The 57,671-nt window shown below is 64.9% G+C and carries 47 protein-coding genes, 1 other RNA gene, 5 pseudogenes and 1 riboswitch (1 of these 54 running past the window's edge); of the genes and pseudogenes, 12 read left to right on the forward strand and 41 right to left on the reverse strand.

Features of this window, described 5'->3' with window-relative positions:
- Positions 1–49 precede the first annotated feature (49 nt).
- Complete coding sequence (locus tag WJW29_RS12065) at positions 50–1,084, forward strand: IS630 family transposase (protein ID WP_011407587.1); 1,035 nt, start codon at positions 50–52, stop codon at positions 1,082–1,084.
- Positions 1,085–1,174: 90 nt separating this feature from the next.
- Here WJW29_RS12065 and WJW29_RS12070 read toward each other — a convergent pair whose 3' ends face one another.
- The 4 genes from WJW29_RS12070 to WJW29_RS12085 all read right to left on the reverse strand — a co-directional run bounded on the left by WJW29_RS12070 (position 1,175) and on the right by WJW29_RS12085 (position 6,932).
- Positions 1,175–2,122 carry a Nudix family hydrolase gene (locus WJW29_RS12070; RefSeq protein ID WP_011260220.1) on the reverse strand — a complete coding sequence of 316 codons (948 nt, stop codon included), beginning with the start codon at positions 2,120–2,122 and terminating at the stop codon, positions 1,175–1,177.
- 140 nt (positions 2,123–2,262) lie between these two features.
- The gene (locus WJW29_RS12075) at positions 2,263–2,631 is read right to left on the reverse strand and encodes a VOC family protein (RefSeq protein WP_011409371.1); all 369 of its coding nucleotides are present in this window, start codon (positions 2,629–2,631) and stop codon (positions 2,263–2,265) included.
- Positions 2,632–3,095: 464 nt separating this feature from the next.
- Positions 3,096–5,834, reverse strand: coding sequence for a preprotein translocase subunit SecA (gene secA, locus WJW29_RS12080; protein ID WP_011260222.1), 2,739 nt, complete (start codon positions 5,832–5,834; stop codon positions 3,096–3,098).
- Between the two features lie 156 nt (positions 5,835–5,990).
- Entirely contained in the window at positions 5,991–6,932 is a 942-nt protein-coding gene (locus WJW29_RS12085) for a M23 family metallopeptidase (RefSeq protein ID WP_011409372.1), read from the reverse strand.
- On the opposite strand from WJW29_RS12085, the gene WJW29_RS12090 reads away from it, so the two are divergent.
- Positions 6,933–7,379 (forward strand): DUF721 domain-containing protein, encoded by a 447-nt coding sequence (locus tag WJW29_RS12090; protein WP_011260224.1) that lies wholly within the window; start codon positions 6,933–6,935, stop codon positions 7,377–7,379.
- Positions 7,380–7,565: 186 nt separating this feature from the next.
- Here WJW29_RS12090 and lpxC read toward each other — a convergent pair whose 3' ends face one another.
- The 15 genes and pseudogenes from lpxC to mraZ all read right to left on the reverse strand — a co-directional run bounded on the left by lpxC (position 7,566) and on the right by mraZ (position 25,365).
- Entirely contained in the window at positions 7,566–8,477 is a 912-nt protein-coding gene (gene lpxC / locus WJW29_RS12095; protein WP_011260225.1) for a UDP-3-O-acyl-N-acetylglucosamine deacetylase, read from the reverse strand.
- Positions 8,478–8,713: 236 nt separating this feature from the next.
- Entirely contained in the window at positions 8,714–9,958 is a 1,245-nt protein-coding gene (gene ftsZ, locus WJW29_RS12100) for a cell division protein FtsZ (protein ID WP_011260226.1), read from the reverse strand.
- Positions 9,959–10,260: 302 nt separating this feature from the next.
- Positions 10,261–11,496, reverse strand: a complete 1,236-nt coding sequence (ftsA, locus tag WJW29_RS12105; protein ID WP_011260227.1) for a cell division protein FtsA — start codon at positions 11,494–11,496, stop codon at positions 10,261–10,263.
- Between the two features lie 98 nt (positions 11,497–11,594).
- Positions 11,595–12,314, reverse strand: a pseudogene (locus WJW29_RS12110) (cell division protein FtsQ/DivIB); the annotation flags it as partial.
- Between the two features lie 124 nt (positions 12,315–12,438).
- Complete coding sequence (locus WJW29_RS12115) at positions 12,439–13,395, reverse strand: D-alanine--D-alanine ligase (protein ID WP_011260228.1); 957 nt, start codon at positions 13,393–13,395, stop codon at positions 12,439–12,441.
- On the reverse strand, positions 13,392–14,825 hold the full coding sequence (gene murC / locus WJW29_RS12120) for a UDP-N-acetylmuramate--L-alanine ligase (RefSeq protein WP_011409375.1): 1,434 nt from the start codon (positions 14,823–14,825) through the stop codon (positions 13,392–13,394). Before murC ends, WJW29_RS12115 begins: the two co-directional genes overlap by 4 nt.
- A 203-nt stretch (positions 14,826–15,028) precedes the next feature.
- Positions 15,029–16,147 (reverse strand): annotated as a pseudogene (gene murG, locus WJW29_RS12125) (undecaprenyldiphospho-muramoylpentapeptide beta-N-acetylglucosaminyltransferase); the annotation flags it as partial.
- Positions 16,144–17,517, reverse strand: coding sequence for a putative lipid II flippase FtsW (gene ftsW, locus WJW29_RS12130; RefSeq protein WP_011409377.1), 1,374 nt, complete (start codon positions 17,515–17,517; stop codon positions 16,144–16,146). The gene ftsW and the pseudogene murG, both read right to left, overlap by 4 nt.
- The gene (gene mraY, locus WJW29_RS12135) at positions 17,517–18,602 is read right to left on the reverse strand and encodes a phospho-N-acetylmuramoyl-pentapeptide-transferase (protein ID WP_011260232.1); all 1,086 of its coding nucleotides are present in this window, start codon (positions 18,600–18,602) and stop codon (positions 17,517–17,519) included. Before mraY ends, ftsW begins: the two co-directional genes overlap by 1 nt.
- Positions 18,592–20,103, reverse strand: coding sequence for a UDP-N-acetylmuramoyl-tripeptide--D-alanyl-D-alanine ligase (gene murF, locus WJW29_RS12140; RefSeq protein ID WP_011260233.1), 1,512 nt, complete (start codon positions 20,101–20,103; stop codon positions 18,592–18,594). Before murF ends, mraY begins: the two co-directional genes overlap by 11 nt.
- Positions 20,100–21,575: a UDP-N-acetylmuramoyl-L-alanyl-D-glutamate--2,6-diaminopimelate ligase gene (locus WJW29_RS12145; RefSeq protein WP_080494019.1), complete on the reverse strand. Its 1,476-nt coding sequence runs from the start codon at positions 21,573–21,575 to the stop codon at positions 20,100–20,102. The genes murF and WJW29_RS12145 overlap by 4 nt, the downstream gene beginning before the upstream one ends.
- Positions 21,576–21,583: 8 nt before the next feature.
- Positions 21,584–23,452 (reverse strand): penicillin-binding protein 2, encoded by a 1,869-nt coding sequence (locus tag WJW29_RS12150; RefSeq protein ID WP_011409379.1) that lies wholly within the window; start codon positions 23,450–23,452, stop codon positions 21,584–21,586.
- Positions 23,453–23,591: 139 nt separating this feature from the next.
- On the reverse strand, positions 23,592–23,855 hold the full coding sequence (gene ftsL, locus WJW29_RS12155) for a cell division protein FtsL (protein ID WP_011260236.1): 264 nt from the start codon (positions 23,853–23,855) through the stop codon (positions 23,592–23,594).
- Positions 23,852–24,895, reverse strand: a complete 1,044-nt coding sequence (rsmH, locus tag WJW29_RS12160; RefSeq protein WP_113084370.1) for a 16S rRNA (cytosine(1402)-N(4))-methyltransferase RsmH — start codon at positions 24,893–24,895, stop codon at positions 23,852–23,854. Before rsmH ends, ftsL begins: the two co-directional genes overlap by 4 nt.
- Before the next feature lie 14 nt (positions 24,896–24,909).
- A complete protein-coding gene (mraZ, locus tag WJW29_RS12165) occupies positions 24,910–25,365 on the reverse strand; it encodes a division/cell wall cluster transcriptional repressor MraZ (RefSeq protein WP_011260238.1) in 456 nt (151 codons plus the stop codon).
- A 314-nt stretch (positions 25,366–25,679) separates the two neighbouring features.
- Here mraZ and WJW29_RS12170 point away from each other — a divergent pair, with 314 nt between their 5' ends.
- From WJW29_RS12170 to WJW29_RS12180, 3 genes and pseudogenes are all read left to right on the forward strand, one after another.
- Entirely contained in the window at positions 25,680–26,447 is a 768-nt protein-coding gene (locus WJW29_RS12170; RefSeq protein WP_011260239.1) for an NRDE family protein, read from the forward strand.
- 48 nt (positions 26,448–26,495) lie between these two features.
- Positions 26,496–26,744 (forward strand): annotated as a pseudogene (locus WJW29_RS12175) (type II toxin-antitoxin system CcdA family antitoxin); the annotation flags it as partial.
- A 1-nt stretch (position 26,745) separates the two neighbouring features.
- Positions 26,746–27,063 carry a CcdB family protein gene (locus WJW29_RS12180; RefSeq protein WP_024710422.1) on the forward strand — a complete coding sequence of 106 codons (318 nt, stop codon included), beginning with the start codon at positions 26,746–26,748 and terminating at the stop codon, positions 27,061–27,063.
- A 428-nt stretch (positions 27,064–27,491) separates the two neighbouring features.
- On the opposite strand, the gene rnpB is transcribed toward WJW29_RS12180, so the two are convergent.
- An RNA gene (gene rnpB, locus WJW29_RS12185) (RNase P RNA component class A) lies at positions 27,492–27,841 on the reverse strand.
- Positions 27,842–27,987: 146 nt separating this feature from the next.
- Positions 27,988–28,809, reverse strand: coding sequence for a 16S rRNA (cytidine(1402)-2'-O)-methyltransferase (gene rsmI / locus WJW29_RS12190; protein WP_011260241.1), 822 nt, complete (start codon positions 28,807–28,809; stop codon positions 27,988–27,990).
- Between the two features lie 120 nt (positions 28,810–28,929).
- Between rsmI and WJW29_RS12195 the strand changes: the two genes are divergently transcribed.
- From WJW29_RS12195 to WJW29_RS12210, 4 genes are read left to right on the forward strand one after another with little or no spacing between them, the layout of a single operon-like run.
- Positions 28,930–30,621 carry a penicillin-binding protein activator gene (locus WJW29_RS12195; RefSeq protein WP_027703224.1) on the forward strand — a complete coding sequence of 564 codons (1,692 nt, stop codon included), beginning with the start codon at positions 28,930–28,932 and terminating at the stop codon, positions 30,619–30,621.
- A gap of 4 nt (positions 30,622–30,625) precedes the next feature.
- Entirely contained in the window at positions 30,626–30,994 is a 369-nt protein-coding gene (locus tag WJW29_RS12200) for a YraN family protein (RefSeq protein ID WP_011409386.1), read from the forward strand.
- Between the two features lie 29 nt (positions 30,995–31,023).
- Positions 31,024–31,563, forward strand: a complete 540-nt coding sequence (locus WJW29_RS12205) for a metal-dependent hydrolase (RefSeq protein ID WP_011409387.1) — start codon at positions 31,024–31,026, stop codon at positions 31,561–31,563.
- A complete protein-coding gene (locus tag WJW29_RS12210; protein WP_012444181.1) occupies positions 31,560–32,945 on the forward strand; it encodes an FAD-linked oxidase C-terminal domain-containing protein in 1,386 nt (461 codons plus the stop codon). Before WJW29_RS12205 ends, WJW29_RS12210 begins: the two co-directional genes overlap by 4 nt.
- Before the next feature lie 13 nt (positions 32,946–32,958).
- On the opposite strand, the gene WJW29_RS12215 is transcribed toward WJW29_RS12210, so the two are convergent.
- The 13 genes and pseudogenes from WJW29_RS12215 to WJW29_RS12275 all read right to left on the reverse strand — a co-directional run bounded on the left by WJW29_RS12215 (position 32,959) and on the right by WJW29_RS12275 (position 48,283).
- Positions 32,959–33,675 (reverse strand): response regulator, encoded by a 717-nt coding sequence (locus WJW29_RS12215; RefSeq protein ID WP_011409389.1) that lies wholly within the window; start codon positions 33,673–33,675, stop codon positions 32,959–32,961.
- Positions 33,665–36,325, reverse strand: a complete 2,661-nt coding sequence (locus WJW29_RS12220) for a sensor histidine kinase KdpD (RefSeq protein WP_011260247.1) — start codon at positions 36,323–36,325, stop codon at positions 33,665–33,667. The genes WJW29_RS12215 and WJW29_RS12220 overlap by 11 nt, the downstream gene beginning before the upstream one ends.
- Positions 36,326–36,376: 51 nt before the next feature.
- Complete coding sequence (kdpC, locus tag WJW29_RS12225) at positions 36,377–37,006, reverse strand: potassium-transporting ATPase subunit KdpC (RefSeq protein ID WP_011409390.1); 630 nt, start codon at positions 37,004–37,006, stop codon at positions 36,377–36,379.
- A 40-nt stretch (positions 37,007–37,046) separates the two neighbouring features.
- The gene (kdpB, locus tag WJW29_RS12230; RefSeq protein WP_011260249.1) at positions 37,047–39,095 is read right to left on the reverse strand and encodes a potassium-transporting ATPase subunit KdpB; all 2,049 of its coding nucleotides are present in this window, start codon (positions 39,093–39,095) and stop codon (positions 37,047–37,049) included.
- A 12-nt stretch (positions 39,096–39,107) separates the two neighbouring features.
- The gene (gene kdpA, locus WJW29_RS12235; RefSeq protein WP_011260250.1) at positions 39,108–40,901 is read right to left on the reverse strand and encodes a potassium-transporting ATPase subunit KdpA; all 1,794 of its coding nucleotides are present in this window, start codon (positions 40,899–40,901) and stop codon (positions 39,108–39,110) included.
- A gap of 15 nt (positions 40,902–40,916) precedes the next feature.
- On the reverse strand, positions 40,917–41,009 hold the full coding sequence (locus WJW29_RS12240; protein WP_006452907.1) for a potassium-transporting ATPase subunit F: 93 nt from the start codon (positions 41,007–41,009) through the stop codon (positions 40,917–40,919).
- A 449-nt stretch (positions 41,010–41,458) separates the two neighbouring features.
- A pseudogene (locus WJW29_RS12245) lies at positions 41,459–42,498 on the reverse strand (F-box domain-containing protein); the annotation flags it as partial.
- Positions 42,499–42,781: 283 nt separating this feature from the next.
- Positions 42,782–43,806 (reverse strand): annotated as a pseudogene (locus tag WJW29_RS12250) (CocE/NonD family hydrolase).
- A gap of 298 nt (positions 43,807–44,104) precedes the next feature.
- Positions 44,105–45,079 (reverse strand): thiamine-phosphate kinase, encoded by a 975-nt coding sequence (gene thiL, locus WJW29_RS12255; protein WP_011409393.1) that lies wholly within the window; start codon positions 45,077–45,079, stop codon positions 44,105–44,107.
- 220 nt (positions 45,080–45,299) lie between these two features.
- Positions 45,300–45,770, reverse strand: coding sequence for a transcription antitermination factor NusB (gene nusB, locus WJW29_RS12260; RefSeq protein ID WP_011260254.1), 471 nt, complete (start codon positions 45,768–45,770; stop codon positions 45,300–45,302).
- Entirely contained in the window at positions 45,767–46,231 is a 465-nt protein-coding gene (ribH, locus tag WJW29_RS12265; RefSeq protein ID WP_011409394.1) for a 6,7-dimethyl-8-ribityllumazine synthase, read from the reverse strand. The genes nusB and ribH overlap by 4 nt, the downstream gene beginning before the upstream one ends.
- 313 nt (positions 46,232–46,544) lie before the next feature.
- Positions 46,545–47,684: a 3,4-dihydroxy-2-butanone-4-phosphate synthase gene (gene ribB / locus WJW29_RS12270; protein WP_011260256.1), complete on the reverse strand. Its 1,140-nt coding sequence runs from the start codon at positions 47,682–47,684 to the stop codon at positions 46,545–46,547.
- Positions 47,681–48,283: a riboflavin synthase gene (locus WJW29_RS12275; RefSeq protein WP_011260257.1), complete on the reverse strand. Its 603-nt coding sequence runs from the start codon at positions 48,281–48,283 to the stop codon at positions 47,681–47,683. Before WJW29_RS12275 ends, ribB begins: the two co-directional genes overlap by 4 nt.
- 167 nt (positions 48,284–48,450) lie before the next feature.
- Positions 48,451–48,626: riboswitch (FMN riboswitch) on the reverse strand.
- Between the two features lie 217 nt (positions 48,627–48,843).
- On the opposite strand from WJW29_RS12275, the gene WJW29_RS12280 reads away from it, so the two are divergent.
- The gene (locus WJW29_RS12280; protein WP_011260258.1) at positions 48,844–49,467 is read left to right on the forward strand and encodes a hypothetical protein; all 624 of its coding nucleotides are present in this window, start codon (positions 48,844–48,846) and stop codon (positions 49,465–49,467) included.
- A 55-nt stretch (positions 49,468–49,522) separates the two neighbouring features.
- Here the strand turns inward: WJW29_RS12280 and ribD are convergent, their stop codons facing one another.
- The 6 genes from ribD to WJW29_RS12310 all read right to left on the reverse strand — a co-directional run bounded on the left by ribD (position 49,523) and on the right by WJW29_RS12310 (position 55,957).
- Positions 49,523–50,632, reverse strand: coding sequence for a bifunctional diaminohydroxyphosphoribosylaminopyrimidine deaminase/5-amino-6-(5-phosphoribosylamino)uracil reductase RibD (gene ribD / locus WJW29_RS12285; RefSeq protein ID WP_011260259.1), 1,110 nt, complete (start codon positions 50,630–50,632; stop codon positions 49,523–49,525).
- Positions 50,629–51,114, reverse strand: a complete 486-nt coding sequence (locus WJW29_RS12290; RefSeq protein ID WP_011260260.1) for a GNAT family N-acetyltransferase — start codon at positions 51,112–51,114, stop codon at positions 50,629–50,631. Before WJW29_RS12290 ends, ribD begins: the two co-directional genes overlap by 4 nt.
- Complete coding sequence (gene nrdR, locus WJW29_RS12295; RefSeq protein ID WP_011260261.1) at positions 51,111–51,635, reverse strand: transcriptional regulator NrdR; 525 nt, start codon at positions 51,633–51,635, stop codon at positions 51,111–51,113. The genes WJW29_RS12290 and nrdR overlap by 4 nt, the downstream gene beginning before the upstream one ends.
- The gene (locus WJW29_RS12300; protein WP_011409395.1) at positions 51,635–52,150 is read right to left on the reverse strand and encodes a hypothetical protein; all 516 of its coding nucleotides are present in this window, start codon (positions 52,148–52,150) and stop codon (positions 51,635–51,637) included. The genes nrdR and WJW29_RS12300 overlap by 1 nt, the downstream gene beginning before the upstream one ends.
- A 13-nt stretch (positions 52,151–52,163) precedes the next feature.
- Positions 52,164–53,417, reverse strand: coding sequence for a serine hydroxymethyltransferase (gene glyA / locus WJW29_RS12305; RefSeq protein ID WP_011260263.1), 1,254 nt, complete (start codon positions 53,415–53,417; stop codon positions 52,164–52,166).
- A 185-nt stretch (positions 53,418–53,602) separates the two neighbouring features.
- Positions 53,603–55,957, reverse strand: a complete 2,355-nt coding sequence (locus WJW29_RS12310) for a TonB-dependent receptor (RefSeq protein ID WP_041182269.1) — start codon at positions 55,955–55,957, stop codon at positions 53,603–53,605.
- Between the two features lie 85 nt (positions 55,958–56,042).
- Here WJW29_RS12310 and WJW29_RS12315 point away from each other — a divergent pair, with 85 nt between their 5' ends.
- Entirely contained in the window at positions 56,043–56,504 is a 462-nt protein-coding gene (locus tag WJW29_RS12315; RefSeq protein WP_233282854.1) for a hypothetical protein, read from the forward strand.
- 124 nt (positions 56,505–56,628) lie between these two features.
- Here the strand turns inward: WJW29_RS12315 and WJW29_RS12320 are convergent, their stop codons facing one another.
- Positions 56,629–57,150, reverse strand: a complete 522-nt coding sequence (locus WJW29_RS12320; protein ID WP_011260265.1) for an RcnB family protein — start codon at positions 57,148–57,150, stop codon at positions 56,629–56,631.
- Between the two features lie 226 nt (positions 57,151–57,376).
- Between WJW29_RS12320 and ettA the strand changes: the two genes are divergently transcribed.
- On the forward strand, positions 57,377–57,671 hold the start of the coding sequence (gene ettA / locus WJW29_RS12325) for an energy-dependent translational throttle protein EttA (RefSeq protein ID WP_010367724.1). The gene runs 1,367 nt beyond the window's last position; the window shows 295 of its 1,662 coding nt (coding positions 1–295); the start codon lies at positions 57,377–57,379; its stop codon lies beyond the right edge, outside the window.

A 57,671-nucleotide genomic window follows, 5' to 3' on the forward strand; every position in this document is an offset into this window, starting at 1 on the left:
TAGGAAGTAGTTAACTTGAACTTCTCGTGGACGCCATCATCTCAGGATGATGGAAGCAACCGACATGAGATCGTTGTCGCGCGACGCGCGGCACGAAAGGCGCGTGCAGGTCATTCGACTGCGCAAGGCGGGCCAGACCTACGACGAGATCGCGGCGCAGACTGGGTTGAGCCGCACGGGTGTGTTCGACATCTGCAAGCGTCACGATGTGGCAGGGGCCAAGGCTTTGCGCGACGCGCCCAGCGGGCGTCGCAGCGGCGACGGCCGGCTGCTCGACGCGGCGCAGGAAGCTTTGGTGCGCAAGCTCATTACCGACAAGACGCCTGACCAGTTGAAGATGCCCTACGCGCTGTGGACGCGCGCGGCGGTGTCGCAGCTCATCGAGCAGCGCTTTGGCATTCGCCTGCCGGTGCGCACGATGGGGCTGTACCTGGCGCGCTGGGGCTTCACGCCGCAAAAGCCGATGAAGAAGGCCTACGAGCAATCACCCGCCGCAGTCCGGAAGTGGCTCGACGAGGACTACCCGGTCATTGCCGCTCGTGCCAAGGCCGAGGGCGCCGAGATTCACTGGGGCGACGAGAGCGGCCTGCGCAGCGACGACGTGCGCGGGCGCGGCTTCGCCCCGAAAGGCCAGACGCCTGTGATCCGGGTCAACAGCAAGCGCCACGGCCTGTCGGTGATCTCCACCGTGACCAACAAGGGCCAGATGCGCTGGCGCATCTTCGACGGCGCGCTCAATACGAACATCCTGATCGACTTCCTGCGCCGGCTGATCAAGGGGGCGAGCAAGAAGCTGTTCCTGATCCTGGACAACCTGCGGGTACACCACGCCAAGCCCGTCAAGGCGTGGCTGGCCGAGCACGCCGATGCGATCGAGGTGTTCTACCTGCCCAGCTACAGCCCCGAACTCAACCCCGACGAAATGGCCAACGCCGACATCAAGCAAGCCGTCACGACGCTGGCGCCAGCGCGCACAAAGCTGCAACTGGTCAAGGCCACCGCACGCCACCTTCGCAGCGTGCAGCGCCAGCCTGAGCGGATTCGCAAATACTTCGAGCATGGGCCGGTTCGCTATGCGGCTTGATTCAAGTTGGTTGATGCCGGATCAATAACGAAGCGATTGAACGCTTACCAACGCCCGGCAAACCGCCGAACACCACCAGCGTCGGTGCGGTTATTGCGGCCAAAGCGAGCGGATCGCCGCAATGCCCTGCGCACCATGCGAGCGCGCCTCGCGCACATCTTCAATCTGCATGCCGCCAAGCGCGTAGATCGGCAGCGAGACCTGTTCACGCAAGGTTTCGAAACCGCCCCATCCGAGAGGTGTGGCGCCCGGGTGCGATGCGGTGGCCTGCACCGGCCCCAACACCGCGAAGTCGCAGCCGATCCGTTGCGCGTGGCGCAAGTCGTCCAAGCCATGACAGGAAGCAGCCACCAGCTGTTCTGCGGGCAGCGGGCGTTCCTGCAGACCGGCCAACTGCTCCGACCCCAGATGCACGCCGACCCCCAGTTCCGCAGCCAGCGCGATATCGCGATTGAGCAGCAGCTGCGCGCGGGTGCGTCCACGTAAGCGCATGACCTGCTGCAGCAGCGCCTGCCACTGCGCAGGTGCTGTCTGTCGCGCGCGCAGCTGGATCCGCGTGATCCCATTCTGCAATGCGCGCTCCAGGCCTTCCAGCCAGCGTGCGTCGTCCTCCGGTTCGGGGGTGATCAGGTAATGGTCGGGCTGGCGCAGCGCACCCACCACCGGCACATCGGCCGGCGGCATCGAATAGCGCGCCAGCTTGTCTGCCGCCACCCAGGTCATGGCCTGGCCTTCGCGCCCACGTGGGCTGCCTTTCCAGGCGGTGATGTGACGCACTTCCAGACGCAGCCGCTTGTCCGGATACAGCTGCGGCACATCCATGAGCCAGTCCCCGACCTGCGCCTCGATGCCAAGCTCTTCGTTGAGCTCGCGCACCAGCGCTTGTTCGGACGTTTCGCCGGGCTCACGCTTGCCACCCGGGAATTCCCACAGGCCAGGCATGTCGCGGGTTTCTGTACGACGGGTCAGCAAGATGCGCCCGCGGGGGTCGGTGATCACGCCGGCAACGACGTGAATGGATCGAAGAGAATCAGGCATGGACGCAAGAGTGCCGCGAGTGAGCGGTTCAGCGCAATCGCTTGAGGGCTGGGATTCGTGATTCGTGAGTAGGGATTGGTAACAGCTGGTGCACTACAGGCGTTAGCCAATCCCGCATCACGAATCCCCCAATCCCGGCTTCACAACGGCTGCCCGATTCGCCACAGCACGCCGCTGGGATCGTGCAAGGTGAAATCGCGCGCGCCCCACGGCCGGTCTTCCGGAGCGCTGACGCTCGCACCGAACTGCGCATCCAAACCAATGTCGTGCACGTGCTGCCACCAAGCGTCGGCATCGTCCACCCACAGATGCAGCATCAGGTTCTCGGCCAACTCGCGCACGTAAAAATCCTGCAGCAAGAACGCGCACTGCGCGCCATGCCGGAAACAGGTCACATTGCCCACCTCGTCTTCCTGCACGAATCCCAGCGCGCGATAGAACCGCTGCGACACTGCGTAATCGCGCGCAGGCACGAAGACCTTCAGTTGTTGGCTGGACAGCTGCGACATGACCGCACTCCAAGCAGGACGTGCAATGAGCATACGCCCCGCAATCGCACAGACGCAGCAGCGCGATGCACGGCGGCACAGGTAACGCATCAAGAATCTACGACTGCGTAGCTGCAGCTCACGCTCACTGGAATAGGCGCCTTGAACGCGCGCTCCCAGCGTTGATGTCGTGGTGTCCCAACGAATGCCGACCGACTCGACCAGCGACACTCTTAGCAGGAACTTGGCCCAACGCAAGCGAGATCAGCAGGCAGGGCCTTGCACCCAACCTCCAACATTCAACTCCCGCTTTTCAGACAATTTCCACTTCTCAAAAGCCCCACCAACTCTCCGTCAGCACAGCCCCCTTGGTAAGGAGGCGCGCCAACGGCGCGGGGATCGGAAGAGTACCGTGCACCCAACGTCCGCAACGCGGACGCTGGGTGAGCAGCCCGCAAAGCGGGCTGCTCCACGGTCAACTCAGCTCAGCTGAGTTGACCGTGGCAGTGCTTGTACTTCTTGCCGCTGCCGCAGGGGCAAGGATCGTTGCGGCCGACCTTTGGCTCGTCGCGGGTGACCTGCGAGACCGGGACCGGCGCGTTGCCGCTCTGCACCTGCGCGGCTTCCTCGTCAGTGCCGTAGCCACCCACATCCTGGTGCTGGAATTGCGAGGCCATCAAGCGCGCCTGCGCATGGAGACGTTCCTGCTCTTCCAGTTCGGCCACTTCTTCTTCGCTGCGGATGCGCACACGCGCCAGCAGATGGATCACTTCACGCTTGACGTTCTCCAGCATCTCGGAGAACAGCTCGAACGCTTCTTTTTTATATTCCTGCTTGGGCTGCTTCTGTGCGTAACCGCGCAGATAGATGCCCTGGCGCAGGTAATCCATCTTGGCCAGGTGCTCCTTCCAGCCCTGGTCGAGCACGGTCAGCATCACGTGCTTTTCCAACGCGCGCATGGTGTCGTTGCCCACGGCCGCTTCCTTCTCGGCGAAGTGCGCATCCACTGCTGCCTGCACCTTGGCGGCAATCTGCTCGGCATCAATCTCTTCTTGCGTGCGCACCATGTCGGTCAGCGACAAGGTCACGCCCAGCTCGGACTCCAGCGTAGCTTCCAGGCCCTTCACGTCCCACTGTTCGTCCACCGAATTGGGCGGCACGAAGCGTGCAACCAGATCATAGATCACATCGCCGCGAATCCCGTCGACGTTGTCCTTGACCGACTCGGCGTCCAGCAATTCATCGCGCTGGGCGTAGATCACCTTGCGCTGATCGTTGTTGACGTCGTCGAAATCCAGCAGGTTCTTGCGGATGTCGAAGTTATGCGCTTCCACCTTGCGCTGCGCCTTTTCGATCTGCCGGCTGACCAGGCGATCTTCGATGACGTCGTCTTCCTTCATGCCCATCATGCGCATCGCCTTCTGGACCCAGTCCGAGGCGAAGATGCGCATCAGATTGTCTTCCAGCGACAGATAGAAGCGCGACGAACCCGGGTCGCCCTGACGACCGGCACGGCCGCGCAGCTGGTTGTCGATACGCCGCGATTCGTGGCGTTCGGTACCGATGATGTGCAGGCCGCCGGCCGCCTTGACCGCGTCATGACGACGCTGCCAGTCGGTCTTGATCTTGAAGCGCGCGTCTTCGGTGGCGTCTTCGCCGAGGGCGTGATACTCCGATTCCAACGAACCGCCCAGCACGATGTCGGTACCGCGACCGGCCATATTGGTGGCGATGGTTACCGCGCCCGGTTGGCCGGCGTTGGCCACGATGGTGGCTTCGCGCTCGTGCTGCTTGGCGTTGAGCACTTCGTGCTTCACCCCGGCTTTGCGCAGATGCTCGGACAGCATTTCCGAGGTCTCGATCGAGGTCGTCCCCACCAACACCGGCTGACCGCGCTTGGCACAGTCTTCGATGTCGGCCAGCACCGCGTTGAACTTGCCCTTGCGGTTGAGGAACACCTGGTCCGGATGGTCCTTGCGCACGGTCGGGCGGTTGGTCGGGATCACCACCACTTCCAGGCCGTAGATGCTCTGGAATTCGTAGGCTTCGGTGTCGGCCGTACCGGTCATGCCGGACAGCTTCTTGTACATGCGGAACAGGTTCTGGAAGGTGATGCTGGCCAGCGTCTGGTTTTCGCGCTGCACCGGCACGCCTTCCTTCGCTTCGACCGCCTGATGCAGACCGTCGGACCAGCGCCGCCCGGACAGCGTACGGCCGGTGAATTCGTCCACGATCACCACTTCGCCATCGCGCACGATGTAATCCACATCGCGCTGATAGATCGCATGCGCACGCAGCGCCGCGTTGAGGTGATGCACCACGCTCAGGTTCTGCGCGGCATACAGGCCGTCTTCGGCGTTTTCCAGGATGCCGGCCTGCAGCAGCAGTTCTTCGGCGTGGCCCATGCCCGCCTCCGACAGATGCACCTGCTTGCCCTTCTCGTCGACCCAGAAATCGCCTTCGCCTTCTTCGCTTTCCTGCTTGGTCAGCTGCGGCACGATGCGGTTGACGCGGATGTACAGCTCCGGCGACTCGTCGGCCGGGCCGGAGATGATCAGCGGGGTGCGCGCTTCGTCGATCAGGATCGAGTCCACTTCGTCGACGATCGCGTAATGCAGAGTACGCTGGTAGCGGTCGGCGCGCGACAGCGCCATGTTGTCGCGCAGGTAGTCGAAGCCGAATTCGTTATTGGTGCCGTAGGTGATGTCGCTGCCGTAGGCCTCGCGCTTGTCGCTGTGCGGCATGCCCGGATACACCACGCCTACGCTCAGGCCCAGCCAGTTGTACAACTTGCCCATCTGCGCGGCGTCGCGGCGCGCCAGGTAGTCGTTGACCGTGACCACGTGCACGCCCTCGCCCTGCAGCGCGTTGAGGTACACCGGCAGCGTGGCCACCAGGGTCTTGCCTTCGCCGGTGCGCATCTCAGCGATCTTGCCCAGGTGCAACACCATGCCGCCGATCAGCTGCACATCGTAATGGCGCATGCCGAGCACGCGGCGGCTGGCCTCGCGGCACACCGCAAAGGCTTCGGGAAGAATCTTGTCCAGGGACTCACCGGCGGCAAGCCGCTGCTTGAACTCCGGGGTCTTGGCTTGCAGCTCGGCGTCAGAGAGCTTCTCGATCGTCGGCTCCAGCGCATTGATCTGGGTGACGAGGCGGGTGAGCTGGCGCAGCTGGCGTTCGTTACGACTGCCAAAGACACGGGTAAGCAGACTGTTGATCATTGAAGAAACCGGTTGAAAAGGAACGGTTTGACCGACGCCGGTCCCCACAGACCCGACCGCCGTAAACGAAACAGGGCGCACTGCGCCCTGTCGATGGCAACACCCTATTGTAGCTTGGGGCGGGCCTTCACGAATCAAGCGCGGCCCGCGCCTTCGTCAACCGCGCCCTTGACGTCCCACCGGCGTGGTTTCACCCAGGAATTTGCGCGGATTGACCACGCGCCCGTCCGCCCAGACCTCGAAATGCACGTGTGCGGCGGTAGAACGGCCGCTGGAGCCGGCACGCGCCACCTGCTGGCCGGCACGCACCAGATCGCCCACCTTCACCACCAGACGCGAGTTGTGCGCATAGCGGGTCACATAGCCATTGCCGTGATCCACTTCCACCACATTGCCGTAGCCGCCACGCACACCGGCGTAGCTGACCACGCCATCGGCAACCGACATCACCGGGTCGCCCACGTTGGCGTGGAAGTCCACACCCTTGTGGAAGGCCGAACCACCGTCGAACGGGTCGGCGCGACCGCCGAAGCCGGAGGTGATGTAGGTGTTGCGGATCGGCATCCGCGAAGGCACCGCGTTCTGCTCGAGCTGATGATCGAACATCAGCGAGGCCAGGACGTCCAGTTGCTGGCCGGAGGCGGAGAACTGCTGCTCCACTTGCCCGAGCGTCTCCTTCAGCTCTTTCACCGGCATGTCGCTGACCGGCTCATCGCCGCCACCGACGCCGACAGGCTCATCGAAGTCGAACTCGCCGTCCTTCAACTTGCCCATCTCGGTGAGGCGCTCGCCCAATGCATTGAGGCGGGTCGCCTGCGCCTGCAGCTCGCCCAGACGGGCGGCCAGCGCATTGACCTGCGCCTGTGAGGCGCGCTGCGCCTGGGCCAGCTCGGCCTGCTGTTGCGCAACCTTGGCCTGCAGCGCGGAATTGGTCACCATGCCGGTGGCGGTGCTTGCACCAACGCCGATCAGCATGCCCAGGCCCAGTACCGCACCAAGCACCACCATCGGCCGATCTGCTGCAACGTCCTGGAACTGCCGGGCCGCACGCTGCGCCCGGGTCTGCCGGGATTTGATGACAAATTTTTTCAACGCCATATGAGTGTCATGTCCAAGCCCAAGTCCAACGCACACACCCCTTCCACTCCACAACCGGCCATCGAGGCCGCGTTGGGGGAAAAGGCTGGCGACCCCTTGCGCCGAGCCTTGTGGCTCGATGCACTGGACCGGCAGTTGCGCTCCCTGTTACCACCTCATCTGGCCACCCGTTGCCGGTTAGCCAATGTCCGAGGCAAACAGCTCGTTTTTCTGGTGGATTCGCCGGTCTGGCATGCCAAGGTGCGACTTGCCGAAACCCAAATCCTGGATGCCGCCCGATCCATCGGACTGGAGGCCACCGCAGTGACCGTCAAGACCGCAACCGCGCCGCTGCATTCCCCAACGCAGCAGAACCGCGACCGTCCTAAACCCGTGTCAGAGGCGACGCACAAAGGTTTGCGCGACGCGTTGGCTTCCTTGCAGGACGTCTTACCGACGAAGCGGTAAGGTCTTCACCGCTCATCCAGAGCGGCCGCCAGTGCGTGAGAGCGTTGCGAAGAGCTCACACGGCCCGACGCATCCTAGCGGGCATGTCGGCCGCAGGAGTTAGGGAATTATTAGATAAATGTTAAGAATGAACAAAAAATACAACTTGATTCACACTTTCTGTGCCAACTAGGGCATTCCCTGACACTACGCGTAGACAGGGCTGGCGTAGGTGACCGGCGGCTGCTCGGTGCCTTCCGGGAAGCTCACCCATTCCCAGGCGGCCTGGTCGGCCAACAACGCACGCACCAGTTTGTTGTTGAGGGCGTGGCCGGATTTGAAGCCTTCGTAAGCACCCAGGATGGCGCCGCCAGCCAGATACAGATCGCCAATGGCGTCCAGAATCTTGTGCCGCACGAATTCGTTGGTGTAGCGCAGGCCGTCTTCGTTGAGCACACGGAACTCGTCCAGCACGATGGCGTTGTCCATTGAACCGCCCAGGCCCAGATTGCGCTCGCGCATGTACTCGAGGTCGCGCATGAAACCGAAGGTGCGCGCGCGCGAAATTTCCGTGACGTACGCCGACGTGGAGAAATCGATTTCCTGGCGCGACTGCTTGGCCGGGATCATCGGGTGATTGAATTCGATGGTGAAACCAAGCTTGTAGCCCTCGTAGGGCTCAAAGCGCGCCACCTTGTCGCCGTCGCGCACTTCCACGGTCTGCTTGATCCGGATGAAGCGCTTGGGCTTGCTCTGTTCGACGATACCTGCCGACTGCAGCAGGAACACGAACGGGCCGGACGAACCATCCATGATGGGCAACTCGGCCGAGGACAGTTCGACGATGACATTGTCCACACCCAAGCCCGCCAATGCGGACATCAGATGTTCGACGGTCTGGATCTTGGCACCGTTGCAGCTCAGGCCGGTGCACAACGTGGTTTCGGTGACCAGCTCGGCATCGGCGGGGACTTCGACGATCGGTTCCAGGTCCACACGTCGGAACACCACGCCATGATCGACCGGAGCCGGTCGTAGCGTCATATACACCTTGTCGCCGCTATGCAGGCCGACGCCGGTGGCGCGAATGGTGTTCTTGAGCGTGCGTTGCTGGGTCATATGCGAAGTCTGGCTGAACAATGCAGACAGACGCTGAATCGACTGCCTGGCCCGCTGAGATTATCAGTATTTTAACAAGTCGCGCGTGACGGAAACTGTCATCACCCGGTCACGCTGTTACAAAAGCTGCCGGATCGGCACCGATCCGGCAGAAATGACATGGCATGGCAATGCACCCCGAAGCGGACTCCGGGGCAAGACGGGCTGCGTCACCGTAGCGACGCGGCCGACGCTCCTTAGTCGGCCTGGCGGCGCAGGAACGCCGGAATATCCAGATAATCGTTGGGCAGGTCAGCCGCCGGCGCCGAGGAGCCGCCGCTGGTGTGGTTGCCGCTGCTGCTGCCAGCCGAGTCGCTGCTCGGACGACGCAGGCCCAGGCCCATGCTGCCGCCGACGGCCTTGGACACCGCGTCGCCGCTGTTGGTGTCGAAGTCGCCGAATTCCGGCTGCCCGGTGGTGGCATTGCGCACCAACTTGATCGGCGCACGCTGATCCGGACGCTGGGGCTGCCGCGCAACCGCACGGTTCAGGCCGGTGGCCACCACGGTCACGCGCACTTCGTCCTGCATGTCCGGGTCGAGCACGGTACCGACGACCACGGTGGCATCTTCCGAGGCGAAGGCTTCGATGGTGCGGCCGATCTCGTCGAACTCGGACATGGTGAAGTCCGGGCCGGCGGTGATGTTGACCAGGATGCCGTTGGCGCCGGCCAGGTTCACATCGTCCAGCAGCGGGTTCTGGATGGCGGCTTCGGCAGCGGCCTGCGCGCGATCGTCGCCGCGTGCCGAACCGGTGCCCATCATGGCCAGACCCATTTCCGACATCACGGTGCGCACGTCGGCGAAGTCGACGTTGATCAGGCCCGGACGCACGATCAGATCGGCGATGCCCTGCACCGCGCCCTGCAGCACGTCGTTGGCAGCGCGGAACGCCTGGATCATGGTGGCGTTGCGGCCCAGCACGGTGATCAGCTTTTCATTGGGGATGGTGATCAGCGAATCGCAATGCTGGCTCAACTCTTCGATGCCCTTCAGCGCCACCTGCATGCGGCGACGGCCTTCGAACGGAAACGGCTTGGTGACCACGGCCACGGTCAGGATGCCCATCTCCTTGGCCAGCTGTGCGACCACCGGTGCGGCGCCGGTGCCGGTCCCGCCACCCATGCCGGCGGTGATGAAGACCATGTCCGCACCCTGCAGCGCGTCCATGATGCGCTCGCGATCTTCCAGCGCGGCCTGGCGGCCGACTTCCGGATTGGCGCCTGCGCCCAGGCCCTTGGTGACGTTGGTGCCAAGCTGCAGCTGCAACTTGGCGCCGCAATTCTTGATCGCTTGCGAGTCGGTGTTGGCGGTGATGAATTCCACGCCATCGACGTTGGTGTTGACCATGTGCGCGACGGCATTGCCGCCGCCACCGCCCACGCCCACAACCTTGATGACTGCGTTGGGAGCCATTTTTTCAATCAGTTCGAAATGTGCCATGTCAGTGTCCTCTTGAGCCGGGAGTGAGAAGTGGGGAGAGGGGAGTCGCAAACGCGCTGGTCCCTGCCCTACTCCGCATCACGGCGAGTGTTGTTGTTTGAAAGTCGGGTCTCGGTTGCGTGGCCATTGATGCGCTGTTGCGCTCAACGACTCACCACACCTGCTCCTCGACGCAATGCCTGCAAAAAAATTTTACCGCCTACCTGCTCGCCGCTCTCTACTTCATCTTCGCAACCGCCGCCGCTTTGCCTTTCGCTCTTGCTCTTGCCAATCCCGAATTCAAACTCCCGAATCTCGGCCCGTCAGAATTCGCCGCGATACCAATTCTTCAATTTCTTGAACAAGCTTCCCGCGCGTCCGGTCGGGATCGACGGGCGACGCGGATGTTCGATCTGGCTGCCCATCAGCAACAGGCCGACGCCCGAGGCATGCACCGGGTTGCCGACGACTTCGCCCAAGCCCGTGACGTGCTGCGGAATGCCTACGCGCACCGGCATTTGCAGCATTTCCTCGGCCAGTTCCACCACGCCTTCCATCTTCGAGGCGCCGCCGGTGAGCACCATGCCGGCGCGCACCATTTCTTCGAAGCCGGAGCGGCGCAGTTCGGCCTGCACCATCTCGAAGATTTCTTCGTAACGGCCCTGCACCGCCTGCGCGAGTGCATGGCGGGGCATGCGGCGCGGCGGGCGATCGCCCACCGATGGCACCTGGATGCTCTCTTCGGCGGTGGCCAGCTGCGCCAGCGCACAGGCGTAGCGGACCTTGATCTGCTCGGCTTCCGGCGTGGGCGTGCGCAGCATGTGCGCGATGTCGTTGGTGACGTGGTCGCCGGCAATCGGCAAGGAAGCGGTATGGCAGATCGCGCCCTGCACGTACACCGCCAGATCGGTGGTGCCGGCGCCGATGTCCACCAGCACCACGCCGAGCTCGCGTTCGTCGGCGGTCAGCACTGCGACCGACGATGCCAGCGACGACAGCACCAGATCGTCGACATGCAGGCCGCACTTCTGCACGCACTTGGTGATGTTGGCGGCGGCCGACTGCGCGCACACCACCAGATGCGCTTGCACCTCCAGGCGCACGCCGGTCATGCCGACCGGGTTACGGATGCCTTCCTGCGAATCGTCCAGCACGTACTCGCGCGGGATCGCATGCAGGATGCGCTGATCGGCAGGAATGGCCACCGCCTTGGCGGCATCGAGCACACGCTCCAGATCGCTCCAGGTCACTTCGCCGTCGCGGATCGGCACGATGCCGGGCGAATTCTTGCACTGCACGTGGTTGCCGGAAATCGAGGCATACACCGAGCGGATCTCGCAGCCAGCCATCAGTTCGGCTTCCTCCACCGCACGCTGGATCGACTGCACGGTGGATTCGATGTCCACCACCACACCGCGCTTGAGACCGCGCGATTCATGCGAACCGATGCCGATCACTTCGATCGGATTGCCGGGCGAGTATTCGCCGACCAGCGCAACGACCTTGGAAGTGCCGATGTCCAGTCCAACGATGAGGGATTTGTCGCCTTTGCGATTCATGTCTTAAAGCCGGGAGTCGGGAGTCGGGAGTCGGGAGTCGTGAAACGCGGATGGACCAGGGCAACCCGAGAGGATGCCGCGCGATGCCGAGGCGTCGATTTTTCCAATCCCGAATCCCCACTCTCCACCGCCCGCCTTTCAACGGTAAATCCATTGGTGTAGCGAAGGTCGGCGCGGGAGATCGGGCGCTGCGGATCGGCCAGCTGCGGCAGCATGCGTGCGAAGCGCTGCAGACGGGCGCGCGCATCGTCGCGGCCGACCACGATCTGCACGCCATTGCTCAGACCCAGCGACCAGCTGCCGCGCGCGTCCATTTCAAGACGCTCCACATCCAGCCCGGTCGGTGCGAACAAGGCGCGCGATTCGTTGTATAGCGCCACCACATCCTGGGTTTTGCTGTCCGGCCCACCCAGCTGCGGCAACTTGAAATCCTTCAACAGCGGCGGGGTGCGAAACAGCCGGCCCTGCTCGGACAGCATGCGGTCGGTGCCCCAGCGCGCAAACGGCTTGTGCTCGGTCACGTGCACTTCCAGCACGTCCGGCCAGCGCTTGCGCACCTGCGCACTTTCCACCCACGGCAAGCGCGCGATGGCGTCCTGCGCCTGCTGCAGTTTCACCGCAAAAAAACCGGCACGCGCATACGGCAACACCACCGCACGCAACTCTTCGGCCGGCACGCGCTTGAAGTCGCCGGACACGCGCAACTTGGCCAACGGCCAACGCTCGGCACCGACCCAGCCATTGAGCACAGCCACCACCGGCAGCGCGACCAACGCCAGCGCGAGCAACCAGGCCAGGATGCGCAGGGTGGCGTTCATGGGCGCGCTCCGCACACGGGATTCGGCATTGGAGATTGGGGGTTGGTCACGGCAGCAGCCACAGCAAAGGCGCGCATGGCACCGCCGTTCACCAATCCCGAATGCCGAATCCCCAATCCCGTCATCACAGCGTCTTCTCCAGCACGCGCCAGACCAGTTCTTCGAAATCGATGCCGAGCTGGCGGGCGGCCTTGGGCACCAGCGAGTGGCTGGTCATGCCGGGAGCGGTGTTCACTTCGAGCAGATACAGCTGGCCGCTGCTGCCATCGCGCATCACGTCCACGCGGCCCCAGCCACGGCAGCCGGCAGCGCGGAACGCATCGAGCGCAAGTTGGCGGATCTGCGCTTCGGGCTCGCCTTCCAGGCCCGGGCACAGATACTGCGTGTCTTCGGCGATGTACTTGGCGTTGTAGTCGTACCACTGGCCCTTGGGCACGATGCGGATGGACGGCAACGCGGTGTCGCCGAGCACCGCAACGGTCAGTTCGTCGCCTTCGATCAACTGCTCCATCAACAGCGCACCGTCGTAGCGGGCAGCCAGGGTCACTGCGTCTTCGAGCTGTGCCTGGTCGAACACGCGGCTGACGCCAACGCTTGAGCCTTCATTGGCCGGCTTGACGATGACCGGTAAACCGAGCTGTTGTGCCGCGACATGAATGTCCGCGGCGCTGGCGCCAGCAGCCAACCGCGCGTAACGCGGTGTCGACAGGCCCAGCGACAGCCACACCTGTTTGGTACGGATCTTGTCCATGCTCAACGCCGAGCCAAGCACATCCGAGCCGGTATACGGCACGCCGAAAGCTTCCATCAGGCCCTGCACGATGCCGTCTTCGCCGCCGCCGTTATGGCCGTGCAGCACATTGAACACGCGATCAAACTGCTGCGCGACCAACGCCTTGGCCAGTGCCGCAATGCCATCGACCGGCTGCGCATCGACGCCGCGCGCACGCAGCGCTTCCAGCACATTGCTGCCGGAGTTCAAGGACACCTCGCGCTCGGACGAAGTGCCGCCGAGCAACACGGCGACGCGGCCAAAGATGGCCGGATCGCTGGTGCGGGCATTGGCGATGACCGCGCTCATGCCGGCTCTCCGACAAACCCGTTGTTGATGATGTGCTGTGCCACATAACCGATATCGCCGGCGCCCATCATCAACAGCAGGTCACCGTCTTGCAGCACGTCCGGCAACACTTCGGCAAGGCTGGCGATCTGGCCGACGACCACCGGTTCGCTGCGGCCGCGCGCACGGATGGCGCGCGCTAGTGCACGCGAATCGGCGCCCGGAATCGGCGCTTCGCCTGCCGGGTAGACCTCGCTCAACACCAATGCGTCGACCGTGCTGAGCACCGCGGCGAAGGCGTCGAACTGATCGCGGGTGCGGCTATAGCGGTGTGGCTGGAATGCGACGACCAGGCGCTTGTCCGGCCAGCCACCACGCGCCGCAGCGAACACGGCTTCGAGCTCGCGTGGATGGTGGCCGTAATCGTCGACCACGCGCACGCGCGCGCCGGTGCTGGTGGTGACTTCGCCCAGATCGTTGAAACGACGGCCGATGCCGGCGAAGTTTTCCAGCGCGCGTGCAATGGTGCCCGGAGCCACGCCGAGCTGCCAGCCGATTGCGGCAGCCGCCAGTGCATTGAGCACGTTGTGACGCCCCGGCAGCGCCAATGTCACTGGCGTGGTGGTGCCTTCCGGCAGACGCAGCGTGAAGCGCATGCGCGGACCGTCCTGCACCACATCTTCGGCGCGCACGTCGGCGTTTTCGCTCATGCCGTAGCTCATCACGTGGCGCGGCGTCCTGCCGGCCAGCGCAGCGACTTCCGGGTCGTCGATGCACAGCAGTGACAGGCCATAGAACGGCAGGCGCTGCAGGAATTCGGCGAATGCGGCCTGGATACGCGCGAAATCGTTGCCGTAATTTTCCAGGTGATCCGCATCGATGTTGGTGATGACGGCCATCAACGGATTCAGGCGCAGGAAGCTGCCATCGCTCTCGTCGGCCTCGGCGACCAGCCATTGGCCGCCACCGAGTTTTGCGTTGGCGCCTGCGGCCAGCAGCTGGCCGCCGATGACGAACGTCGGGTCCAACCCGCCTTCGCTCAGCACCGCTGCAGCCAGGCTGGTGGTGGTGGTCTTGCCATGCGTGCCGGCCACCGCGATGCCGCGGCGGAAGCGCATCAACTCGGCCAGCATCGCGGCACGCGGCATTATCGGAATGCGCTGGCTGCGCGCTTCCATCAGCTCGGGGTTGTCATCGCGAATGGCGCTGGAGACCACCACGCAATCGGTGCCCAACACATTGGCGGCCGAGTGGCCGCGCATCACGCGCGCACCCAGCTTGGCCAAGCGACGCGTGGCCACGTTATCCGAGTTATCCGAGCCGGAGACTTCATAGCCCAGCGTCAACATCACCTCGGCAATGCCGCTCATGCCGGTGCCGCCGATGCCGACGAAATGCACGCGCGGAAACGCGCGCACCAGATCGCCACTGTCCTGCAGACGGCGGATCAAGCTGCACCCCCTGCGAAGGTGCCGGGAGTGAGGATGGCCAGCCTGTGGCTGTCGAAGAGCGAGCGGCATTGGAGATTGGCAACGGCGGCGGTCGATCGCCCCGAAAATTGACCATCAACGGAGTTCTGCATGCTGTCCTGCTTGTGCTGTTGCTCTTTACCAATCCCGAATCCCGCTCGCTCTTCGACAGCCGGAGGCTGGCGATCCCCAGTCCCGGCCTCCTGAAGAATGATGTCGGCGATGCGCTCGGCGGCGTCCGGCTTGGCCAGGGTGCGTGCGGCGTTGGCCATCGACAGGCGACGGGCCGGGTCGGTGAGCAACGTCTGCAACACCTGCTGCAAGCGCACTGCCAGGCTGTCGTCCTGCTTGAGCAGCACGGCGGCGTCGGCCCCAACCAGATATTCGGCATTGCGGGTTTGATGGTCGTCCACGGCGGCGGCAAACGGCACCAGCACGCTGCCGACACCGGCGGCGCACAGCTCTGCAAGCGTGGAAGCCCCGGCACGGCACACCACCAGATCGGCCCACGCATAGGCCGCAGCCATGTCGGCGATAAAGGGTTCGACGCTGGCGTTGACGCTGGCCTGTGCATACGCCACCTCGGCTTCGGCGCGCAGCTTTTCGCCGCACTGATGGCGAACCTCGACATCCGGATGACCGAGTGCGGCCAGCGCTGTCGGCACCGCCTGATTCAACACGCGCGCGCCCTGGCTTCCGCCCAGCACCAAGACGCATACCGGGCCGGTGCGACCGACCAAACGGTCAGCCGGCGCAGGCAGTGCAGCGATTTCTGCACGCACTGGGTTGCCTACCGCTTCTTCGCCAGCAAAGCTGCCCGGAAAGCCGGTCAGCACGCGGCGCGCGAAACGCGACAACACCTTGTTTGTCATGCCAGGTGCGCGATTCTGTTCGTGCACCAGCAACGGCGCACCGAGCAAGCGCGCAGCCAGCCCGCCCGGACCGGCAGCAAAGCCGCCAAAACTGATCACCGCACGCGGCTGGCGCTTGCGCAGCACAAAGCCTGCGGCGCGCACTGCGCGCATTACCCGCAGCGGCGCGCCGAGCAACTTCACCATGCCTTTGCCGCGCAGGCCGGTGATGGCCAGCGTATCGATGGGAATGTCGTGCTGCGGCACCAGGCGGGTTTCCATCGCGCCATCGGCACCCAGCCAGGTCACCGGCACGCCGCGCGCGCGCAGCACCTTGGCCACGGCCAGTCCCGGGAAAATATGCCCACCGGTGCCGCCGGCCAGAATCATCACCGGCTGAATACGCGCAGATGGATGTGCGGGCGTTTGCGAGAGATGCGCATAAACGCTCACGCAATCCTCCCAAACGTCGGTTCCACACGCGGTTGCATGCGGCTGGTGCCGCGCAGGATGGCCGATGCCGGTGCTACATGGGCGGCAACCGGGGCGGCGGCAGGTGCGGGCGCAGCGGCAGTGTCGCGTTGCGGCTTGCGCGCAGGCGCGTAGGCCGGCGGTACCGCATCGACCACCGGCTCGGCTGGCTCACCTGGCGAGATGGCCGCGCCCTGCGGAGACAACTTGCTGCGCAGGCGCTCGGCGCGATCGGCCTCGTAGGACACCCGCAGCAGCACACCCATCGCAAGACAGGTCATCAGCACCGATGAACCGCCTGACGAAATCAGCGGCAGGGTCAGCCCCTTGGTCGGCAGGATGCCCAGGTTGACGCCGATCGACACGAAGCTCTGCATTGCGATCCACAGGCCGATGCCGAAGGCGATGTAGCCGGAGAAATGCCGCTTCATTTCCACGCAGCGCATGCCCAGCCAGAAGGCGCGACCGACCAGCAGCGCGTACAACCCGATCACGCCGCACACACCCACAAAGCCCAGTTCCTCGGCGATCACCGAAAAGATGAAGTCGGTGTGCGATTCGGGCAGATAGTTGAGCTTCTGTACCGAGGCGCCCAGGCCTACGCCGGTCCACTGACCGCGACCGATGGCCATCAGGGCGTTGGACAGTTGGTAGCCCGAGCCCAACTGATCCACCCACGGGTCCATGAAGGAGGTCACGCGCCGCATGCGGTACGGCTCGAAGATCACCAATGCCACCAATGCCGGCAGCAACAGCAGGATCGGCAGGATGATGCGCCCGATCGGCGCACCGCCCAGCACAAGCATGCAGGCGGTCACGCTCAGCAGCAGCATCGAGGAGCCGAAGTCCGGCTGCAGCAGCAACAGGCCGACCAAGAGGCCGACCACGAACACCGGTTTGAGCATCGCCTGCCAGGTCGCGTTGACCTCGTCGCGGAAACGCACCAGATAGCTCGCAAGCCAGATGATGTAGAACACTTTCACCGATTCGACCACCTGAAACCGCGACACGCCCAGGTTGATCCAGCGCTTGGCGCCATTGACGGTGCTGCCCAGGCCAGGCACGAACACCACGACGAGCAGCACAAAGCAGGCCAGCAACAGCATCTGGTTATGCTGTTCGATGGTCTTGAGCTCGGTGCGCATTGCCCAGAACGCCAGCGCGATGCCGCCCCCCAGGAACAGCAAGTGGCGGGTCAGGTAGTAGAACGGGCTGGCTTCCAGCTCGATCGAGCTGGACGCCACCATCACCACGCCCAGCGAGGCGAGCGTGACCGCGGCCCCGAGCAGCCACGGATCGTAGCGGCCGCCGATGGCGTCCAGTCGTGTGGCCTGGCGGGACATGTCGTTCATCAGCGCACCTTCAACGTGGCAAGGCCGATCAGCACCAGCACCACCGAAATGATCCAGAAACGCACGATCACGCGCGGCTCCGGCCAACCCTTGAGTTCGAAATGGTGGTGGATCGGCGCCATGCGGAACACGCGCTTGCCGGTCAGCTTGAAGCTGGCCACCTGGATGATCACCGACAGCGTTTCGATCACGAACACGCCGCCCATGATCACCAGCACCATTTCCTGACGCACGATCACCGCGATGGTGCCGAGCACCGCGCCCAGCGACAGCGCGCCGATGTCGCCCATGAACACCATTGCAGGGTAGGTGTTGAACCAGAGAAAGCCCAACCCTGCCCCGGCGATCGCCGAGCAGATGATGATCAGCTCGCCAGCGCCGGGAATCAGCGGGATTTTCAGGTATTCGGCAAACACCACGTTGCCCGACGCATACGCGAACACCCCCAGCGCGCAGGCCACCAGCACGGTCGGCATGATGGCCAAACCATCCAGGCCGTCGGTGAGGTTCACTGCATTGGAGAAACCCACGATCCAGAAGTAGGCGATCACCACGAAGCTCACGCCGACCAGCGGCAGCGCGATGGACTTGAACATCGGGATGTAAAACGTGATCGCCGCCGGGACGTCGGCGGTGTAGTACAGGAACAAGCCGGCCGCCAGGCCGAAGATCGACTGCAGCAGATACTTCCAGCGCGATTTCAACCCATTCGGGTCGCGACGCACGATCTTGATCCAGTCGTCGTACCAGCCGATCGCACCGAAGCAGATCATCACCGCCAGCACCAACCACACATAGCGATTACGCAGGTCGCCCCACAGCAGCACCGACAAGGTGACGGTGAGCAGGATCAGCGAGCCGCCCATGGTCGGCGTGCCGGCCTTGGAAAAATGCGTCTGCGGGCCGTCCTGGCGGATCGGCTGGCCGCCCTTGAACTGGGCGAGCTTGCGGATCACCGCAGGGCCCATCCACAACGACAGGAACAGCGCGGTCAACGCAGCCAAAATGCCGCGGAAGGTCAAATAGTTGAACAGCCCGAACAGGCTCTCCAGTTGCTGCAGCCAACGGGCCAGCTCAAGCAGCATGGGATGCGCCCTCCGCCGATGCGAGCAGCGCGGTGACGACGCGGTCCATCGCGCTGCCGCGCGAACCCTTCACCAGGATCGTGATGGAGGCGGCACCTGAAAGAGCGGCCGTGGACGGCGATTTCTGTTGGTGAATCACTGCATGTTCCTGCGTATTTCCCGATGCGTGTTGCTGTGTGCTTGTTTCCCGGCTGGCGGTATCGACCAGATCTGCCTGCAAGGCGTCGATCAACTCGCCGTGTGTGGCGAACACGCGGCCGCCGTCGCCAAATGCCTGCGCCGCGGCGGCGCTGAGCTCGCCCAGCGCGTACAGCCGCTGCAGCTTGGCCGCGCGTGCGCGACGTCCGGCAGCGGCATGCAATGCGAGGCCTTCGGCGCCGAGTTCGCGCATGTCGCCGAGCACCAGCCAGCCTTCGCCGGGTGCGGCGGCCAACGCATCGATGGCCGCATCCAGCGAGCCAGGGTTGGCGTTGTAGCTGTCGTCGATCAGCACCGCGCCACTCGGTAAGGTCTGCGCGATTTGCCGACCGGCCACCGGATGCGCCTGCGCCAGACCGGCCGCGATCACCGGCAAGGCGATGCCGGCACCAAGTGCCAGACCGGTTGCCGCCAAGGCGTTGAGCACGTTGTGGCGGCCCGGCAACGGCAGTGCAACCTGCGCTTCGCCCTGCGGGGTCACCAAGGTGAACTGCGCAGCGCCAGCCTGCAGTTGCAGCTCACGCGCCGTGATATCGGCACCGATCTGCAAGCCGTAGCGCACGATGCAACGTCCCTGCGCCGGCTGCGCCTGCAACTGCTGCTCGAACCACATGCCAAAAGCGTCATCGGCATTGATCACGGCCACGCCATCGGCGGGCAGCGCGGCGTAGATGGCGCCCTTGGTCTGTGCAACGCCGAGCAAGCTGCCCAGGCGTTCCAGATGGGCGGGCGCGATGTTGTTGACCAGCGCGACATGCGGCTGCGCGATATCGGTCAGATAGGCAATATCGCCCGGCTTGCCTGCACCCATTTCGTAGATCGCAAAGTCCGCATCGTCAGGCGCGGCAATCACGGCCAGCGGCAAACCGATCTCGTTGTTGCGGTTGCCCGGCGTGGCGTACACGGTCGTGCCCTCCACGCGCCCGGCTTCCTGCAGGATCGACAGCAGCAGCGCCTTGACGCTGGTCTTGCCGTTGGAACCGGTCAACGCGAGCACGCGCGTGACGCGGTCGCGCTGCATACTGGCAGCAATCCGCGCCAGTGCCAGCTCGGTATCTTTCACCACCACCTGCGGTACGCTCAGCGCCGGCAGCAGGCGCTCCACCAGCAATCCGCTGGCCCCACGCGCGACGGCGTCGGCGGCAAAGTCATGTCCATCGAAACGCTCGCCGCGCAGCGCGCTATACAGGCTGCCATTGGCGAGCGTGCGGGTGTCGTTGCCGACCGCATCGATCATGGCGTCGTCGCCATGCAGTTCGCCGCCGGCCCAATGCGCAATCAATGACAGTGGGGTGAGCTTCATGGGCGCACTCCCAACACGGTGCGCGGCAGCAGCGCCTGCGCCGCCACGATGGCGTCGTCGAAGGCATGCCGCACGCCGGCAACTTCTTGGTATGGCTCGTGTCCCTTGCCGGCGATCAACACGATGTCGGACGCGCTGGCCATGGCGATGGCCTGATGGATCGCTGCGGCGCGGTCGCGCTGTACGATGGCGGCATCCGGGCGCGCGAAGCCGCGCAGGATATCGGCCACAATCGCATCGCCATCTTCGCCACGCGGGTTGTCGTCGGTGACGATTGCCACATCGGCGTTGAGTTCTGCAATCGCCGCCATCTGCGGGCGTTTGCCGGTGTCACGTTCACCACCGCAGCCGAACACGCAGATCAGCCGGTCCTGCGCATGCGAACGCAGGCTGCTCAATGCCTGTTCCAGCGCATCCGGGGTGTGTGCGTAATCGACCACCACCAATGGTGCGCCATGTGCGCCACCGAGACGGTTCATGCGGCCATGGATCGGCTGCAACTGACCGAGCACGGTGGCGATCTGCGCGGGTGCGATGTCCAGCGCCCACAACGCGCCGGCCACGGCCAGCAGGTTGTCCACGTTGAAGCGGCCCAGCAACGGCGAATGCACCGGATGCACTTCGCCCTGGATATTCAGGGCGAAGTTGATGCCGTTGTGGTCCAGCTGCAATGCCTGCGCGCTCACGCTGGCATCGGCATGTGCGCGCGAGCTCACGCCGATCGCGCGCAGCACGGGATCGCGCGAAGCGAACAGCGTGCGGCCGAAGCCATCGTCCAGATTCACCACGGCGGCTTTCAAGCCAGGGCGGGTGAACAGCTTGGCCTTCGCGGCGCCGTATTGCGCCATCTCGCCGTGGTAATCGAGATGATCGCGGGTGAGATTGGTGAACACCGCGACGTCGAAATGCACCGCATCCACGCGGCCCTGATCGAGCGCGTGCGAGCTGACCTCCATCGCCACCGCCTGCGCGCCCTCATCGCGCAACTGCGCCAGCAACGCATGCGTGGGCAGCACCAGCGGCGTGGTGAAACCGGTCGACACGGCCGCACCATACAGACCGACGCCAAGGGTGCCGAGCGTGCCGGTGGGCGTACCGAGCAGCGTCAGCGCCTGCGCCAGCAACTGTACGGTGGAGGTCTTGCCATTGGTGCCAGTGACGCCGACCATGCGCATTGCATGCGACGGCCGGCCATGAAATTGATCGGCCATCACGCCAAGGCGCGCGCGCAAACCGGGCACGGCAATCGCATCGACGGGGACCGGCAGACCGTCCGGAGCCGGCGGCTCGAACAACACCGCTGTTGCGCCATTGGCGCGCGCTTGTTCGACAAAGCCCAGGCCATGCGCACCGAAGCCGGCGATCGCCACGAACGCATCGCCCGGAGCAACGGTACGGCTATCCATCACCAGACCGGAGACCTGCACGTCGTGCGGCAGCGCCACGTCCGGCAGCAACTGCGAAAGCGCCATGGAACGGCTCACTGGCGGCTCTCCTGCAACGGCGCGGGCTGCGCTGGCGCGGCGGCCGGCGCAGGCGCCAGTGCGGTCGGGATGCCGGCAGACACTTCGTCCACCGGGTCCGGCACCAGCGCCGGATCCAGATCGGCCGACTGCGGCTTGACCATGGGCTGGCCGGTCTTGCCGGCAGCCTGTGCGGCCAGCCATGACTGGATGTCGTCCGGCGGCACGTCCATCAAGCGCAGCGCGCCTTCCATCACCTTGTGGAACACCGGCGCCGACACCAGGCCGCCGTAGTACACCTTGCCCTGCGGATCGTTGATCACGATGACGGTGGCAAAGCGCGGGCGCGTGGCAGGTACCAGACCCGCGAACAGCGCGTTGTAATGCCCGCGCTCGTAGCCGCTGGCGCCGTTCTTGCGCGCGGTACCGGTCTTGCCGGCGACGTGATAGCCCAGGATCGCCGCGCCCTTGGCGCCGCCTTGGGTGACCACGGTTTCCATCATGTCGATGACCTGCCGCGCCACTTCCGGCGTGATCACCTGACGGGTTTCGTTGTGCTGGCCGCGCACGAAGGTGGGCGGGGTGAGCTTGCCGCCGTTGCCCAGCGTGGCGTACGCCTGCGCAATCTGCAGCGGCGTCACCGACAGGCCGTAGCCATACGACATCGTGGTCTTGGACGGGCCGCTCCAGCGTGCCGGCTGCAACACCACACCGGCCGATTCACCAGGAAATCCGCTATGCGGCGCACTGCCGTAACCGAAGTTGCGGATCGACTGATAGAAGGTCTGGTCCGGCACCTTGGCGGCGATCTTGGCCGCACCGATGTTCGAGCTGCGGGTGATCACGCCAGTGACATTGAGCACGCCGTTATTGTGTGGCACATCGCGAATGGTGAAGCGCCCCACCGACATGTAGCCGGGGTTGGTATCGATGACGGTGTCCTTGGTCACCACGCCGGCAGTCAGCGCGGTGGCCACGGTCAGCGGCTTCATCGTCGAACCCGGCTCGACCAGATCGGTGACCGCGCGGTTGCGGCGCGCCGACGGGTTGATGCCGGTGACCGAATTCGGGTTGTAGGTGGGCAGGTTGACCATCGCCAGCACTTCGCCAGTGGCCACGTCCATCACCACCATCGAACCGCCTGCTGCGTTGTTTTCGACCAGGGCGTTACGCAGTTCCTTGTAGGCCAGGAACTGGATGCGGCGGTCGATGCTCAGCGTCAGGTCCTTGCCCGGTTGCGCCGGACGCACCAGGTCCACGCTTTCCACGATGGCGCCTCGCGCATCGCGCACCACCTTCTTGGAACCGGGCTTGCCGCGCAGCCATTCGTCGAAGGCCAATTCAAGGCCCTCCTGCCCGCGGTCGTCGATGTTGGTGAAGCCCAGCACGTGGGCCATCGCTTCGCCTTGCGGATAGAAGCGACGGAACTCGCGCTGCGAGAACACGCCGGGAATTTTCAGATCGACAATCGCATGCGCCTTGTCCGGATTGATGCGGCGCTGCAGGTACATGAATTCCTTGCCGGCCTTCTGTGCCAGCTTGGCGTTCAATTCGTCCAGCGGCTGTCCGAGCGCCTTGGCCAGCTCGGGAATGCGGTCCGGGTTGCGCAGCAATTCCTGCGGATTAACCCAGATCGATTCCACCGGCGTGGACACCGCCAGCGGCTCGCCGTTGCGGTCGGTGATCATGCCGCGCGAGGTGGCGATAGGCAGTTCGCGCAAGTAACGCGCTTCGCCCTGACGCTGATAGAAATCGCGGTTGACCAGCTGCACGAACGCGGCGCGCCCGATCAACGTCACCGAGCACAAGCCCAAGGCGATGCCGACCAGGGTCAGGCGACCACGGAGATTGAAATTGCTGCGAGTGCGGTTACGGCCGGTTTTCATGGCGCCCATCCCTGTGCGCCACCCGGCGGGCAGCTTCGCTGTGCAAAACGGCTGTCCTGCCGTTTTGTCGTTGGCGCACATTCGTGTGCGCCACCCTGCGTGCTGCTTTGCTGTGCAAAACAGATGCTCTTCTGCTTTGTCATGGGCGTATCACCACGATGTCGTTGGTCTCCGGGAACTTCATCCCGATACGCGCACGCGCGACCTGATCGACCCGATTGCTTTCCGCCCACGTGGCCTGCTCCAGCTGCAGCCGGCCGAATTCGATATTCAACTCGTCGCGCGTGTGTTCGAGCTTGGACAACTGCACGAACAGCTTGCGATGCATGTGGCGCATGTACACGACACCGATCGCCGACGCGATGCTGCAGGCAAGCAGCACGAGGAGCAGCAGGCGGCTCATCGGGCGTCTCCTTGAGACGCCGGGATTGGGGATTGGGGATTGGGGATTCGCCCAGAGCGCCTCTCCAATCCCGAATCCCCAATCCCCAATTCCAACTTTTCAGCCACCCGCAGCACCGCGCTGCGGGCGCGTGGGTTGACGTTCAATTCGGCGTCGTCGGCCTTGATCGCGCCGCTCACCAATTGCAGCGTCGGCACGAACGGCTGCGCTTCGGGCAGGCGGCGATTGCTCGGCGGGGCCTTGGCGTAGCGGGCCATGAATTGTTTGACGATGCGATCTTCCAGCGAATGGAAGCTGATCACCGCCAGCCGGCCGCCGGGCTTGAGCGCGGCAAGCGCTGCATCCAGGCCGGTTTCCAGATCGTCGAGTTCGCGATTGATGTAGATGCGGATCGCCTGAAAGCTGCGTGTGGCCGGGTGGGTCTTGCTGTCGCCGCGCGGCATCACCGAGGCGATCAGATCGGCCAGTTGGGCGGTGCGCAGCAGCGGCTGTTCGGCGCGGCGCGCCACGATGGCGCGCGCGATGCGGCGGCTCTGGCGTTCTTCGCCATAGGTCCACAGCACATCGGCGATCTCGCGATCGGTCGCCTGCGCCAGCCACTGCGCCGCGCTCTGGCCGCTGTCCGGGTCCATGCGCATGTCCAGCGGGCCGTCCTTGCCGAAGCTGAAACCGCGCCCGGCCACCTCCAGCTGCGGCGAAGACACGCCCAGATCCAGCAGGATGCCGTCGACAGTGGCAGCGGCAACCACCTGACCGAGCCCGGCGAAACTACCGCGATGGATGGACACGCGCGCATCGCCACCGAACGTCTGTTCGGCCACTGCGATCGCTTCAGGGTCCTTGTCCATCACCAGCAGTCGACCTCCCGGGCCAAGGTGTTCCAGCACGCCGCGTGCGTGTCCGCCACGTCCGAACGTGCCATCGAGATAGGTTCCGTTTTCGGTCACTTGCAGGCCATCCAGAACCTGCGTGTAGAGCACCGGCACATGGGCCGCCGGCGGCTGCGACACCGGGTGACCGGGCTGCGCTTCACCGCGCATCCGGGCACCCCGGCTCACAACCTGAGATCGAGCAATTCATCGCCCAGATCCCCGTCAGACAATGTCTGCTGGATCAGTGCGCGATGTGCCTGCTCGCTCCAGAGTTCGAATTTGTCGCCCATACCCAGCAGCACGGCTTTTTTCTCGATGCCAACCGCATTGCGATGGCTGGCCGGGATGCTCAGACGGCCATTGGCGTCCAGCTCGAGCACGGCCGAAGAACCCACCAGTTTTTGCTGCAGCGTGCGGATCACGCGCTGGGTATTGGGCTTGGACATCACATCGTCGCGCACCCGTTCCCACTCCTTTTCCGCGTACAGCCACAGGCATCCGGCTTCGAACGGGTTGTAGGTGAGTACCAGGCGGTTGCCGCTGACACGCGTAACGAGGTCGCGGTATGCGGTTGGCACCGCCATACGCCCCTTGTCGTCCACCGTGATGGCAGTCTCGCCCTGAAACACCGAATGCAACCTCGAATACCCGCTGGGGGATCATTGAACCACGAAAAACCACAAAACACCTGGTTTTCCCTCCGTTGCCCACCTTAGCAGCGCATCAAAGGTTGTCAACAACTTTGAGGTCCATAAATCGCTAGTCGCATCAATGAGTTGCAGCACTCTTTAGAGACTTGTTCAAAGGTTATCCACAAGTTGCTGTTTCGTCTCAGATTTTGAGATTGAACGGAAATTCAGGGGCGTGAAGACCATGTAAACCCGACCCCAGTCTCACTTCACGCTGCGCCAGCGGCAGACCGCAACTGCGCAAACCGGCGACAATCGACGCCATGTGCCTGGTCGCTCTTGCCTGGAAAACCCATCCGCGCTGGTGCCTGCTGCTAGCCGGCAACCGCGATGAATTCCACGAACGCCCCACCGCGGCGCTGGCGCAGTGGGCGGCACCGGCAGAGAACGTGCTTGCGGGCCGCGACCTGCGCTCTGGCGGCAGCTGGGTGGGCCTGGGTCAGGACGGCCGCGCTGCGGTGGTCACCAACGTTCGCGCCCCGCTTGCCACCGCCTCGGGGCGCTCGCGCGGGAATCTGATTGCCGACTATCTGTCCGGCAGCCTGGGCGCTACCGCGTACGCCGACGCACTGGCCGGCGCCGCCCACGCGTTCCCACCCTTCAACTTCTTACTGTGCGACGCCGACCGCTGCGAGCACCTGAGCAATCACCCTTCGCTGGCGCGGCCACTGGCGGCGGGCATCCATGGCATGTCTAACGGACCGCTGGACGCGCTGTGGCCCAAAACCGCCGCACTGACCGAGGTGCTGCGCCACTGGTGCGCCCACGGCAATGAAGACCTTCAGCCACTGTGGGCTGCGTTGGGCAACCCGGCCATCGCCCCCGATGCTGCGCTACCGCAGACCGGCGTGGACCTGCCCATCGAACGCCTGCTCTCGGCCGCCTTCATCACCGGACCCAGCTACGGCACCCGCGCCAGCACCATCGTGGCGGTGGACGATCGAGGGCAGGGCTTTATCCATGAACGCCGTTTCGGCCCAAACGGGCTCTTCCAGGGCGAGACCCGGTTGGAGATCCCGGGAGCGCGTTGACACTCCAGGATCATGCGCATCGCATGCGCATAAGCCGGGCGCCAGCGCATGAACCGCTACTACGATGTTTCTGCGCAGAAGAAGCCGCTGAATCTGAACATCAACGCCGACCTGGCGGCGCAAGCCCGCACGCTGACCGGCAATCTCTCGGCAAAGGTCGAAGCGCTGCTGGCCGAGTACGTCACCAAGGAACGCGACAGCCACAGCGCAAGAGCGCTTGCGCTGCAACGCGCCGCGAGCGAATGGAAGGCCTTCACTGAGGCGCACGGCTCCTTCGCCGACGAGTTCTCCACACTTATTGACCGACCAGTTCGATGTCTACGCCAATGTCGGCCAGAACAAGAACATCCCGTACGTGGTCGTCGTTCAGTCGAAAATTTTCGACGCCGCACCACGCCGCGTCGTCATCCCCCTGGTCCGAAAGTCCACGCAGTCCCCGACCCCATCCCGCGTCACCCCGGAACTCACCGTGGCCGGCCACAGCGTCATCCTGCAACCGCTGGAAACGACTTCGGTGCCGCTGGCCGTGCTCAACAAACCTGCCGGCACATTGAAAGACCAGGGCCAACTCATCATCGACGCCCTGGAGGAGCTATTCACCCGCTCGTTCGGCTAGCGCCAAACGCAGTTGCAGGCATTTCGAATTGCGTGCCCCCATCCGCCCTTCGGGCACCTTCCCCCGCACGCGGTGGAAGGGAGTCGATCGCGTGGCGAGAGCCTCGACCAACTACCTACCTGCAAGCCCCCTTGAGTCAAGGGGGCGCGGCGACAGCCGCGGGGATGTGGCATGCCCGGAGCGGGACCCGCGTTTTGTACCGCCAACGGCGGTACGAAGCGTGGACACCTTCGAAGGGCGAACGCCCAAAGAAGGCGGCAGCGCGTGGCGAGAGCCTCGACCAACTACCTACCTGCAAGCCCCCTTGAGTCAAGGGGGAGCGGCGACAGCCGCGAGGACGTGGCATGCCCGGAGCGGGACCCGCGTTTTGTAACGCCAACGGCGGTACGAAGCGTGGGCGCCTTCGACGGGCGAACGCCCAAAGAAGGCGGCGGAGCCGGCCGATAAGCCGGGTTCTGTCGTGGACAGTCATTCGTCTAGGCGCTACGTCACCGCAGCGCTCAAGCAACCTACCCGGATCCAGCGCGGGCCACGCCAATGGATCCCTATTTGGTCTTGCTCCAGGTGGGGTTTGCCGTGCCGGTCCGTTACCGGACTCGCGGTGCGCTCTTACCGCACCATTTCACCCTTACCGGCTCCCCGAAAGGAACGTAGGCGGTATCTTTCTGTTGCACTGTCCGTCGGCTTGCGCCGCCCAGGCGTTACCTGGCACCTTGCCCTATGGAGCCCGGACTTTCCTCGGCACTCTTGCGAGTGACGCGACTGTCTGGCCGACTCCGCCGGGGCGCATTCTACGCTATCGCCACCATGCAGAACGGCACGGCGATTTCAAGCTTGCCATTGCCCCGTAGGAGCGCATCTGGGCGCGAGAAGCCGTACCGACCAACCACATTCGCCTCCAGGCACGGCCCTGCAACGGCAAGCCTAGCCGCCATACAAGGCCTTCCGCGGCGCGCCGGTCAGCTCGGCCGCGAGCTTGGCGGCGGTGGACGGCGGCAGGTGTTCGGCGAGCTTGGCGTAGACGCGGCGGCCTTCGGCGAGCTGGCCGTCGGCGGCATCGGCGGCACCTTGCACCATTACCACGAACTCGCCCTTGCGCTGGTTGTCGTCGGCTTCGACCTGGGCCTGCAGTTGCGCCAGGGTGCCGTCGAGTACGGTTTCGAACAGTTTGGTCAGCTCGCGGGCAATGACCGCCGGGCGTTCGTCGCCGAAGGCCAAGCGCAGGTCGGCCAGTGATTCGACGATGCGGTGCGACGATTCGTAGAACACCAGGGTACGGGTCTCGCCGGCCAGCCGCGTCAGGCGCTCGCGGCGGGCGGCGCTCTTTGCCGGCAGAAATCCTTCGAAGCCAAAACGGTCGCTGGGCAGGCCGGCGACGCTGAGCGCGGCAATCGCAGCACAGGCGCCGGGTACGGGGCTGACCTTGATGCCGGCGGCGCGGGCGGCGCGCACCAGCTTGAAGCCAGGGTCACTCACTAGCGGGGTGCCGGCGTCGCTGACGATGGCCAGCGATTCGCCCTCGCGCAGGCGTGCCACGATGCGTTCGGACATGGCCTCTTCGTTGTGGTCGTGCAGAGCCAGCAGTGGGCGGTCGATGCTGAAATGGCTGAGCAACTGGCGAGTGTGGCGGGTGTCCTCGGCGCAGATTGCGGCCACGCCACGCAGCACCTCCTGCGCGCGCGGCGACAGGTCGGCCAGGTTGCCGATCGGCGTGGCGACCACGTGCAGGGTTCCAGGGGACGTCATCAGCGGTTTTCCGGGGGCAAAGGGTAGAATCGTAGCGTTTTTAACAGTCCGCCCTGGCGGCCCCTGTCCAATGGATCTGAAATGAACAAGCGTGTTGCAAGGATCTCCGCCCTCTCGCTGATGGTGATGCTGGCCGCCGGTTGCGCCACCAGCAGCGTCACGCCGACCGCTTCGCCGACGCCGAGCGCGGCATTGGCGCTGCTGGACCAGAGCGAGCCGCGCGAAGCCGCGCAGCAGCTGGAAGCCGAAGCCGCCAGTGCCAGCGGAGTGCAGCGCAGCCGATTGCTGGCTGCGGCCGCGTTCGGTTGGCACGACGCTGGCGACGATGCGCGTGCCCGTACGTTGCTGGCGCAGGTCAACGCGCGCCAGCTGAGCGGCGAGGAACGCGCCCGCTTCGGGCTGCTCACCGGCGAGTTGGCGGTGATCGACAAGCAGAGTGTGCAGGCGTTACAGGCGCTGGGCGACAGCCCGCAGGGACTGACCCAGCCGCTGCAGACGCGTTGGTTTATGGCACGCACCGCCGCACTGGAAGCGACCGGCGACCTGTTCGGCGCGGCCGCCAACCGCGCGCGCGCCGATGCCAGCCTGACCGGCACCGCGCGCAGCGAGAACCAGCGCGCGATCGTGCGCCTGCTCGCCGCCCTCGACGACGCCACCCTCAAGGGCCGCACCGCCGCACTGCCGGCCGGCGACCCGCTGTACAACTTCGCTGGGCGCGCGTTGATCAGCCGCGGTCTGGGACTGCCGCGCGCGTTCGAGCGCGATGCGCAGTGGGGCTTCGACACCAGCAAGCGCCCGCCGGCCGAACGCGATGGCTACCGCCCACCGGTCAAGCTGGGTGTGCTGTTGCCGATCACCGGCAACCTGGCCACCGTCGCCGCGCCGGTGCGCGATGGCCTGCTGGCCGGCTACTACGCGGAAACCCGCCGTCGCCCGGAAGTGCAATTCTTCGACACCGCCGGCACGCCAGCCGGTGCCAATGCCGCCTATGACAAGGCCGTGAGTGCCGGGGTGGATTACGTGGTTGGCCCGTTGGGGCGCGACGAAGTCAGCGCGCTGTTCGCGCGCGGCCAGCTGGCGGTGCCGGTGCTGGCGCTCAACCGCCCCACCGACAACAAGGCCCCACCCAGCGGCAGCGCCGGGTTCTCGCTGGCGCCGGAAGACGACGGCATCATGGCCGCCGAATATCTGCTCTCGCGCGAACGCCGCAACGTGCTGATCGTCGGCACCAGCGACGACAACGGCAAGCGCACCATCAAGGCCTTCCGCGACCGCTTCACCGAACGCGGCGGCACCGTCGCCGGCAGCATCAGCGTGGCCGATGCGCCGGGCGATATCGGTGCGCAGTTGCGCAATTACGGCACGGCCGATGCGGTGTTCCTGGCAGTGCGCGGCAACACTGCACGTGCGCTGGCGCCGCAGCTGGCACTGGCCGGGTTCGCCGGCAAGTCGCGCGTGGGCACATCGCAGTTGGTGGCCGGCACCGGCAAGGTCGAAGACGATCTGGTGCTGGATGGCATCGTCTACCCGAGCGAAACGTGGACCGTCCTGGGCGTGTCCGGCCTGCCGGCAGTGAGCGAGGTGGCCAGCACCCTGCCCAGCGCACGCGGCCCGGCCGCCCGCCTGTTCGCATTCGGCTACGACGCCTGGAAGATCACTGCGTACCTGGAAAAACTCGCCACCGGCAGCGATGGCGGCCTGCACGGCGCCACCGGCACCTTGCACCTGGATGGCTTCGGCAATGTGCTGCGCACGCCGGCCTGGTCCACCTTCAGCGGTGGCCGTCCGACCCCGATCGCCGACGGCCGCTGAGGCCATGCCGGCAGCGCGTCAGCAGCGTGGTGCGGGGGTCGAAGCGGCCGCACGCGCATTGCTGGAGCAGGCCGGTCTGCGGTTGGTGGTCGGCAATGCCAACTACCGCGGCGGCGAACTGGATCTGGTGATGCGCGATGGGCAATCGCTGGTGTTTGTGGAAGTGCGCTACCGGCGCGACGATCGCTTCGGTGGCGGCGCGGCATCGGTGGACTGGCGCAAGCGCCGCAAGCTGGTGCTGGCTGCGCAGCTGTTTCTTGGCGCTCACCCCGCACTGGCAGCGCTGCCCTGCCGCTTCGATGTGGTCGATGCCAGCGGCGAACCGCCGGTATTGCACTGGATCCGCGACGCGTTCCGCGCCGACGATTGCTGACCGCCGCCGACGCGCACCCCGACGTTCCGATGCCAACCATCATGACCCACACTGCCGTGCCTCTGGCGCTGTGGTGCGCCAGTGAACGCAGGCGCATCTGGCCGCGCCTGCTCGTGGCCGGTGTCGTGGCCGCCATGGTGCCGGATGCCGATGTGTTGGCGTTCGCGCTGCATATTCCCTACGCCGATGCGTTCGGCCACCGTGGCGCCAGCCACTTGTTGTTGTTCGCCGCGTTGATGGCGTTGTTCGGCGCTGCGGCACATCGTCTGTTGCGAGCGGATGCCGTGCAGGCAGCTGTGCTTTTGTGCGTCTGCACCGCATCGCACCCGCTGCTGGATGCGATGACCTCCGGCGGCCTGGGCGTTGCGCTGGGTTGGCCGTGGAGCGGGACGCGCTGGTTCGCACCGTGGCGGCCGATCCGAGTGTCGCCGTTCGCGACCGGCTTCTTCAATGCGCACGGCCTGACCACGTTGCTCTCCGAGCTGCGCTGGGTCTGGTTGCCGCTCACCGTCGCCGTGCTGGGGTGGAAATGCATCCAGCGCGCGGCACCACAGGATCGCGTGTCATGACCGATGTACTTCCCACCGCACTTGCCGAGCTGTTGGCCGCGCGCCTGGATGCCGATGGCTGGTTGACCGGCGACGATGCGCGCCGCCGCTATGGCGAAGACGATTCGCGCCGCTGGGCATTGCCTGCTGCCGTCGCCTTGCCGCGCGACACCGATGACGTCGTGGCGATCGTGCAGGCGTGTCGCGCCTATGGCGTGCCGATCGTGGCGCGCGGCGCCGGCACCGGCACCACCGGCGCGGCAGTGCCATTTTCCGGCGGCGTGGTGCTGTCGATGGCGCGCATGAATCGCATCGTTGCGCTGCGACCGGAAGACCGCTGCGCAGTGGTGCAACCGGGCCTGCTCAATGGCGACTTGCAGCAGGCGCTGCAGCCGCATGGATTGTTCTGGCCACCGGATCCGTCCAGCGCGGAGATCTGCAGTATCGGCGGCAACTTATCCACCAACGCCGGTGGACCGCGCGCGGTGAAATACGGCGCCACCCGCGACAACGTACTCGGCCTGGTGGCGGTGACCGGCACCGGCGAAGTGATCCGCTGCGGCGGTGCGTACACCAAAAATTCCACCGGCTACGACCTGACGCATCTGTTGGTCGGCAGCGAAGGCACCTTGGCGATCATCATCGAGGCCACGTTGAAACTGACCCCGCGCGCAATCGCACAGGCCGGCTTGCGCGCGCTGTATCGCGATGCGTCCAGCGCCGCAGCGGCGGTGTCGCGGCTGATGGCGCAACCGACCACGCCGACCATGCTGGAATTCATGGATGCCAGCGCGATCGCACTGCTACGCCGCAACGGCAGCGACGTGCCCGACGCCGGCGCCATGCTGTTGATCGAAGCCGATGGCGATCACGACACACTGCCTTACGCATTGCAGGCCCTGCACGATGCCGCCGATGGCGAAGGCGTGCTGAGCCTGGACGTGGCCGCCGATGGCAGCGCACGCGACAAGTTGTGGGCGGCACGCCGCGCCCTGTCGCCGGCCTTGCGCACCATCAAACCCGGCAAGATCAACGAAGACGTGGTGGTGCCGGTGTCGCGCATTCCCGCACTGGTGGCCGGCGTGGAAGCGCTCGCTGCCGAATTCACATTGCCCATCGTCGCCTTCGGCCATGCCGGCAACGGCAACCTGCACGTCAACATCATGTACGACCCGGCCGATGCCGACGAAGATGCGCGTGCGCATGCCGCGCTGCCCCGTCTGTTTACGCTGGTGCTGGGACTGGAAGGCACGCTCTCCGGCGAACACGGCATCGGCGTGGCCAAACGCGATTTCATGGCACAGGCGTTCAGCGCATCCACGCTGGCGGCGATGCGTGCGATCAAGGCCGCACTGGACCCGGATGGGATCTTGAATCCTGGCAAGGTGTTGCCGCCCGCCTAGCGACGCGCTTGCCTCAGCGCGTCACCCCGATAAACCGCAGCCCCACGCCGGGTTCGGTGACGATGTAATGCGGGGCGGCGGCATCGTCCTGCAGTTTCTGGCGCAGTTTGCCGACCAGGATGCGCAGGTAGTGGGTGTCTTCTTCGTGGGTGGGGCCCCACAGTTCGCGCAGCAATTGCGGTTGGGTCACCACGCGGCCGGCGTGCTTGAGCAGCAGTGCGAGCAAGGCGTATTCCTTGCGGCTCAGCGGCACGGCTTCGCCGTTGAGGGTGACTTCGCGCAGGCCCAGATGGATGTGCAGGCGGCCATCGTCGAACACGCTTTCTTCCACCGTGCTGCCGGCACCGGCCTGACGCAGCAATACGCGGATGCGTGCCATCAATTCCTGCACGCCGAAGGGTTTGGTGACGTAATCGTTGGCGCCGGCATCGAGCGCGGCGACCTTTTCGGTTTCGCCGGCACGCACGGTGAGCATGATCACCGGCACGTTGGACCACTGACGAATCTCGCGCAGCATCTCGTGGCCGTCGCGGTCCGGCAGACCGATGTCCAGCACCACCAGTTCGGCGCCCTGCCCGGCCAGCAAGGCCATGCCTTCTTCGGCGGTGCCGGCCTGCAGCACGCGGTAGCCTTGCGCACGCAGGCTGATATCGAGAAAACGGCGGATCTGCGGCTCGTCGTCGACGATCAGCACACGGGCGGGCGGGATGGCAGTGAGGTCAGTCGGCATCGGGGCGAGGTGGCGCGGCGGGAACGAGCAACGGCAGCGTAATGCGAATTGTGGTGCCGTGACCATGCGCGCCTGCCAATGCCTCTACGCTGCCGCCGTGCGCGCCGATCATGCCCTGGCAGATGGCAAGGCCCAAGCCGGTGCCGTTGCGCCCACGGTCGCCGCGTTCCACGCTGTAGAACATGTCGAAGATGCGCGCGCGCTCGTCTTCGGGAATGCCCGGCCCCTGGTCGCCGATGTCGATCTGCAGCGCGCCGCTGCGCAGCGTCGCCTGCACGGTGACCGCGATGCCGGGCGGCGAGAACTTCGCCGCATTTTCCAGCACGTTGAAGATGGCCTGTTCCACCAGCGCCGGATGCACCCAGATCGCCGGCAGGTCGGCGGCCAGGTCCAGCTGCAGGCGCACGTCGGGCTGGTAACGCTGCAGGCGGCGGGTGGCCGAGCCGATCAATTCGTCCACGCCGATCCAGTCGCGATTCACGGTCAGCCCGGTGTGGCCAAGCCGGGTCATATCAAGCAGATTCTGGATGTAGCGATCCAGTCGCTCGCCTTCAAGCTGGATGGTGTCGAGCAGGCTGTGGCGATCGTGCGCGTCCATCGCATCGCCGTAGCTGGCCAGGCTGCTGGCCGAGCCGATCATCGAGGCCAGCGGCGAGCGCAAGTCGTGCGACACCGACGACAACAATGCCGAGCGCAGGCGCTCGGTTTCGCCACTCACACGTGCGCCTTCCAGATCGGCGACCAGGCGGGTGCGTAGCGCCGCCTGGCCGATGTCTTCCACCATCGCTTCGGCCAGGCGGCGTTGTTCCAGACCGGGCCGTTGCACGCCCTGACGAAAGCGCAACGCAGCGACGCCCAATGTACCGCGCTCATGGCGCACCGGCAGGCACCACCACTGCGCGCCGGCCAAGGTATCGGTGAAGCGGCCGGCGGGCTGGCCATGCCGCTGGGTCCAATCGGCGGCGCTGCGATCGAGCGCACCGAAGCTGGTGGGGGCATCGCTTTCGCGCTGCTCCAGGCGTAACCAGACGTCGGCATCCAGCGCAGTGGCCAGCGCGCGACGGCCGGCTTCCAGCACCTGGCCCAGATCGGCAGCGGTGCTGAGCTGGCGGGCAAGCGCCTGCAACACGTTGGCGTGCGCATTGGCTGCGCGCAAGGCCAGTACCTGGCTGCGCAAACGCGAGGCCAGCCGGCCGGCGACCAACGCGGCGATCAGGAACATGCACACCGTCACCACGCCCTGGCGCGCACTGATCTGCAAGGTGAAACGCGGTTCGATGAAAAAGAAGTTGTAGGCGACAAAACTCAGCAGTGCGGCGACCACCGCAGCGGCCATGCGCGTGCGCGAGGCCACCAACACCACCGCGACGATGAACACCATCGACAAGTCGTTGATGTCGGTCCAGCGTTGCAGCAACCACGCCACGCCCACCGCACCGGCTGCTGCAATCGCGGCGAACACCAGGTCGTATCGCTGCAGCCATTGGCGCGGATGACGCCAACGCTGACGCGCGCGTGCGCGCGCATCGGCGGAGCTGACGATGACCAGTTCGTAATGCGCGCCACGTTGCAACAATTGCTGGGTCAACGTGCGATTGAACATGCGTGCCAACGGGCGTTCGCGGGTACGCCCCAGCACCAGGGTGGAGATGCCGTTTTGCGCGGCGAAATCCAGCAAGGCGTCGGCGACGTTCGTCCCGTGCAGCAGCGAGGTGTCGCCACCGAGGCGACGCGTCAACGCGAACGCACGGTCGATCTCCAGCCGCCAGGCCGCATCGGTCACGGTGCGGGTCTGCACGGTGACTACCGTCCACGGTGCATCGCGCCGCTCCGACAGACGCCGCGCCACGCGCACCAGATAATCCGAGCTGCCACGGCCATCGATGGCTACCACCACGCGGCGTCGCAACGCGGCGGTGCCAGGCAAACCGCGCGCGGCCTGGGTGTCGCGCAGATCGCTGTCGACGCGGTCGGCAGCGGTCTGCATCGCCAGCTCGCGCAACGCGGTGAGATTGGATGGCGAGAAAAACGCCTGCAACGCCTGCGTGGCCTGCTCGGGCAGGTACACCTTGCCCTGTTGCAGGCGCTCGATCAGTTCGCGTGGCGGCAGATCGACCAGCACGATGTCGCGCAGGCGGTCGAACACGGCATCGGGCACGGTCTCGGACACGCGCACGCCGGTGATGCGCAGCACGATGTCGTTGAGGCTTTCCAGGTGCTGGATGTTGACCGTGGTATAGACGTCGATGCCGGCATCGAGCAACTCCACGATGTCTTGCCAGCGCCGCTCATGGCGGCTGCCGGGCACGTTGCGGTGCGCCAGCTCATCGATCAGGGCCAGCCGCGGTTTGCGTGCCAGCAATGCATCCAGATCGAGTTCTTCCAGCATGCGGCCCTGGTAACTCACGCGCGCGCGCGGCAGCAGCGGCAAACCCTCCAGCAACGCAGCGGTTTCGCTGCGCCCGTGCGTCTCCACCACACCGGCCACCACATCCATGCCCTGCCGCAGGCGCTCGCGCGCCCGCGACAACATGGCGTAGGTCTTGCCCACCCCCGGCGCGGCACCCAGGAACACCGTCAACCGCCCACCGTGTTCGCGCTGTAATTCGCCGATCAAGGCATCGGCTTGCTGGGTGCGGGCGTCGTTCATTCGGGCAATCGGGCAATCGGGAATCGCAGAGCGTACAGCTGCGTGATGATTCTAGTACGCTTGCTTCACACCATTGTCCCTTCCCGACTCCCCATTGCCGGCCTTATCCAGCGCCAGATTCAGGGCGAGCACGTTGACCCGCGGTTGCCCAAGCAGACCGAACTGTGGCGCTTCGGTCGCAGCTTGCACCAGTGCAGCAACGCGTTGCTCGGGCAAGCCGCGTGCGGCGGCCACGCGGCGGATCTGCACCTGTGCGCCGGCCGGGCTCAGGTGCGGGTCCAGGCCACTGCCGGATTGCGTCAGCAGCTCGCCCGGCACCGCCTCCGGGGCGATGCCGTCGCGTTTGGCCACTTGCGCACGGGTGGCAGCGATACGGGCCAGCAAATCGGGATTGGAGCGTGCCTGGTTACTGCCCGACGCGGCGGTGAGGTCGTACTTGGCGGCCGACGGACGCGGCTGAAAATAGCGCGCATCGGTAAACGGCTGCGCAACCAATGCCGAGCCGACAACGCGCGCATCGACACGCACCAGCGAACCGGTGGCTTGCTCGGAGAACAGTGCGCCGGTGATGCCGGTGGCGACCAGCGAGTAGGCCAGGCCCAGGCCGAACAGGGTGAATACCGCGAGCATCAGCGAACCGCGCAGGGCGCCGTCGTCGCGTAACGGCAAGGAAGAAGACATGGACATGATCTCAGAAGAAGAAAGGTGCATCACACGTGGCTCAGACACCGAAGACGGCGACCAGCACCAGATCGATCACTTTGATCGCAACGAACGGCAGCAACACGCCACCCACGCCGTAGATCAACATGTTTCGGCGCAACAGCGCGGTGGCGCTGGAAGGACGAAAACGGACGCCGCGCAATGCCAGCGGAATCAATGCCGGAATGATCAACGCATTGAAGATCAACGCCGCCAATACCGCATGGCGCGGGCTGGAGAGCTGCATCACGTTGAGCGCTGTCATCGACGGGATGGCGGCAGCAAACAGCGCCGGCAGGATCGCGAAGTATTTGGAAACGTCGTTGGCCAGCGAGAACGTGGTCAACGCACCGCGCGTAATCAACTGCTGTTTGCCCACTTCCACCACCGCCAGCAGCTTGGCCGGATCCGAATCCAGATCCACCATGTTGCCGGCTTCCTTGGCGGCTTGCGTGCCGGAGTTCATCGCCAGACCCACGTCGGCCTGCGCAAGCGCCGGTGCGTCGTTGGTGCCGTCGCCGACCATCGCCACCAACCGCCCGCCCGTCTGCTCGGCCCGGATGCGTGCCAGCTTGTCTTCCGGACGTGCCTGGGCGATGTAGTCGTCCACACCGGCTTCGGCAGCAATCGCGGCAGCGGTGAGCGGGTTGTCGCCGGTGATCATCACCGTCTTGATGCCCATCGCACGCAACTGCGCGAACTTTTCCTTGATGCCCTGCTTGACCACGTCGCTCAACTCGACCACACCGAGCACATGGCGGCCTTCGGCCACCACCAACGGTGTGGCGCCGCCACGCGCCACTTCTTCGATACGGCCCTGCAATTCGGGCGACACCGTGGCGCCCATGCCCTGCACATACGCCACGATCGAATCGCCGGCGCCCTTGCGGATGCTGCGCCCGCCAAGATCGACACCGGACATGCGCGTCTGTGCGGTGAACGCGATGAAATGCGCACCCTCGGCCTCCACTGCGACGGCACCTTGCTGACGCGCCAGCTTGACGATGGATTTCCCTTCCGGCGTCGGATCGGCCAGCGAGGCAAGCATGGCCGCATCGCGCAGTTGTGCGCGATCGACGCCAGCCAGGGGATGGAATGCGGTGGCCTGGCGGTCGCCATAGGTAATGGTGCCGGTCTTGTCGAGCAGCAGCACATCCACGTCGCCGGCCACTTCCACTGCCTTGCCGGATTTGGCCAACACATTGGCCGACAGCGCGCGGTTCATACCGGCGATACCAATTGCCGGCAACAGCCCGCCGATGGTGGTCGGGATCAGGCACACCAGCAACGCGATCAGCAGCAGCGGATCCAGCGTGACGCCGACAAAGCCCGCAATTGCCGGCAACGACGCCACCACGATCAAAAACGTCAGCGTCATCGCGGCCAGCAACAAGGTCAGCGCGATCTCGTTCGGCGTCTTCTGCCGATTGGCGCCTTCCACCAACGCGATCATGCGATCGAGAAAGCTGTGCCCCGGCTCGGCGGTGACCTTGAACACGATCTCGTCGGAGAGCACGCGCGTGCCACCGATGACGCCGCTGCGGTCGGTGCCGGCCTCGCGCAACACCGGTGCCGATTCACCGGTCACCGCTGCTTCGTTGATGGTGGCAACACCACGCACGATCTCGCCATCGGCCGGTACGAATTCGCCTTCGGACACCATGACGTAATCGCCCGGGCGCAGTTCTGCCGCCGGCACGCGGGTTTCGCGGCCACCCAGTGCGGTTTCCACCCGGCGTGCCACCAGGTCCTTGCGCGCCCGCCGCAACGAGGCGGCCTGGCCGCGGCCACGCGCCTCGGCAATGGCTTCGGCAAAATTGCCGAACAACACGGTGACGAACAAAATCGCCGTCACCGCCCAGCCGAAGCCGGCATGCGCATGCCCGCTGGCGGTGATCACCGCTGCCAGCACCGTGCCGCCCATCACCACCGCCATCACCGGGCTGCGCAACAGATGCCGCGGTGCCAACTTGCCGAAGGCAGCACGCATCGCCGCAACCAGTACGGCGGCATCGAACAACGCTGCGTCACCGCGCTCGCGTTTTTCAGTCGTATCGATCGTAGACATTGCTCAAAACTCTCAGGACGCCGCCAGGGCGAGGTGTTCAGCGATAGGACCCAGCACCAGTGCCGGCATGAACTGCAGCACGGTCAGCACCAGCACGATCGCCATCAGGGTCAGCGCAAAGGTGGGCGTTTCGACTTGCAGGCTGCCGGCCGACTCCGGCGCACGGCGCTTCACCGCCATGCGCGCAGCCACCATCAACGGCAGCACCAACGCCGGATACCGTCCCAGCGCCAGCACCAACGAGCAGCTCAGATTCCACCAGTACGTGGCATCGCCCAACCCTTCGAAACCCGAGCCGTTATTGGAGAACGCGGAGGTGTACTCGTAGAACACCTGGCTGATGCCGTGGAAGCCGGGGTTGGAATTGGCAGTGATTGCCGGCACGGCCAGTGCCACTGCGGTAAAGCCCAGCACCACCAGCGGCTGCAGCAGGATCAACAGCGCCAGCAATTGCACTTCGCGCGATTCGATCTTGCGGCCGAACAACTCCGGCGTGCGTCCGGTCATCAAGCCGGCCAGGAACACGCTCAGCAACAGATACACCACGAACTGCTGCAGGCCGCAACCAATGCCACCCCAGATCGCGTTGATCAGCATGTCGACCAACGTGACCAGGCCGCTCAACGGCGCCAACGAATCGTGCATCGCGTTGACCGAACCATTGGAGGTCTGCGTGGTCAACGCCGCCCACAACGCAGAGGCATCCGCACCGATGCGCACTTCCTTACCTTCCATCAGCGCCGGCGAGGTCGCACTGGCCGAATGCGCTTCGGACCACAGCAACAACGCGGTGGACGCGGCCGACATCGTCAGCATGGTGCCGAATACCAACGCAGTGAGTCGCTTGCGTCCGGTCAGATAGCCGACCATGAACACCACGCTCATCGGCAGTAACACGATGGCCAAGGTTTCCAGAAAATTGCTCAGCGGCGTGGGGTTTTCCAGCGCGACCGAGCTATTGGGGCCATACCAGCCACCGCCGTCGGTGCCGAGCTGTTTCACCGCCACCATCGCGGCAACCGGGCCCACTGGGATGGTCTGCTTGGCTATGCCGGCACTGCTATCCAACGGTACAGCGGTCGCCGCGCCCTGGAAGGTCGACGGCACACCCTGCCAGCCGAGTAGAACGGTCAACAGCAGGCACAGTGGCAGCAGCACGCGCACGCTGGAGCGGATCACGTCAGCCCAGTAATTGCCGACATCTGCTTCAGGCAGGGCTTCCAAGCCGGACCCCGTGTGCTGGCGTCCCTGACGCGACAGTTCCGGCTCCGAAATCGCCGCCACGGCCGTCGTGTCCGATGCCGGTGCAGCAACCGACGCCTGTTTGGCGGCGCGCCCACCGAACAACGCACGCAGTGTCGCCACTGCCAACGCCAGGCCCATCATCGGCGTCACCACCTGCAGGCCGACGATGCCGGTCATCTGCGACAGATACGACAACTGCGCCTGGCCGGAGTAATGCTGCTGATTGGTGTTGGTGACGAACGACACCACGGTGTGCAGCGCGGTGTCCCAGCGCATGTTCGGGATGGCGTCGGGATTGAACGGCAGCCAGGCCTGGGTCATGAACACCAGCCAGACCAAGAGGCCAACCACCAGGTTGCTCAGCAAGAACGCCTTGGCGTAGCCCCGCCACGACATGCCCTGCTGCGGATGGGTTCCGAGCAACGCGTACAACGGCCGTTCGATCCAGCCGAACAGCGCGTCGCCGCGCATCGGTGCGCCGCGCATCACGGCGGCCATGTAACGGCCCAGGGGCCACGCCAGCACGATGGCCAGCGCGTAGACAAGAAAAGTTTCAGTCATTGGAGCGCACTCGGATCAGAAGTCTTCGGGCCGCAGCACCACGTACAGCAGGTACGCAGCGGCAACGAGTACGGCCACGCCGCACAACAGGGACAACCAGGCAGGCATGTCAACTACTCCCCGAGACGTGCGCACGAAGGCGCGATGGATGCGAGGTGTCGCGGCGTCGGCAGCGCGTACGCGCCAACATGACAAAGCGCTGCCGCACCATGCGCGCAGCGCCGATCGAGCAGACAAGTGAAGGGATGCATCGGGATCGTCCACGGCGGAACCGCTCCGCCAACGTGCGCAGTCTCTGCCTGCGCCACGTAAAGTCGCTATGGATCTGCAGCCGGCGCGACGTAAAGTCCGCATAAAATGCGCAGGCCAGCCCTGCGCCACAATCAGATGGCCCGCCGCGCGCTTCGACGGTTGGCTTCCCTGGCTGCGCCGGCCTGGCGGCACGCCGATGGCAGCGACGCTGCGAAGTTTCATCTGCTCAAGGGTCGGGCCGGACAGGGTGGCGCCAGGTATGCGCGTGCGCTTGTGTGACCAGACCACACTCAATCACACCGTGCTCACGTGTCCATATACCTGCGCGACACAGTCGCAAGCATCATGCTGGCCGTGGCGATCGCGTCATCGCATCTGGCGATGAGTTCATCGGCATGGTTCGGTATCGCAGCAGCCTGCGCACGAACGGTGGCAATGACCTGTATCTGCTCGCTCGGGAAGAGGCTCACCGTCGCTGCAAGCACATCAAGGCTGCACAGATAACGCACCTCGTCAGGCTGGTGCGGCAACGCCGTAGCCAACCGCCGCAGCACCGCAGCGCCACTCTCTGTGCTGTCCAATGCGTGCAGGGCCCGCGTCAATTCCCTGAAGGCAGCCTGGCGCAATCCCGGATTGGACAGTCTGTTCAACAAGGCCACCAAGTGGATCAAGGCTTCGGCTCCATCGCCAGAACGCGCCAGGCGCTCGGCAAGCTGCGCATACGCGTGCTGGAATCGATGGATCGGCTCCAATCCGACAAGATGCAGGCGTAAGGTCACCTCCGCCAGCGTGCGGGGGCCGGTCTGGAGCGCGGCAGCCTCGGTTATCGCCAGGTTGACTTCCTCTTCGGGCAGCTGTCTGATCGCCGATGCCAGCAAATCAAACGGAAGCGCTCCGCCGATGCCTCCGGCAGCGCCCCCTGGGCCAGAGCCACAGCGCCTTGCACCCCTGGCCCACCATCACCTTGCACGCCCCCTACATCAGCCTCTGCTACTGCCCCCATTTGGCCACCGTGCGCTGCTCCGGCAGCAGCCTGCAGCGCTTGCCGGCGCGTGGCAATCAAACTGGGCAAGATTGCATGGAAGGCGAGCGCGCGCAGGTCCTCGGGCAAGCTGCCAAGGTCATCGGTCAAGCGCGCCATCACGCGAAATGCCATATTCCCGGAATAGCGGGTGGCGTGATTCAACACCGCGGTAAACGCCTAAAATCGCTGCGCCTGCGGCAATGATGGAATCCGCGCCGCAAGCCTTCCGTATCCGCGCAATATCTGCTCGCTGCGATCCTCATCGTCCGGGTAGGGGAAGTGCGTCACTTCGTCCAGGGCAAGACGCATGCTTTTTGCACTTCCTGCGTTTGGCTGGTTGACGCCACAGCGTGTGGCAGACCGGTTCGGTTGATCGGCATATCGGGTCTCCGGCGGTGTGCCGCAGCAGCGGCATCGAGTTAGGCTTCGTGCGTACTTTCCCGAAAGCGATCTCGTGTCCGCGCGCACTGCCAGAAATCGCGTTCGCCCGCGCGAACGCGACGTGACCGGTGCAGATGCGGGTTCGGCGGATGGCACGCCACCCGCCGCTGTTCGCGAGTCCCGCGGCGGACGACCTGGGACGATGCAGAAACGGCGTGCTGCCCTACCGCAGCGGCACGTTCAACACGGACGGCGCTGCAACTGGCGAGGTGAATCTCACCGTGCCACCGCCCTCGCTGGCGTCGGTATAGCGCGCGTCGCGGGTGTCGATCACCAGGACCAGTCGCTGCCCTGCGGGAATCTCGGTTGCCGCCGCCTGCAGTGGCCAGTCCAGCGTGACTGCGCGCCCCGGCGTGGCATTGCGCAACGAATACGGCGCAGGCGCCATCAGTTTCGCCATGCCCAGCGCATCCATAACCCCATTGGGTAATAGCTTGAGATGGCGGTCGAACCAGCGCGTGGTCGCGGTATAGATTTCGTTGGGTAACCCCAATGCGCCGGGCAGCTCCGCGGTGCGGTGATCGCCCTGGCTTAGCAGCAGTTGCTTGGGGCCACGTAACTGGTTGAAGAACGCGATGGTCTGGTTCGGCGGGAACAATGCGTCGTTGAACGCATTGCCCGGCAGCACCGCGGTGCCACGCGCATTGAGCGCGGCCACATCAGAGCCAGGGCTGCGGGGACGCAGCTTGCGGCAGGAAGCCCTGCACCGCGCCTCTGGGCCAGATCCGGACCGTCCCGCCCGGTCAACGCACCGGCGCCGACCGGCAACCCGACGCCCTGCTGGCTGACCGTGCGATTGGAATACAGCGAGGCTTGCAGATCGGCCCAACCGCTGAGCGCGGCCACGGCCTTGATGCGTGGGTCGCGCTCGGCCGCCAGCAGGCTGATGCCCGCACCGTACGAAATGCCCGACGCGCCGATCGCATGCGGATTGGCGGGCGTGTGCGCCAGTGCCCAATCGATCACCGCCCTGACGTCTTCCACCCTGTCCGGCCCGGCGATATCGATCTGCCCGGCCGAATCCCAAAACCCGCGCGAGGTGTAGCTGACCACCACGTAGCCGTCGCTGGCCAGCGCAGTCGCACGGCCCAGATATTCCAGATTCGGCAACGCCCAACTGGCCGGCATCACGATCAACGGAAACGGCCCGGCACCCTGCCCCTGCGGCACCAGCACCAATGCGCCCATTTGCGCACCGTCCCAGCCGGGGATGCGTTCTTAGGTCTTGCTGAAGGCGCCCGCCACCGCCGCAGCCGATGCCATCCACCACGCCAGTGCGGCGATGGTCCAGATCCAAGGTTTGCTCATGCTGCTGTCTCCCATGCAAAGCCAGGCCGGAGTGGCCCAGCGGCAACTGCCATGCATCCGTTGTTCGAGGGAGAACGCCGCGAACGCACCAGACGGTACGGTATGGTTCAAGGGCCGGGATTCGGGATTGCCCTAAGCACCGGGACCCGGTGCTCAAGAATTCCTGATAACGAGCGACTCAGCCAACGAAGTGTTGATAGCCGCGCCGCAGCGGTTGCCAAGGGTTACCGTCGGCGTCGTGCACCACCACGCCGGGCGTGGCGACAATCTGGCCGATGCGCGTCGCGGCCACCTCGGCGAACTCCATTGCCTGCGCCACCGCAGCGCGATGCTGCGGCGCGGCGGTGAAGCACAGCTCGTAGTCGTCGCCACCGCCGAGTTGCCAGCCAGGGCACTGCGCCACGCTGGTCCCGGCACTGCGCGGCATTGCCGGCAACGCGGCCAGCGCCAGTTGCGCGCCCACACCGCTGCGGTCGCACAGATGCCCCAGATCGGCCAGCAGCCCGTCGGAAATGTCCACGCAGGCATGCGCAAGCCCGCGCAAACGCAGCCCGGCCTGTACGCGTGGCTGCGGACGCAGCAAGCGGCTGCGCCACTGCTCGTGCAACGGGTCAGCCGCCGCGCAGGTCACATCCAGCTGGCCGGCTTGCCACAGCGCCAACGCGGCGGCGGCCTCACCCGGCGCACCGGTGACCCACACGTCATCGCCAATGCGCGCACCATCGCGCCGCAACGCCGCGCTCGGCGGCACGCTACCGATTGCCGTTACAGCGCACGAGAGCGGCCCGCGGGTGGTGTCGCCGCCGACCAGCACGATGTCGTGCGCATCGGCCAGCGCGAAGAAGCCATCGGCGAATAGATCCACCCATGCGGCATCGTCGTGCGGCAACGACAACGACAAGGTGCACCAACGCGGTTGCGCGCCCATCGCCGCCAGGTCAGAGAGATTGACTGCCAGCGTCTTCCAGCCCAGATCGTCGGCGCGGGTTTCCTGCGGAAAATGCACGCCGGCATTGAGCGTATCGGTGGTGATCGCCAGCTGCTCACCGGCCGGCGGATGCAGCAATGCCGCATCGTCGCCAATGCCCAACGGCACATCGGCACGCGCAGCAATGCGCACGCGCAGCCGGGCGATTAGATCGAATTCGGGCATTTGAGGAGCCGGGAGTGGAGATTGTGCATTGGGGATTCGTCGCAGCAGGCGTTGCGAGGTGCGGCACGATTGCTTGCCGCCTGCCCACCAAATGATGCGCAGTGCGGAAATGGCATAGCTCACCTCAAGGCGGAATTACTCAAGCCAAGCGCTTGCACCTTGCGTGGGCGGGACCGTCGCTCGCTGCCAATCCCGAATCACCACTGCCGAATCCCGTGGCTCAAGCGCCGGACTCGACCTTGCGCCACTCCACAGCGGCGCGGTCCAGCACCCCGTTTACATAGGTGTGACCGTGTTCGGAGCCGAAGCGCTTGGCGGTTTCGATCGCTTCGTTGATCACCACGCGGTACGGCACGTCCTGGCGGTACAGCAATTCGTAGGCGGCCAACCGCAGCACTGCGCGTTCGATCGCATCGACCTCTTCCACGCCGCGATCCAGGTACGGGGTCAGCGCGGTATCCAGTTCGGCACGATTGGTCAGCACGCCTTCGACCAGGTTCTCGAAGTACGCCAGATCGGCCACTTCGTGCGCCTGCTCGTGAGCGAACTGGGCGATCACCTGCTTGGCGAAGCCACCGGAAATCTGCCACGCATACACTGCCTGCAAGGCACGCCGACGTGCGCGCGAACGCAGCACCGGGTCGATGCCGTCGCGACGGCCGTGGCGCGGGTGTCCACCGGGCTTGCTCATGGCAACAACTCCATCAAATTCACCAGCTCCAGCGCTGCAAGCGCGCACTCCTCGCCCTTGTTGCCGTGGCTGCCGCCGGCACGCGCTTCGGCATCTTCCACGCGTTCAACTGCCAGCACGCCGTTGAGCACCGGCACGCCGGTCTGCAGTTGCACGCTCATCAGGCCTTCGGCGCACAGGTCGGCCACGTGTTCGTAATGGCGGGTATCGCCACGGATCACGCAGCCCAGCGCGATGATCGCGCCATGCTGGCCGGACTGCGCCACGCGATTGGCGGCGACCGGAATTTCCCAGGCGCCGGGCACGCGGATCACGTCGATGGCGTCTTCGCCAATGCCGTTGCCGGCCAGGCTCTGGCGCGCGCCGGCAACCAGCACGTCGGTGATGCGGGCGTTCCAGCGGCTGGCGATGATCGCAAAGCGCGCGGTGGGGGGGCGAAGATCGCCTTCGTAGTGGGTCATGCGGGTCGGCAACTCAAGGGGGCGAGAAGTTTAACAGCTGCCGGGGCCAGGCCTGGCCGACGCGTGCACGCCAGGTCCACCAAAGCAGACTCGGCCATGTGCTTCAACGACCATGGGCGATTGCGGTCAACCGGCTGCTCCAGCCGCTCTGGCGGGCCCCACGCCTGGAACCGATGGTCATCTCTGACCACTGCGCTTCCGGCACGTAGGCCGCAGCAGCGGACGGCTGCGCACTGTCAACCACGCGTCAGCGCCTGCGCCGTCCTGAACCATCGGCAGGGGCAAATGACTGCGGTAGCGGCTCGCGGGCAACTCAAGAGACAGCAGACGGCGGCACCGAACGCACGCCCTCGCCAGCGTGGCATTCCAGATACTCCACCACTTCCAGCCCGAACCCGGCCACCCCCACCTGGCGCCGCGAAGTGCCCAGCACACGCAACTTGCCCAGGCCCAGTTCGGCCAGGATCTGCGCGCCGGCGCCATGACGCCGCCACTGACTCACATCCTTGGCGTTGGCGGCGGCTTCGGGTTGCTGGCGCAGCCGTGCCAGCAGCGATTCGCTGTCGCGCGGGGCCGACAGCACCACCATCACGCCCTGCCCCTCGGCCGCAATCGCGCGCAAGGCATCGGTGGCCGCCACACCGAAGTCATCGCGCTGCCAGTGCAGCAGATCCGCCAGCGGATTTTCCACCTGCACCCGCACCAGGGTGGGTGTATGCGGATCGGCGCTGCCGCGCACCAACGCAAAGTGCAGGTCGTGCGCGATGCGGTCGCGGTAGGTCACCAGCTTGAACGGGCCGAATTCGGTGGTGATGTCGCGCTCGTCCACGCGCTCGACGGTGTGCTCGTTGGCCAGCCGATACGCGATCAGATCGGCGATCGAGCCCATCTTCAACCCGTGTTCGCGCGCAAATACTTCCAACTGCGGGCGACGCGCCATGCTGCCGTCAGGGTTGAGCACTTCCACCAGCACACCGGCCGGTTCCAGCCCGGCCAGCATCGACAGATCGCTGGCTGCTTCGGTGTGGCCGGCGCGGGTCAGCACGCCACCGGGCTGCGAAATCAGCGGGAAGATATGCCCCGGCTGGCTCAGATCCTGCGGCTTGGCATCCGGACGCACCGCGGTGCGCACGGTATGTGCGCGGTCGTAAGCGGAAATGCCGGTGGTTACGCCTTCGGCCGCCTCGATGCTGACGGTGAAGTTGGTCTGGAACTGCGCGGTGTTGTTGCGCACCATCGGCGCCAGGCCCAGTTGCGCGCAGCGCTCGCCGGTCAGCGACAGGCAAACCAATCCACGCGCGTGGGTGACCATGAAGTTGATGTCCGAGGGCGTGACCAACTCGGCGGCCATGATCAGATCGCCTTCGTTTTCGCGGTCTTCGTCATCGACGATCACCACCATGCGACCGGCGCGCAGCTCTTCGAGCAACGCGGGAACGGGCGCGAAATTCATGCCGTACCCCGCGTGCCGAGCAGGCGTTCGACATAGCGCGCCACCAGATCGATTTCCAGATTCACCGTCGCACCCACTGCCGTCTGCGCAAACGCGGTGTTGGCCATCGTATGCGGAATCAACGCCGCTTCGAAGCCTTCTTCGTCCACTTCATTGACGGTGAGGCTGACGCCGTCTACGCAGATCGAGCCCTTCTTGGCCACATAGCGCAACACCGCCGGCGGCGCGGCAAACCGCCAGCGCTGCGCGCGTGCATCGTCATGGACAGACTGCACCTGGCCCAGGCCATCCACATGTCCGCTGACCAGGTGCCCGCCCAGGCGGTCGATCGGGCGCATCGCGCGTTCCAGATTGAGCAGCGCGCCTTCCGGCAGTGCGCCCAGCGTGGTCAGCGACAGGGTTTCGGTGGAGGCATCGGCCTGAAAACTGGCTGCATCAAACGCAACCACGGTCAGACACACGCCATTGACCGCAATGCTCTCGCCCAACTGGACAGACTCGAACGGCAGCGTGCCGGTGGCGAAGGTGAAACGTACATCGCCGCCCTGCGGCTGACGCGCCGCTAGCTGGCCGACGCCTTCGATGATTCCAGTAAACATCAGCGCGCCCCCGCTTGCAGCACGAGGGCTGCTGCGATGGAGCGCCGGAACGCCGCGGCGCAGCGCGGCAGGTGGTGCATGGACATAGTCGTTTCTCGCAGAAGTTGAGCGAAAAACGCCGCAAGGCAAAGCAAACAGGCGCGCCCACAGCCGCAAGGCTGCGCAGTGGCCGTCTTCTTTCATCCGGACTATACCGTCGGCTCCGGCGTCGGACCGGATCTGCTGACCTTCGCGCGGTACCCGGCACATGCAGCGCCGAGCGTCGCAACGAAGCGCTCGCGGGCTCACATGCGTGCGCATGCCTACCGCCGGTGGGGAATCGCACCCCGCCCTGAAGACGTTCGTAAGTACCGGCGAGCCGGCATGTGGGAGTTTAACAGCGCGCCCAGGTGCCATGGCAGAGCCTCAGCTGAGGCTGGCAGGACGCTGTGTCGTGTCAGGAAATTCCCCATCGCCAACTCCGTGAAAGATCTGTTAAATTTCGCGCCGCGACGGGAGACGTCGTTCTTTTGCACCTCGCAATGGGGTGGAAACACTGACATCAATTCGGAGAACATGGAATGTGCAAGACACTGATTCTGGCTGCCCTGCTGGCTGCCGCACCGTTTGCCGCCTCTGCGGAAGGCCTGAGCTACAACTATGTCGAAGGCGGCTGGAACCGTACCGACGTCAACGTCAATAATGACAATGAGGGCAGCAACGGCGGCTATCTGCGCGGTTCCTGGCAGATCGCGCAGCCGGTCTACGTCTTCGCCGGCTACCAGCTCGCCACCAAGGACTACAACCTCGGCGCCGGCTTCACGATCGACGGCACCCTGACGCAGGCCAATGCCGGCATCGGCTACCGCCAGGAAATGACCGAGCGCGTCGAGTTCATCGCCGACATCAGCGCGCTGCGTACCAAGGTCGATGTGGACCTGCGCCAGAGCGGCCGTTCGCTGGGCAGCAGCTCCGACTCCAGCACCCTGGGCTGGGCGAACCTGGGCCTGCGTGGCAAGCCTTCGCCGCGGACCGAAGCATGGGTCAAGGCCGGCTACATCGATGGCAGCAACGTGGACAAGGGCGAGTTCGTGGGCACCCTCGGTGGCCAGGTGAACTTCACCCAGACCTGGGGCCTGGTTGGCGAAGCCCAATTCATCGACAACGCAAATCAGTACCGCATCGGCGTGCGCGCGAGCTTCTGACCGGCTTCGTGCATGAAATAAGAAAAAGCCCCGCATGCGGGGCCTTTTTTTGCACTCATACCACCGCTGATGGCGCGTAACGCAAACGCAGATCCTGCCCGAGCTGACGTACATCGCGTAGTTGCAATTCGTAGCGCTGAGCCATCGTTTCGATGCCAAGGCCAGCGAGCAAGGGCCTTGCGGTGTCGCCCAGCAACACCGGCGCCATGTAGACCAGCAGTTCGTCCACCAGCCCGGCCTGCAACAGCGCACCACTCAGCGTGGCGCCGGCTTCAACATGCACTTCATTGATGCCGCGCTCGGCCAGCAACGCCAGCACTGCGGACAGATCGAAACGGCCCACGTGCAATGGCAGTGCCGCACATTCCGCACCATCCAGCGCGGTTGCAGCGACAGCATCGCCATGCAGATACAGCGTCGGCGCATCGCCATTGCGGATGTTCTTGCACGCCAACGTGCGTAAGCCGGCATCCAGCACCACACGCAGCGGTGGCACGCACGCGATGTCATCGCCCAGCCGCACCGTCATCGACGGATCATCGGCCAACACCGTGCCAGCACCAGTGAGGATTGCGCCGGCACGCGCACGCCAACGCTGCACGTCCGCACGCGCGTCGGCTCCGGTGATCCATTTGGATTGGCCGCTGGCCAACGCGGTCCGCCCGTCAAGGCTGGCGCCCAGTTTGACCCGCAGCCACGGCCGGCCACGCTCCACCCGCGACAGAAAGCCCTGATTGAGCGTGCGCGCCTGCGCGTGCATCACCCCGCTGAGCACCTCGATTCCAGCGTCGCGCAGCAACGCAAAACCACCGCCATTGACCTGCGGAAACGGATCGGCCATCGCCGCGACCACACGCGTTACGCCTGCCTCGATCAACGCCAACGCACACGGCGGCGTGCGCCCGTAATGCGCGCATGGCTCCAGGGTCACATACGCAGTGGCACCGCGCGCCAACTCACCGGCCGCACGCAACGCGAAGACTTCGGCATGCGGGCCACCCGCACGTTGATGAAAGCCTTCGCCCACGCACACGCCATCGCGCACAATCACGCAGCCCACCATCGGATTGGGGCGGGTGGTGTAGGCGCCGCGCTCGGCCAAGCGCAACGCCTGCGCCATCCAGCGGTGGTCATCGGCACTCGCGATCGCCGCGGTCTCACTCATCGCGTCACTGCTCCCGGCGCGCTGCGCATCACCACGATGTGCATTGGGCCTAGTAAGAATTCGGCATGCGTCTGCCATCCCAGCCGCTGATAAAACGGCACCAATGCCGGCTGGCAATACAGGTACAGCAACGGCACGCACAGGCGCGCGGCGGCCTGCACGCAGTGCGCCACCAGCGCTTCGCCAATCCCCTGCCCGCGCGCCTGCGGCTGCACATAAAGAGACGCCAACCAGGGCGACCATTGCCGAATGCGCGCATCATCGTTTTCGAGCAGGCTCACCGAGCCCAGCCACTGGGCCTCATCCTTCGCCACCCAGGTTGTCGGAATAACGCCATCGCGCGCATGGCTGCACAATTCGCTCAACGCTTCATCCAGGTTCCATTCCGGCAGCAACGTGCCGAAGGCCTGCAGATGCGCTTGCGCAATCTCAGGCAGATACGCTGGCGTTTCCGCAACGCAGGCGATGCGCATCGCGCTCATCGCTTGCCGGGCTTGCCGGCGCGTTCCAGTGCCACTTCCAGCAATGGCAGTTGTTCGCTGCCGACCGGCAGTTCGCGTTCGAGCTTCTCGATTTCCTCACGAAAATCGGCCACGTCCTGGAAACTGCGATACACCGAAGCAAAGCGCACATAGCCGACATGATCGAGCTTGCGCAGCTCCACCATCACGTATTCGCCTACGCGCAGCGAGCCCACTTCGCGCTCGCCCGACATCCGCAGCTGATGCACGACTGAGCGTACCGCTGCTTCGATTTGTTCCTCGGCCACCGGCCGCTTCTGCAGCGCGCGGTCGAAACTGGTGCGCAGCTTGCGTGCATCGAACGCTTCGCGCCCACCATCGCTCTTGACCACGGTGGGCAACTTCAGTTCGATCGTTTCCAACGTGCTGAAACGCTCACCGCATGCCTCGCACTCACGGCGCCGACGAATCGTCGTGCCGTCTTCGGACACCCGCGAATCGATCACGCGGGTGTCGCTGTGCTGGCAGAAGGGGCAATGCATTAGCGGTGTTCTTCCAACATTCCGGGCTGCCGGGCAAACGCGAGCCGCCATTCCATCCCGGCTGCCATCGCGTTCCAGGCAGCACCCGACCGCGTGAGCGGTATGAACAAATCCTCTTCCGGCGCGATGCCTTCAAGCTCCGGCGGCATGACGCCACGCATACTGCACGCCTGAGCCGGCCCGTAATGAAACATGGCCTCGTCGAACTGCCCGGACCACAGCTGCGATTGCAGCGCCTCGACCACAGACTCTGCCTGCCCGGCTTGCATCTGCCGCTCCGGATCTACATGCCGGTGCAGGCCCTTGCCCGCGTAGTCGATATCTGCCCCTTTGGCGACCAGACCGATGAAGCCGTCGCTCAGGCCAAGCCGGCTTTCCACCCACAGATGGATCAGGTCATGCGGCAGGATGCCCTGCCGCGGCAGATCCACTTCGCAGCGCAAACCGGCGGCACGCACACAGGCAAGGTGGTCGTACTTCGACGCTGCGCCCAGCCTGCGTGCGATCAACGCCATGACGTTGCGACGCTCAGCCGTACACCGGATAACGCTTGCACTGCGCGGTCACTGCATCGCGCACTTTCGCCAGCACCGCTTCGTCGGTCGGGGCGTCGAGCACATCGGCGATCCAGTTGGCCAGATCGATGCTGTCCGGTTCCTTGTAACCGCGCGTGGTGATTGCCGGGGTACCCAAGCGCAGGCCCGAGGTAACGAACGGCGAGCGCGGGTCGTTGGGCACCGCGTTCTTGTTGACGGTGATGTGCGCCTTGCCCAGCGCGGCTTCGGCATCCTTGCCGGAGACGTCGCGGCCGATCATGTCGACCAGCATCAGATGGTTTTCGGTGCCGCCGGAGACGATCTTGTACCCGCGTGCGATCAGCGTGTTGGCCATCGCCTGAGCATTCTTGACCACCTGTTGCTGGTAGGTCTTGAACGCCGGCTCCAGTGCTTCCTTGAACGCAACCGCCTTGGCGGCGATCACGTGCATCAGCGGGCCACCCTGAATGCCGGGGAACACGATCGACTGCAGCTTCTTCTGCAATTCTTCGCTGGCGCCCTTGGCGACGATGATGCCGCCACGCGGACCGCGCAGCGTCTTGTGCGTCGTCGACGTCACCACGTGCGCATGTTCCATCGGGCTGGGATACACCCCGGCGGCCACGAGGCCAGCGATGTGGGCCATGTCCACGAACAGATAGGCGCCAACGCTGTCGGCAATGGCACGGAAGCGGGCCCAGTCGATCTTCTGCGAATACGCCGAGAAACCGGCCACCACCATCTTCGGCGTGTGCTCGGTCGCAAGACGCTGCACTTCGTCGTAATCGATCAGGCCCTGCTCGTTGACGCCGTACTGCACCGCGTTGAACAGCTTGCCGGAGACGTTGGCCTTGGCGCCGTGGGTCAGGTGGCCGCCATGCGCCAGGCTCATGCCCAAAATGGTGTCGCCCGGCTGCAGCAGCGCCAGATACACCGCCTGGTTGGCCTGCGAGCCGCTGTGCGGCTGCACATTTGCATAATCGGCATCGAAGACCTGCTTGATGCGGTCGATCGCTAGCTGTTCGGCAATGTCGACGAACGCGCAGCCGCCGTAGTAGCGCTTGCCAGGGTAGCCTTCGGCGTACTTGTTGGTCAGCTGGCTGCCCTGGGCTTCCATCACCAGCTGGCTGCAGTAGTTCTCGCTGGCGATCAGCTCGACGTGATCCTCCTGGCGGCCGGCTTCAGCAGCGATGGCCTTGGCCAGTTCGGGGTCGTAGGTTTCCAGTCGGACATCGCGCGAGAACATCAGGTCTCCAGAGGAATGGACAGATGGCAGGCGCGTAGTTTAAAGCGTGTTGCGCGCTTTGAGGTGATATGCCCTGCACGCGGGCCGGGTCCGACAGCAGTTCAACCCCGGCAGGCCCGAAGACAGCTGCCTGCCTGAAAGCAAACCCAGGCGCAGGCAAGTGCCCGCGCCTGCGCCGTGGCGCTTTACAGCGCGAACGATCCGCCAAAGGTGACCATCAACGTGCGGTCCTGCAGGAGTTGCCAGCTCGCTGCCGAGGCCGTGGCGTCCAGCGCCGTGGTCGCCGAGAATATCAGCGCCTTGCGGTTGCCCAGGTTGAACAGGTTGACCTTCAGGTAAGGCTTCTTCAGGTTGCCGATGTCATGGAAGTTGTAGCCGCTGTTGAGGTTGACGGTGGCAAATCCACCAGCGTCCGAGCCACCGGCGTTGAGGAAGGTGCCCCAGATCCTGCTCTGCGCATTCACGCTCAGGCTGGCCCACAGCGCTTGGCCTGTGTAGTTGACCGAGGCATATCCGACGTTTCTCGGTGCGTTGACCAGGGTCTTGCCGTCGGTGGCATAGGTGGTGGCGCCAAGCGCGACATCGCTCTTCATCTGGCTCTTGTTGTACGCATAGGAGGCATAAACAGACCACAGGTCGTTGACCTTGTAGCTCAACTCGGCATTGACGCCGCGCATCTGCACGCTGCCCAACTGGTAGTAGACCGGAGCGTGGGTCATCGGATCGGCGCCACTGAACTGCTTGTGCTCGAAGTTGGTCGCATACAGATCGAGCACCGTGCTCAGATTGTCGCCGTAGTAGCGCCAGCCCAGGTCGGCGGTCAGCGCCTGCTCGGGTTCGGCATCGCTGATCGATGTCTGCGAACCGATGGCACTGGCGTAGGCGGCGTTCCAGAAGTCGTACAGCGCGGCGGTGTTGATCGGCGCGCGGGAGGTCTTGCCGACCCCGAGGAATAACTGGTTCTGCTCATCGAGTTGGAACTTGACGCCCCCCGTCGGAGTGAACTTTTTGTACGTATTCGCGCCGGAAGCGTACAGCGAGCTGTTTCCCGGCGTGGCCAGATCGATGCCCAGGTCTGCGCCCGGCCAGGTCGAATACCAGCCCTTGCGCTGCACCCAGGTATAGGCGCCACCAACGGTCAGCGTCCACTGGTCGTTAGGCGTCCAGGTGTTGGTGGCGAAAGCGCGGTAGGTGGGCGTGGTCGAGTAGAAGCGATAGGCGACCTGCGGGCTACCGTTGGCGTTTTTGTAGTAATACCGGCTGTCATGGCCCCAGACATCGGCAGGGTGGCCCTGTGGGTCGGCCGGGAGGAAGACATTGGAACCTTGCTCACGCGGGCGCTCGACCAGCATGCCGTACTCCAGGCTGTCGCGCATGCCAACGTCCTGCTTGAACTTGACGTGGATGCCTGGCCGGAAGGTGTCGAAGGTGTAGAACACATAGGTACTGGCGTACCCGTAGCCGCCACCACCGTAGCCGTAGACGAAGTACGGCACCACCGATAGGTGCAGGCTGTCGCTCAGTGTGAACTCACCGTCGAGGTTGGCGATCCAGCTGCGGAACGGGTTGGTCTGGGTGCCGACCCAGTCACTGGCATCGGCCGACTTGTAGGACTGGACATACCCGAAGTCGTAGCCAGTGGCGGCGATCTGCTCCTTGGTCAGGTTGCGGTAGCCGTTCCTGACATGGCGGGTGTATTGCAGCGCGCCGGTGATCGCGTCGCCGTCGTCCAGCGTCCACACCGACTTGGCGTCGATCTTGGTCACCGTGGACTGGCCATCGCCGCGCCATTGGTCGGCCTGGTTGTTAGAATAGGAGAACCACGAACGGACCGGACCGCTGTCACCGGTGTTGTAGCGCAGGAAGGTGCGCCTGTAGTGATTGCTGCCCAAGCTCTGGCTCACGTCCAAGCCGGCATCGGCGGTCGGATCGACGGTCACCCAGGCGATGTTGCCGCCGGCTGCGCCGATCACCGGTGAGGTCACGCCCGGGTAGCCCTGCTCGACGGTGATGTCGCCCATGTTTTCGGTGTCGCCGTACTCGGTGGCGTAGATCGTGTAATCACCCGAGTCGTTGAGTGGCACACCATTGAGGGTCACGCCGATCTCGTCGGCGGTGAAGCCGCGCACGGTGAAGCTGCCGTCACTCAGGCCGGTCATGTCGTTGGTGGCCGCGATCGCGCCGGGGATGCTGGACAGCATCTGGGTGAAGTTGGCGCCGGGCACGCCCCTGATAATGGCTTGGCGACTGATGGTGGACACGGCCTTGGGCGCGGACTGCACCTCCATGTTGCCGCTGCCCAGCGACACCGAGCTACCGGTCACCTTGACCGCGTCGAGTTGGAGCGCGCGCTGGGTGGCGTTGGAATTGGTGGTGTTGGAGGTCGTGGTGTTGGAGGTCGTGGTGGTGGTGGTCGTGGAGGTCGTGGTGAAGCTGCCGCGCGGAACGGCATCGGTGCCGGCAGCGTCCTGGGCGAAGGCGGTAACCGCGGCCGCGTACAACACGGCCATCACGGCCGGGGAAACAAGCGCTTTGTTCATGAGGAGATTGCCAGTGTGGTGGAGGTCTCTAGTCAAGACATCGTCGCCTCGGCGTGCACAGAGGGGGAGCGCTGGTGGCCGGGCCTTGACGACACCGATCACGGCACGGACGTCTCGCCTCCGACGCAGCAAGTGGCCGGCGGCGCGACAGCATAAATTTTCCCCGGGAGACTTACAGACTTCGAAGTCGTCGGATGTCACGCTTTTGCTATCCGGATGCAGCTTCAATGCAAAGCGAGGTCATTTTCGTGTCCTCCCATGCAAGATGGTCGTCAGCTTGGCGTCGACCATCAATGAACTGACACAAGCCCAGCGCGCACGCCTGCAGATGACCGAAACACGTGAGCGGATGCGCAACGGTGTGCACGTCGCGGCACTGCCGCCAGGGCTGGTGAACCTGGGCGATGCCGCACGCCAGCGCGCCGGCAATGCCTCCCATGCCGGCTCGCGCAAGTGTTCGCGCCATCGCCGCAGGCAGCAACACCAAAATGTGCTGCAGTACGTCGTTTCGATCAAGCAATCACGTCGCGTCAGCGCGGATTGCTGAAGGCCCTGGTGCGTTGAGGATCGTAAAGCGGGGCTACCACAATACGACAGGGCGCGCCGAAGCACGCCCTGTTGCCGTCACCGATCCGCTGGCCGCACCTGGCCGCGCAGGTTGATCGCCACGCTCAATTGTTGATCACCAGGTCGGCAATGATGCCGGTGGCGATGGCGACCAACAGCAGGTTGCCGCGGTCGTCGCGCTGCCAGCGGTAGCCGTATGGTGGGCGACGCAGGTCATAGCGGTCGTAGTCGTTCACCACATAGACCGGCCCGTGATAACGCTGGCCACGGGCCCAATACGGACGGGGCGGCGGGCCGGGGCGGTAGTACCCAGGGAGGTCATAGACATAGACCCGATTGCGGTCGTAACGACGGTCCTGGTAACGGGCGTCGCGATAACCATCACGGTAGCCGTTGCTGTAGTAACGGCGGTCCTGACGCCACTCGCGGCGGTCGTCACGGCGGTCGTCACGGCGGTCGTCACGGCGATCGTCGCGCCAGTCACGGCGATGATCCGGGCCATAGCCGCGGTCATGGCCGCGGCGATCGTGGTCGCGATCCCAATCCCCGGCGAATGCAGCCGGTGCGAAGGCATCCAGCGCCAGGATGGAGGAAAGCACAACGGTAACGATGCGTTTGCGATGCATGACAGTTCCTGTTCACGGTGTCGTAATTTCATTAATGAGGCTGGACGCCTTAATGCATTCTTGCCGGAATCGATTACGAAAAAGCCTATTCAGGCCGGACGCAAGATGCCGTTTAGCTGCAGGCGTGCCGCCGCGGGCCAGGCCACTTGCCCGTATAATCGACGCAATCCCTTTTCCGCCGCCCCCGGCCTCGGCCGGCGGGCTGCCTGCGTCCCCCGGAGCACCTATGTCGCAATACATTTACACCATGAACCGCGTCAGCAAGGTGGTCCCGCCCAAGCGGCAGATCATCAAGGACATCTCCCTGAGCTTCTTCCCAGGCGCCAAGATCGGCCTGCTGGGCCTGAACGGCGCGGGCAAGTCCACGGTGCTGAAGATCATGGCCGGCGTGGACACCGACTTCGAGGGCGAAGCCCGCCCGCAGGCTGGCATCAAGGTCGGCTACCTGGCGCAGGAACCGCAGCTCAACCCCGAACACACCGTGCGCGAAGCAGTGGAAGAAGGCGTGGGCGACGTGCTGC

The organism is Xanthomonas sp. JL1, assembly GCF_038405005.1.

Excerpts from the sequence above, each read along its gene's own strand:
- WJW29_RS12065 (WP_011407587.1), top strand. The coding sequence starts at position 50 with ATGGAAGCAACCGACATGAGATCGTTGTCGCGCGACGCGCGGCACGAA.
- WJW29_RS12070 (WP_011260220.1), bottom strand. The coding sequence starts at position 2,122 with ATGCCTGATTCTCTTCGATCCATTCACGTCGTTGCCGGCGTGATCACC.
- WJW29_RS12075 (WP_011409371.1), bottom strand. The coding sequence starts at position 2,631 with ATGTCGCAGCTGTCCAGCCAACAACTGAAGGTCTTCGTGCCTGCGCGC.
- secA (WP_011260222.1), bottom strand. The coding sequence starts at position 5,834 with ATGATCAACAGTCTGCTTACCCGTGTCTTTGGCAGTCGTAACGAACGC.
- WJW29_RS12085 (WP_011409372.1), bottom strand. The coding sequence starts at position 6,932 with ATGGCGTTGAAAAAATTTGTCATCAAATCCCGGCAGACCCGGGCGCAG.
- WJW29_RS12090 (WP_011260224.1), top strand. The coding sequence starts at position 6,933 with ATGAGTGTCATGTCCAAGCCCAAGTCCAACGCACACACCCCTTCCACT.
- lpxC (WP_011260225.1), bottom strand. The coding sequence starts at position 8,477 with ATGACCCAGCAACGCACGCTCAAGAACACCATTCGCGCCACCGGCGTC.
- ftsZ (WP_011260226.1), bottom strand. The coding sequence starts at position 9,958 with ATGGCACATTTCGAACTGATTGAAAAAATGGCTCCCAACGCAGTCATC.
- ftsA (WP_011260227.1), bottom strand. The coding sequence starts at position 11,496 with ATGAATCGCAAAGGCGACAAATCCCTCATCGTTGGACTGGACATCGGC.
- WJW29_RS12115 (WP_011260228.1), bottom strand. The coding sequence starts at position 13,395 with ATGAGCGCGGTCATCGCCAATGCCCGCACCAGCGATCCGGCCATCTTT.
- ftsW (WP_011409377.1), bottom strand. The coding sequence starts at position 17,517 with ATGAACGACATGTCCCGCCAGGCCACACGACTGGACGCCATCGGCGGC.
- mraY (WP_011260232.1), bottom strand. The coding sequence starts at position 18,602 with ATGCTGCTTGAGCTGGCCCGTTGGCTGCAGCAACTGGAGAGCCTGTTC.
- murF (WP_011260233.1), bottom strand. The coding sequence starts at position 20,103 with ATGAAGCTCACCCCACTGTCATTGATTGCGCATTGGGCCGGCGGCGAA.
- WJW29_RS12145 (WP_080494019.1), bottom strand. The coding sequence starts at position 21,575 with ATGGCGCTTTCGCAGTTGCTGCCGGACGTGGCGCTGCCGCACGACGTG.
- WJW29_RS12150 (WP_011409379.1), bottom strand. The coding sequence starts at position 23,452 with ATGAAAACCGGCCGTAACCGCACTCGCAGCAATTTCAATCTCCGTGGT.
- ftsL (WP_011260236.1), bottom strand. The coding sequence starts at position 23,855 with ATGAGCCGCCTGCTGCTCCTCGTGCTGCTTGCCTGCAGCATCGCGTCG.
- rsmH (WP_113084370.1), bottom strand. The coding sequence starts at position 24,895 with ATGCGCGGTGAAGCGCAGCCCGGTCACCCGGTGTCGCAGCCGCCGGCG.
- WJW29_RS12170 (WP_011260239.1), top strand. The coding sequence starts at position 25,680 with ATGTGCCTGGTCGCTCTTGCCTGGAAAACCCATCCGCGCTGGTGCCTG.
- rsmI (WP_011260241.1), bottom strand. The coding sequence starts at position 28,809 with ATGACGTCCCCTGGAACCCTGCACGTGGTCGCCACGCCGATCGGCAAC.
- WJW29_RS12195 (WP_027703224.1), top strand. The coding sequence starts at position 28,930 with ATGGTGATGCTGGCCGCCGGTTGCGCCACCAGCAGCGTCACGCCGACC.
- WJW29_RS12200 (WP_011409386.1), top strand. The coding sequence starts at position 30,626 with ATGCCGGCAGCGCGTCAGCAGCGTGGTGCGGGGGTCGAAGCGGCCGCA.
- WJW29_RS12205 (WP_011409387.1), top strand. The coding sequence starts at position 31,024 with ATGCCAACCATCATGACCCACACTGCCGTGCCTCTGGCGCTGTGGTGC.
- WJW29_RS12210 (WP_012444181.1), top strand. The coding sequence starts at position 31,560 with ATGACCGATGTACTTCCCACCGCACTTGCCGAGCTGTTGGCCGCGCGC.
- WJW29_RS12215 (WP_011409389.1), bottom strand. The coding sequence starts at position 33,675 with ATGCCGACTGACCTCACTGCCATCCCGCCCGCCCGTGTGCTGATCGTC.
- WJW29_RS12220 (WP_011260247.1), bottom strand. The coding sequence starts at position 36,325 with ATGAACGACGCCCGCACCCAGCAAGCCGATGCCTTGATCGGCGAATTA.
- kdpC (WP_011409390.1), bottom strand. The coding sequence starts at position 37,006 with ATGTCTTCTTCCTTGCCGTTACGCGACGACGGCGCCCTGCGCGGTTCG.
- kdpB (WP_011260249.1), bottom strand. The coding sequence starts at position 39,095 with ATGTCTACGATCGATACGACTGAAAAACGCGAGCGCGGTGACGCAGCG.
- kdpA (WP_011260250.1), bottom strand. The coding sequence starts at position 40,901 with ATGACTGAAACTTTTCTTGTCTACGCGCTGGCCATCGTGCTGGCGTGG.
- WJW29_RS12240 (WP_006452907.1), bottom strand. The coding sequence starts at position 41,009 with ATGCCTGCCTGGTTGTCCCTGTTGTGCGGCGTGGCCGTACTCGTTGCC.
- thiL (WP_011409393.1), bottom strand. The coding sequence starts at position 45,079 with ATGCCCGAATTCGATCTAATCGCCCGGCTGCGCGTGCGCATTGCTGCG.
- nusB (WP_011260254.1), bottom strand. The coding sequence starts at position 45,770 with ATGAGCAAGCCCGGTGGACACCCGCGCCACGGCCGTCGCGACGGCATC.
- ribH (WP_011409394.1), bottom strand. The coding sequence starts at position 46,231 with ATGACCCACTACGAAGGCGATCTTCGCCCCCCCACCGCGCGCTTTGCG.
- ribB (WP_011260256.1), bottom strand. The coding sequence starts at position 47,684 with ATGAATTTCGCGCCCGTTCCCGCGTTGCTCGAAGAGCTGCGCGCCGGT.
- WJW29_RS12275 (WP_011260257.1), bottom strand. The coding sequence starts at position 48,283 with ATGTTTACTGGAATCATCGAAGGCGTCGGCCAGCTAGCGGCGCGTCAG.
- WJW29_RS12280 (WP_011260258.1), top strand. The coding sequence starts at position 48,844 with ATGTGCAAGACACTGATTCTGGCTGCCCTGCTGGCTGCCGCACCGTTT.
- ribD (WP_011260259.1), bottom strand. The coding sequence starts at position 50,632 with ATGAGTGAGACCGCGGCGATCGCGAGTGCCGATGACCACCGCTGGATG.
- WJW29_RS12290 (WP_011260260.1), bottom strand. The coding sequence starts at position 51,114 with ATGAGCGCGATGCGCATCGCCTGCGTTGCGGAAACGCCAGCGTATCTG.
- nrdR (WP_011260261.1), bottom strand. The coding sequence starts at position 51,635 with ATGCATTGCCCCTTCTGCCAGCACAGCGACACCCGCGTGATCGATTCG.
- WJW29_RS12300 (WP_011409395.1), bottom strand. The coding sequence starts at position 52,150 with ATGGCGTTGATCGCACGCAGGCTGGGCGCAGCGTCGAAGTACGACCAC.
- glyA (WP_011260263.1), bottom strand. The coding sequence starts at position 53,417 with ATGTTCTCGCGCGATGTCCGACTGGAAACCTACGACCCCGAACTGGCC.
- WJW29_RS12310 (WP_041182269.1), bottom strand. The coding sequence starts at position 55,957 with ATGAACAAAGCGCTTGTTTCCCCGGCCGTGATGGCCGTGTTGTACGCG.
- WJW29_RS12320 (WP_011260265.1), bottom strand. The coding sequence starts at position 57,150 with ATGCATCGCAAACGCATCGTTACCGTTGTGCTTTCCTCCATCCTGGCG.